At 71.0% G+C, this 57671-nt stretch carries 50 protein-coding genes and 1 pseudogene (2 of these 51 cut by a window edge); 30 read left to right on the plus strand and 21 right to left on the minus strand.

What is annotated here, in order from left to right:
• A protein-coding gene (locus ACFQUZ_RS05310) for an NmrA family NAD(P)-binding protein (protein WP_377438314.1) crosses the window boundary here: on the minus strand, positions 1 to 655 show its 5' portion. Its footprint begins 311 nt before the window's first position; only the first 655 of its 966 coding nucleotides appear in the window; the start codon lies at positions 653 to 655; its stop codon lies beyond the left edge, outside the window.
• A 55-nt stretch (positions 656 to 710) separates the two neighbouring features.
• On the opposite strand from ACFQUZ_RS05310, the gene ACFQUZ_RS05315 reads away from it, so the two are divergent.
• On the plus strand, positions 711 to 1103 hold the full coding sequence (locus tag ACFQUZ_RS05315) for a winged helix-turn-helix transcriptional regulator (RefSeq protein ID WP_377438316.1): 393 nt from the start codon (positions 711 to 713) through the stop codon (positions 1101 to 1103).
• 56 nt (positions 1104 to 1159) lie between these two features.
• On the opposite strand, the gene ACFQUZ_RS05320 is transcribed toward ACFQUZ_RS05315, so the two are convergent.
• The 6 genes and pseudogenes from ACFQUZ_RS05320 to ACFQUZ_RS05345 form a co-directional block, all read right to left on the minus strand.
• Positions 1160 to 2044, minus strand: a complete 885-nt coding sequence (locus tag ACFQUZ_RS05320; protein ID WP_377438318.1) for a DUF222 domain-containing protein — start codon at positions 2042 to 2044, stop codon at positions 1160 to 1162.
• 1299 nt (positions 2045 to 3343) lie between these two features.
• A pseudogene (locus tag ACFQUZ_RS05325) lies at positions 3344 to 4309 on the minus strand (arginase family protein); the annotation flags it as partial.
• 55 nt (positions 4310 to 4364) lie between these two features.
• Entirely contained in the window at positions 4365 to 5309 is a 945-nt protein-coding gene (locus tag ACFQUZ_RS05330; RefSeq protein ID WP_377438321.1) for a tetratricopeptide repeat protein, read from the minus strand.
• Positions 5310 to 5479: 170 nt separating this feature from the next.
• Positions 5480 to 6193, minus strand: a complete 714-nt coding sequence (locus ACFQUZ_RS05335; RefSeq protein ID WP_377438324.1) for an anti-sigma factor family protein — start codon at positions 6191 to 6193, stop codon at positions 5480 to 5482.
• Complete coding sequence (locus ACFQUZ_RS05340; protein ID WP_377438327.1) at positions 6190 to 6687, minus strand: sigma-70 family RNA polymerase sigma factor; 498 nt, start codon at positions 6685 to 6687, stop codon at positions 6190 to 6192. The genes ACFQUZ_RS05335 and ACFQUZ_RS05340 overlap by 4 nt, the downstream gene beginning before the upstream one ends.
• Before the next feature lie 135 nt (positions 6688 to 6822).
• On the minus strand, positions 6823 to 7809 hold the full coding sequence (locus tag ACFQUZ_RS05345; RefSeq protein WP_377438330.1) for a DUF1996 domain-containing protein: 987 nt from the start codon (positions 7807 to 7809) through the stop codon (positions 6823 to 6825).
• A 170-nt stretch (positions 7810 to 7979) separates the two neighbouring features.
• Here ACFQUZ_RS05345 and ACFQUZ_RS05350 point away from each other — a divergent pair, with 170 nt between their 5' ends.
• Positions 7980 to 8654: a hypothetical protein gene (locus ACFQUZ_RS05350; RefSeq protein ID WP_377438333.1), complete on the plus strand. Its 675-nt coding sequence runs from the start codon at positions 7980 to 7982 to the stop codon at positions 8652 to 8654.
• An 89-nt stretch (positions 8655 to 8743) separates the two neighbouring features.
• Here ACFQUZ_RS05350 and ACFQUZ_RS05355 read toward each other — a convergent pair whose 3' ends face one another.
• On the minus strand, positions 8744 to 10432 hold the full coding sequence (locus tag ACFQUZ_RS05355) for a methylmalonyl-CoA mutase (protein ID WP_377438335.1): 1689 nt from the start codon (positions 10430 to 10432) through the stop codon (positions 8744 to 8746).
• Between the two features lie 212 nt (positions 10433 to 10644).
• Between ACFQUZ_RS05355 and ACFQUZ_RS05360 the strand changes: the two genes are divergently transcribed.
• Entirely contained in the window at positions 10645 to 11397 is a 753-nt protein-coding gene (locus ACFQUZ_RS05360) for a DUF4240 domain-containing protein (RefSeq protein ID WP_377438338.1), read from the plus strand.
• A 133-nt stretch (positions 11398 to 11530) separates the two neighbouring features.
• Here the strand turns inward: ACFQUZ_RS05360 and ACFQUZ_RS05365 are convergent, their stop codons facing one another.
• The 3 genes from ACFQUZ_RS05365 to ACFQUZ_RS05375 are packed head-to-tail and all read right to left on the minus strand — an operon-like array spanning position 11531 to position 14109.
• Complete coding sequence (locus tag ACFQUZ_RS05365; protein WP_377438340.1) at positions 11531 to 11824, minus strand: hypothetical protein; 294 nt, start codon at positions 11822 to 11824, stop codon at positions 11531 to 11533.
• 54 nt (positions 11825 to 11878) lie between these two features.
• Positions 11879 to 12871, minus strand: a complete 993-nt coding sequence (gene meaB, locus ACFQUZ_RS05370) for a methylmalonyl Co-A mutase-associated GTPase MeaB (RefSeq protein WP_377438342.1) — start codon at positions 12869 to 12871, stop codon at positions 11879 to 11881.
• 5 nt (positions 12872 to 12876) lie between these two features.
• The gene (locus ACFQUZ_RS05375; RefSeq protein WP_377438344.1) at positions 12877 to 14109 is read right to left on the minus strand and encodes an acetyl-CoA C-acetyltransferase; all 1233 of its coding nucleotides are present in this window, start codon (positions 14107 to 14109) and stop codon (positions 12877 to 12879) included.
• A 64-nt stretch (positions 14110 to 14173) separates the two neighbouring features.
• On the opposite strand from ACFQUZ_RS05375, the gene mce reads away from it, so the two are divergent.
• The 6 genes from mce to ACFQUZ_RS05405 all read left to right on the plus strand — a co-directional run bounded on the left by mce (position 14174) and on the right by ACFQUZ_RS05405 (position 22840).
• Entirely contained in the window at positions 14174 to 14650 is a 477-nt protein-coding gene (gene mce, locus ACFQUZ_RS05380; protein WP_377438346.1) for a methylmalonyl-CoA epimerase, read from the plus strand.
• 343 nt (positions 14651 to 14993) lie between these two features.
• Complete coding sequence (gene ccrA / locus ACFQUZ_RS05385) at positions 14994 to 16349, plus strand: crotonyl-CoA carboxylase/reductase (RefSeq protein WP_377438348.1); 1356 nt, start codon at positions 14994 to 14996, stop codon at positions 16347 to 16349.
• A gap of 314 nt (positions 16350 to 16663) precedes the next feature.
• Complete coding sequence (locus tag ACFQUZ_RS05390; protein ID WP_377438350.1) at positions 16664 to 17977, plus strand: DivIVA domain-containing protein; 1314 nt, start codon at positions 16664 to 16666, stop codon at positions 17975 to 17977.
• Positions 17978 to 18205: 228 nt separating this feature from the next.
• Positions 18206 to 20335 (plus strand): hypothetical protein, encoded by a 2130-nt coding sequence (locus tag ACFQUZ_RS05395; protein ID WP_377438353.1) that lies wholly within the window; start codon positions 18206 to 18208, stop codon positions 20333 to 20335.
• A gap of 322 nt (positions 20336 to 20657) precedes the next feature.
• Positions 20658 to 21740, plus strand: coding sequence for an AI-2E family transporter (locus ACFQUZ_RS05400; RefSeq protein WP_377438828.1), 1083 nt, complete (start codon positions 20658 to 20660; stop codon positions 21738 to 21740).
• 131 nt (positions 21741 to 21871) lie between these two features.
• Positions 21872 to 22840 carry a hypothetical protein gene (locus ACFQUZ_RS05405; protein WP_377438356.1) on the plus strand — a complete coding sequence of 323 codons (969 nt, stop codon included), beginning with the start codon at positions 21872 to 21874 and terminating at the stop codon, positions 22838 to 22840.
• Positions 22841 to 22884: 44 nt separating this feature from the next.
• Here the strand turns inward: ACFQUZ_RS05405 and ACFQUZ_RS05410 are convergent, their stop codons facing one another.
• Genes ACFQUZ_RS05410 through ACFQUZ_RS05420 form a run of 3 tightly spaced genes read right to left on the minus strand, consistent with a single transcriptional unit; the run spans position 22885 to position 25639 of the window.
• Positions 22885 to 23520, minus strand: a complete 636-nt coding sequence (locus ACFQUZ_RS05410) for a PIG-L deacetylase family protein (RefSeq protein ID WP_377438830.1) — start codon at positions 23518 to 23520, stop codon at positions 22885 to 22887.
• A complete protein-coding gene (locus ACFQUZ_RS05415; protein ID WP_377438358.1) occupies positions 23520 to 24410 on the minus strand; it encodes a glucose-1-phosphate cytidylyltransferase in 891 nt (296 codons plus the stop codon). Before ACFQUZ_RS05415 ends, ACFQUZ_RS05410 begins: the two co-directional genes overlap by 1 nt.
• Positions 24410 to 25639, minus strand: coding sequence for a methyltransferase domain-containing protein (locus tag ACFQUZ_RS05420; RefSeq protein WP_377438361.1), 1230 nt, complete (start codon positions 25637 to 25639; stop codon positions 24410 to 24412). Before ACFQUZ_RS05420 ends, ACFQUZ_RS05415 begins: the two co-directional genes overlap by 1 nt.
• 156 nt (positions 25640 to 25795) lie before the next feature.
• On the opposite strand from ACFQUZ_RS05420, the gene ACFQUZ_RS05425 reads away from it, so the two are divergent.
• From ACFQUZ_RS05425 to ACFQUZ_RS05440, 4 genes are read left to right on the plus strand one after another with little or no spacing between them, the layout of a single operon-like run.
• Complete coding sequence (locus tag ACFQUZ_RS05425; protein WP_377438364.1) at positions 25796 to 26881, plus strand: NAD-dependent epimerase/dehydratase family protein; 1086 nt, start codon at positions 25796 to 25798, stop codon at positions 26879 to 26881.
• A complete protein-coding gene (locus ACFQUZ_RS05430) occupies positions 26878 to 28416 on the plus strand; it encodes an oligosaccharide flippase family protein (protein WP_377438367.1) in 1539 nt (512 codons plus the stop codon). Before ACFQUZ_RS05425 ends, ACFQUZ_RS05430 begins: the two co-directional genes overlap by 4 nt.
• The gene (locus tag ACFQUZ_RS05435; protein WP_377438369.1) at positions 28413 to 29480 is read left to right on the plus strand and encodes a Gfo/Idh/MocA family protein; all 1068 of its coding nucleotides are present in this window, start codon (positions 28413 to 28415) and stop codon (positions 29478 to 29480) included. The genes ACFQUZ_RS05430 and ACFQUZ_RS05435 overlap by 4 nt, the downstream gene beginning before the upstream one ends.
• Entirely contained in the window at positions 29477 to 30787 is a 1311-nt protein-coding gene (locus ACFQUZ_RS05440) for a Gfo/Idh/MocA family oxidoreductase (protein WP_377438372.1), read from the plus strand. Before ACFQUZ_RS05435 ends, ACFQUZ_RS05440 begins: the two co-directional genes overlap by 4 nt.
• 69 nt (positions 30788 to 30856) lie before the next feature.
• Here ACFQUZ_RS05440 and ACFQUZ_RS05445 read toward each other — a convergent pair whose 3' ends face one another.
• Entirely contained in the window at positions 30857 to 31246 is a 390-nt protein-coding gene (locus ACFQUZ_RS05445; protein WP_377438375.1) for a hypothetical protein, read from the minus strand.
• 390 nt (positions 31247 to 31636) lie between these two features.
• Here ACFQUZ_RS05445 and ACFQUZ_RS05450 point away from each other — a divergent pair, with 390 nt between their 5' ends.
• Genes ACFQUZ_RS05450 through ACFQUZ_RS05475 form a run of 6 tightly spaced genes read left to right on the plus strand, consistent with a single transcriptional unit; the run spans position 31637 to position 37886 of the window.
• On the plus strand, positions 31637 to 32929 hold the full coding sequence (locus ACFQUZ_RS05450) for a glycosyltransferase family 4 protein (protein WP_377438377.1): 1293 nt from the start codon (positions 31637 to 31639) through the stop codon (positions 32927 to 32929).
• Positions 32922 to 33719 (plus strand): hypothetical protein, encoded by a 798-nt coding sequence (locus ACFQUZ_RS05455; RefSeq protein ID WP_377438380.1) that lies wholly within the window; start codon positions 32922 to 32924, stop codon positions 33717 to 33719. Before ACFQUZ_RS05450 ends, ACFQUZ_RS05455 begins: the two co-directional genes overlap by 8 nt.
• Positions 33720 to 33737: 18 nt before the next feature.
• On the plus strand, positions 33738 to 35096 hold the full coding sequence (locus ACFQUZ_RS05460; RefSeq protein WP_377438833.1) for an O-antigen ligase family protein: 1359 nt from the start codon (positions 33738 to 33740) through the stop codon (positions 35094 to 35096).
• A 26-nt stretch (positions 35097 to 35122) separates the two neighbouring features.
• Positions 35123 to 35944, plus strand: a complete 822-nt coding sequence (locus tag ACFQUZ_RS05465) for a glycosyltransferase family 2 protein (protein ID WP_377438382.1) — start codon at positions 35123 to 35125, stop codon at positions 35942 to 35944.
• Positions 35941 to 36852 (plus strand): glycosyltransferase family 2 protein, encoded by a 912-nt coding sequence (locus ACFQUZ_RS05470; RefSeq protein WP_377438384.1) that lies wholly within the window; start codon positions 35941 to 35943, stop codon positions 36850 to 36852. The genes ACFQUZ_RS05465 and ACFQUZ_RS05470 overlap by 4 nt, the downstream gene beginning before the upstream one ends.
• The gene (locus tag ACFQUZ_RS05475; protein WP_377438387.1) at positions 36849 to 37886 is read left to right on the plus strand and encodes a glycosyltransferase family 2 protein; all 1038 of its coding nucleotides are present in this window, start codon (positions 36849 to 36851) and stop codon (positions 37884 to 37886) included. The genes ACFQUZ_RS05470 and ACFQUZ_RS05475 overlap by 4 nt, the downstream gene beginning before the upstream one ends.
• Here the strand turns inward: ACFQUZ_RS05475 and ACFQUZ_RS05480 are convergent.
• Both ACFQUZ_RS05480 and ACFQUZ_RS05485 read right to left on the minus strand, forming a co-directional pair.
• Positions 37814 to 38629: an alpha/beta hydrolase gene (locus ACFQUZ_RS05480; RefSeq protein ID WP_377438389.1), complete on the minus strand. Its 816-nt coding sequence runs from the start codon at positions 38627 to 38629 to the stop codon at positions 37814 to 37816. The two genes, ACFQUZ_RS05475 and ACFQUZ_RS05480, sit on opposite strands and share 73 nt — an antisense overlap.
• 29 nt (positions 38630 to 38658) lie before the next feature.
• A complete protein-coding gene (locus ACFQUZ_RS05485; RefSeq protein ID WP_377438391.1) occupies positions 38659 to 38988 on the minus strand; it encodes a hypothetical protein in 330 nt (109 codons plus the stop codon).
• A gap of 173 nt (positions 38989 to 39161) precedes the next feature.
• Between ACFQUZ_RS05485 and ACFQUZ_RS05490 the strand changes: the two genes are divergently transcribed.
• The 3 genes from ACFQUZ_RS05490 to ACFQUZ_RS05500 all read left to right on the plus strand — a co-directional run bounded on the left by ACFQUZ_RS05490 (position 39162) and on the right by ACFQUZ_RS05500 (position 42397).
• Complete coding sequence (locus ACFQUZ_RS05490; protein ID WP_377438394.1) at positions 39162 to 40274, plus strand: FG-GAP repeat domain-containing protein; 1113 nt, start codon at positions 39162 to 39164, stop codon at positions 40272 to 40274.
• A gap of 256 nt (positions 40275 to 40530) precedes the next feature.
• Positions 40531 to 41385: a hypothetical protein gene (locus ACFQUZ_RS05495; RefSeq protein WP_377438397.1), complete on the plus strand. Its 855-nt coding sequence runs from the start codon at positions 40531 to 40533 to the stop codon at positions 41383 to 41385.
• 115 nt (positions 41386 to 41500) lie between these two features.
• Complete coding sequence (locus ACFQUZ_RS05500) at positions 41501 to 42397, plus strand: FG-GAP repeat domain-containing protein (protein ID WP_377438399.1); 897 nt, start codon at positions 41501 to 41503, stop codon at positions 42395 to 42397.
• A 66-nt stretch (positions 42398 to 42463) separates the two neighbouring features.
• On the opposite strand, the gene ACFQUZ_RS05505 is transcribed toward ACFQUZ_RS05500, so the two are convergent.
• Both ACFQUZ_RS05505 and ACFQUZ_RS05510 read right to left on the minus strand, forming a co-directional pair.
• Positions 42464 to 44254 carry a 3-hydroxyacyl-CoA dehydrogenase family protein gene (locus ACFQUZ_RS05505; RefSeq protein ID WP_377438402.1) on the minus strand — a complete coding sequence of 597 codons (1791 nt, stop codon included), beginning with the start codon at positions 44252 to 44254 and terminating at the stop codon, positions 42464 to 42466.
• Positions 44255 to 44440: 186 nt separating this feature from the next.
• Positions 44441 to 45040 (minus strand): FHA domain-containing protein, encoded by a 600-nt coding sequence (locus tag ACFQUZ_RS05510; protein WP_377438405.1) that lies wholly within the window; start codon positions 45038 to 45040, stop codon positions 44441 to 44443.
• Positions 45041 to 45311: 271 nt separating this feature from the next.
• Here ACFQUZ_RS05510 and ACFQUZ_RS05515 point away from each other — a divergent pair, with 271 nt between their 5' ends.
• From ACFQUZ_RS05515 to ACFQUZ_RS05535, 5 genes are all read left to right on the plus strand, one after another.
• Positions 45312 to 46814 (plus strand): aldehyde dehydrogenase family protein, encoded by a 1503-nt coding sequence (locus tag ACFQUZ_RS05515; protein WP_377438406.1) that lies wholly within the window; start codon positions 45312 to 45314, stop codon positions 46812 to 46814.
• Between the two features lie 74 nt (positions 46815 to 46888).
• The gene (locus tag ACFQUZ_RS05520; RefSeq protein WP_377438409.1) at positions 46889 to 47551 is read left to right on the plus strand and encodes a class I SAM-dependent methyltransferase; all 663 of its coding nucleotides are present in this window, start codon (positions 46889 to 46891) and stop codon (positions 47549 to 47551) included.
• A gap of 95 nt (positions 47552 to 47646) precedes the next feature.
• Entirely contained in the window at positions 47647 to 51915 is a 4269-nt protein-coding gene (locus ACFQUZ_RS05525) for a hypothetical protein (protein ID WP_377438411.1), read from the plus strand.
• Between the two features lie 3 nt (positions 51916 to 51918).
• Entirely contained in the window at positions 51919 to 52785 is an 867-nt protein-coding gene (locus ACFQUZ_RS05530; RefSeq protein WP_377438413.1) for a hypothetical protein, read from the plus strand.
• A gap of 1 nt (position 52786) precedes the next feature.
• Entirely contained in the window at positions 52787 to 53470 is a 684-nt protein-coding gene (locus tag ACFQUZ_RS05535) for a hypothetical protein (protein WP_377438415.1), read from the plus strand.
• Here the strand turns inward: ACFQUZ_RS05535 and nucS are convergent.
• On the minus strand, positions 53467 to 54126 hold the full coding sequence (gene nucS / locus ACFQUZ_RS05540) for an endonuclease NucS (protein WP_377438417.1): 660 nt from the start codon (positions 54124 to 54126) through the stop codon (positions 53467 to 53469). The genes ACFQUZ_RS05535 and nucS overlap by 4 nt on opposite strands.
• An 82-nt stretch (positions 54127 to 54208) precedes the next feature.
• On the opposite strand from nucS, the gene ACFQUZ_RS05545 reads away from it, so the two are divergent.
• Positions 54209 to 54823, plus strand: a complete 615-nt coding sequence (locus ACFQUZ_RS05545; RefSeq protein WP_377438420.1) for a DUF4126 domain-containing protein — start codon at positions 54209 to 54211, stop codon at positions 54821 to 54823.
• 99 nt (positions 54824 to 54922) lie between these two features.
• On the plus strand, positions 54923 to 55219 hold the full coding sequence (locus ACFQUZ_RS05550; RefSeq protein ID WP_377438423.1) for a DUF1540 domain-containing protein: 297 nt from the start codon (positions 54923 to 54925) through the stop codon (positions 55217 to 55219).
• On the opposite strand, the gene ACFQUZ_RS05555 is transcribed toward ACFQUZ_RS05550, so the two are convergent.
• Complete coding sequence (locus ACFQUZ_RS05555; protein ID WP_377438425.1) at positions 55209 to 57239, minus strand: protein meaA; 2031 nt, start codon at positions 57237 to 57239, stop codon at positions 55209 to 55211. The genes ACFQUZ_RS05550 and ACFQUZ_RS05555 overlap by 11 nt on opposite strands.
• A 209-nt stretch (positions 57240 to 57448) precedes the next feature.
• On the opposite strand from ACFQUZ_RS05555, the gene ACFQUZ_RS05560 reads away from it, so the two are divergent.
• A protein-coding gene (locus ACFQUZ_RS05560; protein ID WP_377438427.1) for a hypothetical protein crosses the window boundary here: on the plus strand, positions 57449 to 57671 show its 5' portion. It continues 116 nt past the right edge of the window; 223 of the gene's 339 nt are visible here — the first part of the coding sequence; it begins with the start codon at positions 57449 to 57451; its stop codon lies beyond the right edge, outside the window.

Consider the following 57671-nt stretch of genomic DNA (forward strand, 5'->3'; position numbering starts at 1 on the left):
GCGTCTCGGCCACGATGGCACCGATGTCGTCGAGAGCGACCCAGGGCACCGGCAGATCCTCCGGTAGCGGGTAGGCCAGGACACCATCGGCCAGGATCCGAGCGGCCGACCATGGCGCGTTGAGGTTCTCCGCGTACTGGGCACCCGGCGCCACGACGCTGCTGGCGAAGGGACCGTCGGCCAGTCGGTGAATCAACCGGACCCGTGCGTCCACGAACGGCACGCCGATCTCGACCGGGGGCAGCAGGGTGCCCGGGTTGACCACCACCCGGCGGACGCCCGCCCGGGCGAGCGCCGTCAGGACAGCTTCGGCCTGCGGCACCGCTCGCTCGGCCGCGAACACGATGGGCAGGTGGACGACGACCGCGTCCACCTCTGAGTACGCCAGGACAAGGCTTTCCGGATCGTCGAGATCGGCCGGCACGGCATCGATGACTCCGGCTTCGGTGATCCTGGCCTTGCCGGCCCCCACCCCGCTGGCCCCCACCTCGCCGGTCCCCAGGCCGCTGAGGTTCGCGCCGGGACGGTCGGTCCCCGGCCGCCTGGCCAGGGCCCGCACCCGATAGCCGGCGACGGCAAGGGCCCGAATCACCGTCTCACCCTGCGTTCCGGTCGCGCCGTGGACGGCCACAACGCGTCGATCTGTGTAAGTCATGACGGGAACGTTAGTTCCACGAGTGAAGTAGTACCTAGGAAGTAACATTGTTTCCATGTCTGAACCGATCTCTGAGCAGCGCCTCCTCGCCGCGCCCATGAAGGGATGCGGGGTGGAGCGCACGTTGCAGATCTTGGACGGCAAGTGGACGACCCTCGTGCTGCGCGAGCTCCTGACCGGACCCAAACGGTTCACCCAACTCCGTGCCGGCCTGGGTTCTCCCAGCCCGAAGACGCTTACCGATCGGCTACGCGTCCTCGAACAGCAGGGCATTCTCACCCGTACGGTGCATCCGGAGGTCCCCCCGCGGGTGGTCTACGAACTGACCGGGCGCGGCGAGAGCCTGCGCGTGGTGCTGCTGGCGATGCTCGACTGGGGAGAACGGGACGCGGCGGCCGGCACTCGACGCGGTCCGGTCCACCCGGAAGGTGATCGCTCGACCGGATGATGGCCGTGCTGACGCTCCTCACGAAGTCGGCGCGGTCGGGTGCCTTGTCCGTCGGTTCAGCATCGCCGGTGGTAGGTGTTGCACAGGGGGCGTCTCTGCGGGTCTATCCAGGGTGGCGGGACGAACTCGGGGTGGCCGCCGGGGACGGGGCGGACCTGCCAGCCGTCGTCGTGGACGGCGCGATGATGATGCCCGCACAACAGCACGCCGTTGTCGAGGTTGGTGGCGCCACCGTCTGCCCAATGGACGATGTGGTGAGCGGCGCACCATCGGGGTGGCCGGTCGCAGCCGGGGAAGGCACAGCCGCCGTCGCGCACGGTGAGGGCACGGCGAACGGTCCCGGTGAAAAGTCGGCGTTGCCGGCCGAGATCGAGGATCTGACCGTTGCCGTCGAGCACCGCCGGGAGTATGCCCGCATCACAGGCGAGTCGACGCACCGCTGCCACGCTGATGTCGATGCCGGTGTCCAGCGTGCCGGGGCCGAGTTGCCGAGCGAGTGGATCGTAGTCGGTGGTGACGACAACTTGCGTGGGTTCGCCGCCGGAGTTGGGCAGGTTGCCCGCGCGCAGCACGAGGTGGCACAACTCCGCGAAGGCGTCGTGACAGCGTTGTCCCGCCGTACGGGTGTCGTCGCGGCCGAGGGGTTTGGTGAGCGGGTCCAACGCGGTGCGAAGCAGGGCCGCCGTTTCGACGTCGAGGACGCCGGCCAGTCGGATGCGACCGTCACCCACCGGGGACAGGGTGAGGAAGCGGTCGCGTCGGTAGCGCTTCTCCTCGGCGTCCAGGGCCCGCCGATGTGCGTCCTCCGCCACCTGCGGAGCCACGTGGTCCAGGATCCGGCGGGCCAGGACACGCAGCCGGTCGGGGTCGAACTCGCGAGCCCAGTCCAGCAGGATCCCGACGGCCTTGTCCGCCGCCTCGACGCCGGCCTCCTTGTGCACCGTAGCGATCGCGTTCGCACGCGTGTACGACTAAACACGCTCTGTGAAGATCGTGCTGACGACATGAGCATCAACGGAAAAGGGGACAAAACCCCCCGGTGGGACGGTACGAAAGGTCGCGAAGGAGACCACGGCGGACCCCGCCCAGAGGGCGACAGCAGCGCCAGGTCAGGCGATACCGAGCGCGTCCGGTGGGTCGACCCGGTCGTCGGGCTCGGCGTCTCCCGGTGAATCGGATACGCGACGGAGCCGGCCAGGCCCAGCCGCTGCCGGAGGTCCAACGACGTCCGCCGCACGGGCCGGTCGGTCGGTTGACCGCCGCTGCTCCGCTACGCGGGCCGACGCGTCCCGCAGCCAACCCCACTGGTCTTCGGAGGCCCGCGGCACACCGTTCGTTGACCGCGCGACATCGTCCGAACGCACCACGCTGCCCGGGGATCCACCCGCACCGCCCGACGAGGCCGCAATGCCCGGGGATCCACCCGCACCGCCCGACGAGGCCGCACCGCCCAGGGATGCGCCCGCACCGCCCGACGAGGCCGCACCGCCCAGGGATGCGCCCGCACCGCCCGACGAGGCCGTTTCTTCGGCGCCGGTTGCGGGGGCGTCCAGATCGGCATGCGGATCCCCCGGCCGGGGCACCGAACTGTCGCCTGCGACTACCTCGGCATCGGTATCCGGGGTGCGCCGCGCCGCGCCGTTGGTCGCGGCAGCCAGCGGATCCTGGCCCGCTACGGATCGCGGACGCGGACGACCGGCGCCGCCATCGACACCTGGCTCCTGCCGGGTCTCGGTGGCGGCCGACGACCTCGGCCGCAGACCACCAGATCGCACCGAGCTTGGTTTCGGGAGGCCGTCAGTCCACCGGGCGGCGACCGTGGAGCTGGCCGCGGGGTGCGAGACGGTGCTGATCCGATCCTCGTCACCGCGCCGGGACGCGCGTTCGCCGCCGCCCGTCTCCCCGCCGGTCGTGACGCCGCCAGCCTGAGCGACGCCGCCCACCTCGCTACCGGCCTGATCGCCACCCGCTCCACCGCCGACCTCACCACCGCCGACCTGACCGACAGAGGTCTGACCGGGACCACCACCGCCGGCCTCACCACCGCCGACCTGACCGACGTCGACGCCTGGTGACGGCGAGCGGTCCTCGACGACGCTCGGGGCGAGGCCAACCTCCGGCGTCACGATCTCCTGCGGAACCACCGGCTCCCGAGCGGCCCGCGCCCGTCCCGACAACCGGTCGGGACCGGACTCGTCCCTGCGGCCGGGGAAACCGGAGCCGGCCGCCCCACCCCCCGCCGCGGGTTCAGCACCCGAGCGTACGACGGCCTGCTCCCGCGTGGCCGGCACCGTTGGCCGGGTCACCGGAGCCAGGCCGGCCACCAGCGTGTCCACGACCTCGGCGGCGTACGACCCGTCCGGGTCGTAGTCCGGATCGAACACGGTGATCTCCACACCCAGGCAGTGCGGCGTGTCGACCAGTCCGGCCAGCAGCAACTCCAGTTCGGGGAAGGCGATGCCGCCGGGATCCGGGGCGTCGACTGCGGGCATGACCGCTGGATCGAGGACGTCCACATCCACGTGCACCCAGTATCCCGCGCAGTCGGCGAGTTCCTCGTGCGCCCACTGCGCCGTTCGGGCGGCCCCCTCGGCCCGCAGTTGCGGCACCGGTCGATGCAGAATTCCGGCCGCCTGCAGGTCCAACCGGTACTCGTCCTGTGCCCGGATGCCGAGCACCACCACGTCGATGTCCCGGAAGTATGGCCGGCGTCCCTCGATGGCGGTCAGGTCGGCCTGCCCGCGCCCGGTGACGAGCGCGAGATCCTCTCCCGCCGCGGCACCCACGTAGGAGGCGTTGCCGGGATGCCGGAAGTCGGAATGGCCGTCCACGAACACCAGGCCGACCCGCCCGCCCACCGCCTCGCCGAGCCGGTGCATCGCCAGTGCGGAGCCGAGCAGGATCGAGCAGTCTCCGCCCAGGACCACGGGAAACTCGCCGTGATCGATAATGTCGCCGATCCGGTCGGCAAGCATGGCCGAGTACGTCGTGATCGACCCCGCGTGACACACCCCGTCCCCCGGGCGCCAGTCTCCAGGGTCGTACCTCGGCGGGGTGAGGCACCCGGCGTCCCGTGCGCGCAGCCGGCCGATCAGGCCGTGGTCGCGCAGGGCCCCGGGTGCCTTGGCACAACCCGGCACCGATGTCGGAGTGGGCGGGCGTAGGCCCAGGTTGGACGGTGCGTCGAGGACGGCGATCCGGCGCAATTGTTGTCTCCCGTCCTGGTCCGGCCGGGCTGGCACACCCGCTAACTCCTACATATCAGAAGAGCGCGCTGGCCAGTGCCCGCCGAGCGGAGGCGACCGCTGGGTCGTCCGGCCCGGCGACGGTGAACAACGAGACGAGATGTTGACGGACCGTCTCCCGGTCCTCACCGAACGTCCGGCGGACCAGCCCGACCAGGCGGTCGTACGCCTCCTCGGCCTGCCCGCTGAGCACCTCGACGTCCGCGGCCAACAGCTGCGCCGCGAGGTCGTCCGGCTGTGCCCGCGCGGCGGCCAGCACCGCGGCCGGGTCCGCTCCCTGCACCCGTCGGGCCAGCGACACCTGGGCCAGGCCCGCCTCCGCCGCCTTGTCCGCCGGGGTCTCGGCCAGGATCTTCCGGTACGCCTGCTCCGCCGCGTCCAGGTCGCCGACCATCAGCGCGTCATCCGCCTCGGTCATCCGCGGGTCCTCGGGTGCCTCGACCGACACCCCGCCCGCCTTCAGCACCGCGCCGATCCACTGCCGCAGCTGCGCCTCGGGTACCACGCCGGAGAACGCGTCCACCGGTTGGCCGCCCACCACCGCGTACACCATGGGGATGCCCTGCACCCGGAACATCTGGGCGAGCCGTGGGTTGCTGTCGACATCGACCTTGGCGAGCACCCACGCCCCGCCACCCTTCACGGCGAGCCGTTCGAGCACGGGTGAGAGCTGCTTGCACGGCTCGCACCACTCGGCCCAGAAGTCGATTACCACGGGTGTCTGGAGCGATCGCTCCAGCACCTCCGACTGGAAGGTGGCCTCGGTCACGTCGATGACCGTTCCGGCAGCGGCTCCTGCCGGGCCCGCGGGCGGCGCCCCGGCCGGTCCGGCCGGACCTGCGGGCGGTGCCGCGGCGGGCCCGGCGCCCGGGCGAGCGGCCGGCTGGGCACTGGTACGCAACGAACTGAGATCTACCGCGCCGCGAGTGAAGATCGACGGGTTGGTGCGTGGGTCGCTCATGGTTGTCTAGTCTCGCACGCTCCGCCGTGGCCACCGACCATCGGCGGTCGCGGTGACCGTCATCCGCCGGCCCCGGGACCGGCCGCGACGACCGTCCGCCCCCGTTGGTCCGGGCCGCTCCCGGACGGACGGTCGCCGCTGGCCGGGCCCGCCGGCCGGACCCGGATCCCCTACAGCGGGAGCGTCACGAAGACCCGACCGCTGGTGTTGCGTACCTCCAGGGCGACGACGTCCGCCGGCGCGACCGCGACGCTGCCGTCGAGGTTCACCCCGTCGGCCTCTCCCGCCTTCGACACGACCCAACCGGCGGCGTTCTCCCGGGCACCGGTGCGGCTCACCACCACCAGCCGGCAGTCCTCGCCGGCCGGGATGCTGGCGACCGAGGCGTTGACCCGGACCCAGCCGACGAACGGGGTGACCGAGGCGGTGAGCCGGGTGTTGGTGTCGGGGTCGACGACGGTGCCCGCCCGGACGCCGGTCGGCTCTGGTGTCGGGACGGTCGGGCTGGCCGACGGGCCGACCGCCGTCGGCGGGGAGTCGCTTCCCGTGCCGCGGCCGAGGGCCAGCCCGGCACCGACGGCAAGGGCCACGACGACCGAGGCGGCGGCCGCCACCAGCGTCTGCCGTCGCCGAACGGCCGAGGTGGACTCGGACCGGATCTGCCGGAGGGTACGGGCGAGGACAAGATCAGCATCGGGCGTGGCGTCGGACAACGCCTCGGGCGGCAGCCCGTCCAGCGCCTCCCGGGTCTCCCGCAACTCGGTGACCTCGCGCCGGCATGGTTCACAGCCGGCCAGGTGGTCGTCCACCTCGTGCCGCTCGGCGTCGTCGAGGATGCCCACCACGTACGCGCCGAGCAGGTACGGTTCGTGCGCCCGGGTCATCCCGCGACCTCCTCCAGGATCGCCGGACGGCTCAGCAGCCGGCGCAGGTTCTTCATGGCGTGGTGCGTGCGGGACTTGACGGTTCCGGGAGGGATGCCGAGCTTCTCGGCCGTCTCGGCCACGCTGCGCCCACCGAAGTAGATCTCGACGAGGACGTCCCGCTGCTCGCCCGGCAGTTTCCGCAGGGCGTCCAGGGCCACCACCGAATCGACAACCGTGTCGGCGTGGTCGCGCTGGGTGGGCACCGTGACCGGCGATTCCGCGACCTCCTGCGGTCGCACCGACCGGGCGCGGGCCGCGTCGGTCATCACGTTGCGGGCGACGGTGAACAGCCAACCCCTGATCGATCCGCTGGACTCGGACAGCTTTCCGGCGTGTCGCCAGGCCCGCAGCAGCGTCTCCTGCAGGACGTCCTCGGCCGCGGCCCGGTCGCCGGTGATCCGCATGGCGTATCCCAGCAACGCGCCCCCATGTTGCTCGTACAACGTCCGCACCAGCGCTTCATCGCTGGATGTCGGCCGGCGGCCTCGCAGCATCACGGTTCCTCCGAGCCTTCCCCACCCCACCGGGGGCGCTGGCCACATCGGCTGGCCACATCACCGGAGCTACGACGAAACACGATGATCGGTTCACGCCGGTTCCGGGCCGCACCGGATCCCTGCGTTCAGGCACCGCACCACCTCGGACATCAGCCGGTCAGGCATGGCGTTCACCGCGAAGGCGTGGTCGGTGCTCGGATCGTGGCGTTGGTCGGGGAATCCGTCGATCACGAAATCGGCGCCGGCCGGCAGGTCGTAGCCGACGGTGATCCGCAGTCGCGGAACCGCGAAGGTCCCCCGGGGGCAGCGGCCGGTGACGTCGGCGGCCAGCAGGTGGGCGCGGTGACCCCGGCTGTCCTCCCGGCGTCCGTCCCAGCAACCGGGGAAGTCGAAGACCCGGACGACCCGCTCGCCGTCGGGACAGATCGGGTACGCGGTGGTCCGGCGATCGGGCGAACCCGCGCAGGTCCAGGTGGCGCTGGCCCGGGCTCCCCCGTTCGTGGCGGCGAAGGCGTCCCCGATCACCCCCACCAGCAGGGTCGGCGCACCGACGACCGGCCCGGCCGGGCTGCCGAGATAGGTCAGGGTCACCTCGTCGGGAACGCGGATCTCCCCGTGCGGTCCGCCCCGGTCGTCGAGGGTCCGCAACACCGGCCAGTAGTACGTCGACCGGTCACCGTTGACGCAGCTGGTAGCGCCCGAGGTGAGGTCGTCGACGGTGCTCGCCGCGTCGACGTGGAGGTTTCCCACGTAGTCGTGCTGGTGGTGGACCGGGCCGGGGGCGCCGGGGGTCACCACCACGTTCGCGGAGTTCACGTGGCCGTTCTCGTTGCGCCCGCAGGACCAGGTGAAGGACCCGGTGGCGGCGCCGGGCGCCGGGACCGGATCCGGTGGCAACCGGGCCGCCCGGCGGATCTCCACCGCCGGCCGATCCGAGGGGTCGGGCGGGGACGCCCACCACGCCAAGCCCATGCTCACGGCGGCGAGCGCCAGTTCCACGGTGACCAGCAGGGCCACGGCGTACCGGGCCTGCGGGGTGGTGTGCACGGCGATGCCCTCCGCGGGACGGGGCGGCACGGGTCGCGGGGCGCTGGAGACAGGGAACTCCGTGAACCGGATCGCCCGAGCCGTCGTATTGGTAGCGACATCGCCGGGGCCGGCGAACCGGGGGACAGAACCGGCTACCGCGCGACGACACCGCGTGACCATCGTATCCGCGGAACACCACCGAGCAGAGGAGTACACCCGTGCGTACTCGACCGACCTCCCGCGTTGTCGCGGCACTCGGCGGCGGCCTCATCGCCCTCGGCCTCACCGCCTGCTCGACCGGCTTCGCGGCACCGACCTCCGACAAATCCGCAACGTCCCGTGACGCGCCGGCCAACCCCGAGCAGCAGGCGGGCCAGGCCGGCGGCCGGGCCGGCCAGCAGCAACCGATCGGCCAGGTCACGCCGGCTGAGCCAACGGCAAACGCACCAGCTGCCGGCGGGCCGGCCGGCGGAGGACCGGCCGCCGGAAACGCGCCCATCGCTGGGAAGCCGCAGGTGCTCCGGGTGGCGACCGTCGCCGGGCTGTCACCGGTCGTGGTGAACGCCAAGGGCCGGACCGTCTACCGGTCCGACAAGGACAAGGCCAACCCGCCCCGCAGCAACTGCGTCGGCGCCTGCCGCCAGACCTGGCAGCCGGTGCTGGCACCCAACGGGTACGAGGTGGGCGAGGGCCTGGAGGAGGACCTCGTCGGCGTCATCGTGCAGGCGGACGGCGGTCGGCAGCTCACCCTCAACGGCTGGCCGCTGTACTACTTCCACAAGGACCTCAAGCTGGGCCAGATCGCCGGCCACGGCACCTGCAACGACTGGTTCGCGATCTCGCCCATCGGCGGCCCGGCGAAGCGGGTCAAGAGCGGGCCGTCCCGCTCGTAACGGGGACGGGCGCGTCGTGACCGGCACGTGACCGGCGGGCGTCCTGGCGGGCCCGTACGAGGGGGCGGGCCCGCCAGGACGTCGACAGGTCAGAACCGGGCCGGCTCCCGGTAGACGCCCCACTCGGCGCGCAGCGCGTCGCAGATCTCGCCGAGGGTGGCCTCGGCGCGCACCGCGTCGAGCATGGCCGGAACCATGTTGTCGCCGGTGCGGCCCACCTCGACCATCCGGTTCACCGCCGCCTTGACGGCGGCGTCGTCGCGGCCGGCCTTCCGCTCCGCCAGCACCCGGCGCTGCTCGGTCTCGACCTCGTGCGAGATGCGCAGGATCTCCAATTCCTTGGCCACCGTGCCGGTGTGGCAGTTGACCCCCACGATCTTCTTGTCACCCTTTTCCAGCGCCTGCTGGTAGACGAAGGCCGACTCGGCGATGTGGCCGGTGAACCAGCCCTCCTCGATGCCGCGCAGGATGCCCGAGGTCATCGGCCCGATCGTGTGCGGCCCTTCGCCGCCGAGCTGCTTGATCCGCGCGAAGATCTCCTCGGCCTCGGCCTCGATCTTGTCGGTGAGCGCCTCGACGTACCAGGACCCGCCGAGCGGGTCGGCCACGTTCGTCACCCCGATCTCCTCCATCAGCACCTGCTGGGTACGCAGGGCGATCTCGGCTGATTCGTCCGTGGGCAGCGCGAGGGTCTCGTCAAGCGCGTTGGTGTGCAGCGAGTTGGTGCCGCCGAGCACCGCCGCGAGCGCCTCGACGGCGGTGCGGACCACGTTGTTCACCGGCTGCTGGGCGGTCAGCGACACGCCGGCGGTCTGCGTGTGGAACCGCAGCCAGAGTGCCTTTTCGCTGGTGGCGCCGTAGACGTCGCGCAACCAGCGGGCCCAGATCCGGCGGGCGGCGCGGAACTTGGCGATCTCTTCGAAGAAGTCGACGTGCGAGTCGAAGAAGAAGCTCAGCCCCGGCGCGAAGACGTTGACGTCGAGCCCGCGGGAGAGCCCCAGTTCGACGTACCCGAACCCGTCGGCCAGGGTGTACGCCAGCTCCTGCGCGGCGGTGGAGCCGGCCTCCCGGATGTGGTAGCCGGAGACGGACAGCGGCTTGTACCGCGGGATCTCCCGGGCGCAGTACTCCATCAGGTCGCCGATGAGGCGCAGGTGCGGCTCGGGCTCGAAGAGCCACTCCTTCTGCGCGATGTACTCCTTGAAGATGTCCGTCTGCAGCGTTCCGTCCAGGGTGGACAGATCCGCACCCTGCCGCTCGGCGGCGACCAGGTACATGCAGAACACCGGCACCGCCGGACCCGAGATGGTCATGCTCGTCGTCACGCCCGCCAGGTCGATGCCGTCGAACAACGCCGCCATGTCGGCGGCCGAGTCGATCGCCACCCCGCAGTGCCCCACCTCACCGAGCGACTGCGGGTCGTCGGAGTCGCGTCCCATCAGCGTCGGCATGTCGAAGGCGACCGACAGACCGCCACCGCCGGCCCCGAGGATCATCTTGTACCGCTCGTTTGTCTGCTGGGCGTTGCCGAACCCGGCGAACTGCCGGATCGTCCAGGTCCGTCCGCGGTAGCCGGTCGGATACAACCCCCGGGTGTACGGGAACTCGCCCGGCCAGCCGATCCGGTCGAATCCCGGGTACGCCGCGCCCTCCGGCGGGCCGTACACGGGGTCGACAGCGAGCCCCGACAGCGTGGTGAAGTCGGCGTCCCGCTTGCGCGCGGCGTCGTATCGGGCCTGCCAGCGTGCCCGGCCGGCGGCGATTTCCTCGGCGTTCATCCGGGGGCTCCTCCTCGGGTCGACTGGACCCGAGTGTAGAGGAGTCGCCTGAACGATCGCTAAGGAGAACGTACCCGCGGGTAACGGCGGGACCCAGGCCACGCGACGGTCAAGGCCGCCGGCCGTTCCTGGTTATCGGCGCACGGCCGCAGCGGAATGTAGGTCGCGGATCGATAGCAGCCCGGCTTACTGGTGTCGCGCCTGGTCCGCGCGTGTCGACCGGCCACCGAAAGATCAGCCGCGCGTGGTATCTGGCGCTCCTCATGCCGACCTCCTTGACTTTCCAGCGTCTTGGCCAGCTGATTGCCGTAACGCTGAGCTCGGCCGGCGGCAGATCCGGATGCCTGATCCTGATCGTGCCGGGCGACAATCGTCGCGCCGACACCGGCGGCAAACGACCGACTTGGTACGGTCTGGCAGTGGAGTGGGCGGTCTTCTGGCGCCTCGTCGAAGGTGCCCGGGCTGAGGTGGGAAGTGACACCGAACGCGTCGCCCAGGCGCTCCTCCGTCGCCTCCGCGCGTTGACCCCGGGCGAGATTGAACAGTTCGAGGAACTCTGGTTCCAGGCACAGGACGAGTTCTACCGCTGGCCAATCCGAGACGCCGCGACGCTGCTGCTCGGCCCCATCGACGATGACGACTTCCTCGCCGTGCAAGACTGGATCGTGTCGCACGGGCGGCGAACCATGCAGCGCGTCCATGACGACCCTGACAGCCTTGTCGAGTTGGCACCCGACCGGCACAACGCGCGGATTGACTGGTTCTGCGGCCTCCCACTCGAAGCGCACATCGCCGCAACCGGGGCTCCCTTCGCTATCGACGGGCCTTCCGGACCCGACACACCCGTCGGAATCCCGGCCGATCTGACCGACGAGACCCGTACGAGGCAGCGTTTCCCCAGGCTCACGGCCTACCTCGACAACAATCCGTGGATCGAGCGTCCGTGGGAGCACGCAGCCCGCTGACCACTGCACGCGCCCAGCGGACGGGGCACTTGGCAGGCCACGTCAGAGGGTGTCGGGCACACTGGGCCGATGATGGGCGTTGGTTCAGTACGTACTTTCGACGCCGACGAAGGTTGGTGCCAGCGAAGGTTGGTCAGGGTTCCCGCGCCTCGGTGTCGCCGCTCAGGCCCTCCAGCATCCTGACAATGTGCGCCAGGCCCAACTTGATCTCCGCCGCGTCCGCCTTGTGTTCCGTGTAGTGCTCAAGCTGCGTTTCTCGCAACGCGGACAGCACCCGGGTATGCCCACGCAGCTCAGCCCGGTACTCGGCAACGTCACGGTCCGCCCCGGACGCCAGCGCCCGCGCCGCCGCAGCTTCCTGCCGCACGACCGCGAGCTCGGCTTCCATGGCCGTGATCCGTTGCTCAAGCTCCTCCAGGCTGCTCATAGCGTTAGATTCTTCCGCATCCGCCTCGGTCCGGAAACAGTGGGTGCCTGCCGCTCAACTCGCGATCTGTGCCAGTAACTCGTCGGCGGCCGCGTACGGGTCCAGCGACCCGTCGGCCACCTTCGCGGCGAGCGTGCTCAACGCCGTACCCGCGCGAAGCGACCCCATCCGCTCGCGGAGCACGCCGAGCACGATCGCCTCGACCTCGGCGGCGGCCCGCGCCTCCCGGCGCCGGCGCAGTTCGCCGCGCTGCTCCAGCCAGTCGCGGTGCTTGTCGATCGCCGCCGCGATGTCGTCGATGCCCTCGCCCTTGGCGGCGACCGCCCGGACCACCTGCGGCCGCCACTCACCGGGACCGCGCTCGCCCAGTGCGATCATGCCCTGGATGTCGCGGACGGTGGCGTCCACCCCGTCCCGGTCCGCCTTGTTCACCACGAAAACATCGGCAATCTCCAGGATGCCCGCCTTCACCGCCTGGATCGCGTCGCCCATGCCGGGCGCCAGCAGGACCAGCGTGGTGTCGGCCAGGGAGGCGATCTCCACCTCGGCCTGACCGACACCCACCGTCTCGACAAGCACCACGTCGCAGCCGGCGCCTTCCAGCACCCGGACCGCCTGCGGCGTCGCGGCGGCGAGACCGCCGAGGTGCCCCCGGCTGGACATCGAGCGGATGTACACCCCCGGATCAGTGGCATGGTCCTGCATCCGCACCCGGTCACCCAGGATGGCTCCCCCGGTGAACGGGCTGGACGGGTCGACCGCGAGCACGCCCACCCGGTGGCCGCGGGAGCGCAGCGCCCGGACCAACTCGTTTGTGGTCGTCGACTTGCCGACCCCGGGCGAGCCGGTGAGGCCGACCACCTGGGCCGAGCCGGTGTGCGGTGCGAGCGCCGCGGCGACCTCCGGCAGCAACTCGTCGCCCGACTCGACAAGCGTGATCAGCCGGGCGACGGCCCGCGGATCACCGTCGCGGGCACGGTCCACCAGGGCCGGTACGTCCCGGCTGCGTCGAATTCCGGCCCGGCCGCCGACACCACTCGTCTCCACGACCCTCATTCTGTCGACGGGACGTGGATGATCAGCGCGTCGCCCTGCCCGCCGCCCCCGCACAGCGCGGCGGCACCGGTGCCGCCACCCCGCCGCTTCAGCTCCAACGCCAGGGTGAGCACCAGCCGGGCACCGGACATGCCGATCGGGTGGCCGAGCGCGATCGCCCCACCGTTGACGTTCACGATCTCCGGGCTGACCCCCAGGTCCCGGATGGACTGGATACCCACCTGGGCGAACGCCTCGTTGATCTCGATGAGGTCCAGGTCAGCCATGGTGAGTCCACCCTTGCGCAGGGCGTGGTTGATGGCGTTGGACGGCTGCGAGTGCAGCGAGTTGTCCGGTCCCGCGACGTTGCCGTGCGCGCCGATCTCGGCGAGCCAGGTCAGCCCGAGTTCGGCCGCCTTGGCCTTGCTCATCACCACCACCGCGGCCGCCCCGTCGGAGATCGGCGAGGAACTGCCCGCCGTGATCGCGCCGTCGGAGGTGAACGCCGGGCGCAGCTTGGCCAACGACTCGGCGGTGGCGTCCGGCCGGATGCCCTCGTCCTCGTCGATCACCAGCGGGTCGCCCTTGCGTTGCGGGATGACGACCGGGGTGATCTCCTCGCCGAAGTGCCCGTTCTTCTGTGCGGCCGCGGCCCGCTGGTGGCTCGTCGCCGCGAACTCGTCCTGCTCGGTGCGGCTGATGTCCCTGGTCTGCCCGTGCCGCTCGGTCGACTCGCCCATCGAGCAGTGGTCCCAGGGGTCGGTGAGCCCGTCCAGTGCCGCGTGGTCGACGAGCGTCACGTCGCCGTACTTGTAGCCCTTCCGCTGCCCGGTGAGCAGGTGCGGGGCGTTCGTCATCGACTCCATGCCGCCGGCCACCACGATGTCGAACTCGCCGGCGCGGATCAACTGGTCGGCCAGCGCGATCGCGTCCAGGCCGGAGAGGCAGACCTTGTTTATGGTCAGCGCGGGCACCGACATCGGGATGCCGGCCTCCACCGCCGCCTGGCGGGCGGGAATCTGGCCGGCGCCGGCCTGCAGGACCTGGCCCATGATCACGTACTGCACCTGGTCGGGGGCAACCCCGGCCCGCTCCAGCGCGGCCTTGATCGCGATACCGCCGAGCTTGGTCGCCGGCAGGTCCTTCAGGTTGCCCAGCAGCCGCCCCATCGGCGTCCGTGCCACCCCCACGATCACCGAACCGGTTGCGCGCTCGATACCGGGGAACTCGCCGTCGCTCACCGTTGTCATGGCTTTCTGCCTCCGAGGGGGTGCCGAGGGGACGCCTTAACGATTGTTAGGTCAGACTAGCGCCATGGTGAACAACTCCCCGAGCGAGCCCGTTGCGGACTTGGTCACAGACGCAGGATTGATCCGCATCGATCACGTGGGCGTCGCCGTCGCCGACCTGGACGCTGCGATCACATTCTACGAGCGCGTCTTCGGGATGCGCTGCGTGCATGTGGAGACCAACGAGGAGCAGGGCGTCCGGGAGGCGATGCTACAGGTCGGGCCGACCGCCGAGGGCGGCTGCGTGCAGTTGCTCGCCCCGCTCTCCCCGGACTCGACAATCGCGAGGTTCCTCGACCGCTCCGGCCCGGGAGTGCAGCAGGTCGCGTACACGGTGGCCGACATCGACGCGACCTGCGCGACGCTGCGCGAGCGCGGGGTCCGACTGCTGTACGACGAGCCGCGCCGGGGCACCGCCGGCTCCCGGATCAACTTCGTCCACCCGAAGAGCGCCGGTGGCGTCCTCGTCGAACTCGTACAGCCCCCCACCCCACACCCCTGACCCCCGCCGCCGCCTCCCCTCCCCGCCGACCCCCTCCCGTGGCGGGGAGGGGGGCGGCGGGGAGGGCTCGCGTGGCGGGGAGGGCGGTGGGGCGAGTGAGGTCGGTGCAATTCTTCACAGACGCCTTCCCGACCCTAGCTACCGTTCAGTAACATCCGGCGACACAGCGGAACCTCCGGCGCCGATGGAACGTCGTCGACGCCGGAACGCCGGGCGACAGCCGGCGGCACATCGATGTGTCGCCGCGCGACATGGCGACGGACACGGCTCACCCGAGACGATGTCGGCCACTCGCCGACGGCGGCCCGCTCCGGACCGGCGACGAGGAACGGGAGGCCAGGCCGTGCAGGACATCCTTGAGGCGATCATGGCGGCGGAGGGTGCCGGGAACCCGGACCGGGAACTCGCCGGCGTGGCGGGACTACCGGTTCCGGACAGCTACCGCGGCGTCGTCGTGCGGGCGGACGAGACCGCCATGTTCGACGGACTCGCCCCCCGCGACCGGGACCCGCGTAAGTCGCTGCACACCCAGGAGGTGCCGACGCCGGAACTCGCCCCCGGCGAGGCGCTGATCGCGGTGATGGCCAGCGCGATCAACTACAACACGGTGTGGACAAGCATCTTCGAGCCGCTGTCCACGTTCAGCTTCCTGCGTCGGTACGGCAAGCTCTCCGCGCTCACCAAGCGGCACGACCTGCCGTACCACGTGGTGGGTTCGGACGCCGCCGGCGTCGTGTTGCGGGTCGGACCCGGGGTGACCCGCTGGCGTCCCGGCCAGGAGGTGGTGGCCCACTGCCTGTCCGTGGAGTTGGAGGATGCCCCCGGACACGACGACACCATGCTCGATCCGCAGCAACGGATCTGGGGGTTCGAGACGAACTTCGGCGGCCTCGCCGAACTGGCCGTGGTCAAGGCCAACCAGCTGATGCCCAAGCCCCGGCACCTGAGTTGGGAGGAGGCGGCCAGCCCCGGCCTGGTCAACTCGACGGCGTACCGGCAACTGGTCTCCCACCACGGCGCGAACATGAAGCAGGGCGACGTCGTGCTGATCTGGGGTGCCTCCGGCGGACTCGGCGGCTACGCCACCCAGTTGGCCCTGCATGGCGGCGCGATCCCGGTCTGCGTCGTCTCCTCGCCGGAAAAGGCGGAACTGTGCCGCCGGATGGGTGCGGACCTGATCATCGATCGGGCGGCCGAGGGGTTCCGGTTCTGGTCCGACGAGGACACCCCCGATCCGGCCGAGTGGCGGCGCTTCGGCGAGCGGATCCGGGACCTGACCGGCGGAGAAGACCCGGACATCGTCTTCGAGCATCCCGGCCGGGAGACCTTCGGCGCCAGCGTCTTCGTCGCCAAGCGCGGCGGCACCATCGTCACCTGCGCCTCGACCAGCGGTTACCAGCACCAGTACGACAACCGGTACCTCTGGATGCATCTCAAGCGCATCGTCGGCAGCCACTTCGCCAACTACCGCGAGGCGTGGGAGGCGAACCGGTTGGTGGCGCTGGGCCGGATCCATCCCACGGTGTCCCGCACCTACGCGTTGGAACAGACCGGCCAAGCCGCGTACGAGGTGCACCGCAACGCGCACCAGGGCAAGGTCGGCGTCCGGTGCCTGGCCCCGACGGACGGCCTCGGCGTCCGGGACACCGAGTTGCGCGCCCGGCACGAGGCGGCGATCAACCGGTTCCGCGGGCACTGAACGGGTCGTCCGGTCAGCCATTCCGGATCGTCGGAATGGCTTTCGGCGCCCCCTCGCGGGGTGAAATCGGCTCGCGCCAGTCGACCCATTCGACCCTTGAAACGCCGTACCCGGATAACCGTCCGATGCGGACCCGGGACGCCGCCGACGGACCGGCGGACCCGGCCTCCGAGCTGCCAAGATCGCCAATATCGGCGAGCCGCGAGGCGGCGGCGGGGAATCGCTGGCGGCGGGTCGAGTTGACCATGAGAGGGCGAGCGGATACCTTGCCCTGCTCTTGCGAAGCCCCCTGGGGAGTCTGCGAGTATGTGCCAATGCCCCAGCAGCAGTCCTCCCCTCTCGCGTTCTTTGAGAACGCCAACACCCAACCCGACTTCACCATCCAGCTCCGCGGATACGACAGGGCCCAGGTCGACGACTTCGTCGGTCGGCTGAACGCCGCGCTCGCCCAGTCCGAGCAGGCCCGCGGCGAGGCCGAGCAGCGGATGAACGACGCCCAACGTCGGCTGCGCCAGGCCGAGCAGCGACTGGCCGCGGTGGAGCAGAAGCTCACCGAGACCAACAAGCAGCTCGAGGAGAACAACCGGCCGACCCTCTCCGGCCTGGGCACCCGGGTCGAGCAGATCCTCCGGCTGGCCGAGGAGCAGGCCAACGACCACCGCGGCGAGGCGAAGCGCGAGTCGGAGGGCATCCTCTCGGCCGCTCGGCTGGAGGCGCGGGAGATCACCGACAAGGCGCGCGCCGAGGCGGCCGCCATGAAGGCCACCGCCGAGCGGGAGGCGGGCAGTGTGCGCACCGCCGCCGAGCGGGAGGCGGCAGAGGTACGGGTGCAGGCGCGCCGCGAGGCCGACACGCTCCGGGCCGACGCCGAGCGGGAGACCAAGCAGCTGCGCACCGTCACCGCGCACGAGGTGGCCGAGCTCAAGTCCATGGTCGAGCGCGAGGTGTCCACACTGCGCGCCACCGCGGAGCGGGAGATCACCCAGTTGCGCGCCAAGGCCGCTCGCGAGGCCGAGGAGAAGCGCGCCGAGGCGACCAAGCTCCTCACCGACGCCCGGGACAAGCGCGACAAGGATCTGCAGGCGCTCGAGCTGCAACTCGCCGAGCGGCGGGAGCGGGCCGAGCGGGAGGAGTCCGAGCGCCACGCCAAGCAGGTCGCCCAGACCCAGCGGCTGGTGGGCGAGGCCGAGCAGCGCGCCGCCGCGGCCCAGGAGCGGGCCAGGGAGATCGAGCAGCGCGCCGAGGCGCGCCGGGTCGAGTCCGAGCGGACCGCGCTCGAGACGGTGGCCAAGGCGAAGGCCGAGGCGGATCGCACCCTGGGCGACGCCCGGTCGGAGGCCAACCGGGTGCTCAGCGAGGCTCGCACCGAGTCGGAGCTGACCACGCAGGCGGCCCGGCGCGAGGTCGAGGACCTCACCCGGCAGAAGGACGCGGTCACCTCGCAGCTTGGTCAGATGCTCTCCGGTCTCGCCGGCATCGTCCCGACCGTGGGCAAGGCCGCGGCCGCCGAACCGACCGCCGAGGCGCCCGCCGCCAAGGACGCCAAGGAGGCCAAGGAGGCCAAGGAAGAGCCCCGGCCCGCGACCGAGGCCAAGGACGCGAAGATCGCCGCCGAGTCGGCGAGCTGATCGGATCCGGCGCGGTTGGAGGACCGCGTGAACGGGCATCGCGAGTCGAGCATCGCGATGATCCGGGCATAAGGGCATGTTCGGGGCTACGTTGGACTTATCCGGCGTAGCCCCGCGCCCGGCCCGCCGCGAATAGCCCCGATCCCGCCCAATTCAACGGTGACCTACGTCCCATCACGGCCGTCCGTATCGCCACGCGCCGGGGCGATACGTGTGAGGATGGGGGGCATGTCGCACGGCGAGGAACTGTTCGCCCTTGGCGGGGAAGTCACCACGGAGCCAAGCTTCGAGCCCGCCTTCCGGGGCTATGACAAACGTCAGGTGGACCGCTACGTCGCTCGTGCCGAGCATGAGATCGCCACTCTCGCGGCCGAGCGCGAACAGGCGTACACGCAGGTCAACACGATGGCCGGGCAGATCGAGCAGCTGCAGCGGGACCTCGCCACCGTGCGCCGTCAGGTTGGCATGGTCGACCGCGCGTCCTTCCGCCACCTCGGTCCCCGGGTCGAACAGATGCTGTTGATCGCTGAGGAACAGGCGGAGGCGATCGTCGGCGCCGCCCAGGGGGAGATCGACAACCGTCGCGCTGAGGCGGAACGGATCCTCAACGAGGCGCGGGAACACGCCGCGACCGCGCTGCGCGACTTCGAGCTCGCGCTCGCCGCCCGCCGGGCGGAGGAGGACAAAGCCGCGGCGGTCCGGCTGAAGAAGGCCGACGACGAGGTCGCCGCCGCCGCCGAGGAAGCCGGCCGGCTCCGCAGCGCCGGCGAGGCCGCCCTCGCGAAGGGGCAGCGGGAGGCCAGGGAACTCACCGAGCAGACCGCCGCGGCCAACCAGCGCAAGCGCGCGGAGACCGAGGAGTACGCCCAGCGGACCCGGGCGGAGATCGACGATTACGTCCGACAGCAGCGCGCCGACACCAGCACATGGGTTGCCCACCAGCGCGGTGAGACCGAGAAATGGGTAAACCACCAGCGCGCCGAGACCGAGCGGTACGTCAACCAGCAGCGCACCGAGATTGACGAGTACGTCAAGCAGACCCGCGAGCAGGTGCAACGCGAACTGCGGGTGTTCCGGGAGCGGGTCGAGCGCGAGGTGGTCCAGCGCAAGACGGCCACGGAGCAGGAGATGGCCCAGCGCTGGGCGGCCACCGAGCAGGAGATCGCCAACCGGTTGGCCGTCGCCGACCGGGAGATGATGGCGAAGCGGGCCGCGGTGGAGGGTGAGTTCGCCCAGTGGCGGGCCGGTCTGGAGCAGCAGTACGCGGCCCAGCGCGAGGAGGCGGAGCAGGCCGCCGGCAAGATCCGCAAGAAGGCGGACGAGTATGCCGCCAGCGTCCGGCGGGAAGCCGACGAGCACGCGACGACGGCGAAGCGCTCCCTGGAAGAGCAGACCAACCGGGTGCGGTTGAAGGCCGACGAGCACGCCGAGACGGTGCGGCGGAAGGCCGACGAATACTCGGCCCGGGTGCGCCGGGATGCCGACGAGCACGTCGCGAAGTCGAAGCGCCAGTTCGAGGAGTACGCCGCGACGGCGCAGCAGCACCTCGCCACCACCCAGCAGCACCTGGCCGCCACGCAACAGGAGGCCGTCACCGGGCGGCAGCAGCTCGCCGAGGTGATGCTCGAGATCGCCCAAGCCCAGCAGCAGCTCGCCGACCTGCGCCAGGAAACCTGGGCGTCGCGGCAGGAGTCCGACCAGATCCAGCAGCGCCTCGCCGAGATCCAGTCCCAGCTCGCGTCCGAGCGGGAACGGCTCGGCGAGACCCAGCGGTCGGCGCAGCGGGCGGAACGGCACCTGGCCGAGGCGGGGGCGGATGTCCAACTGGTGGCCGACGGTGGTGCCGCGGACAACGGCCCGGTCGACGCGACGGACGGCGCCGTCGCGGACAGTCGCCCAGCCGGTGGTGCGGACAGCTCCGTCGCGGACAGTCGCCCGGCCGATGGGACGGACAGCGCCGTCGCGGCTGACCACCCGGCCGACGGCCCCGCCGATGGCGACCAGGTGCCGACGACCGCGATCGATTCCGCCGACACCGCCGCCGAGGCGGCCGGGACGACACCGGTGACCGCCAGGGACACCGACCCCGCCGAGCCCGCACCGGTGCCGGTCACGTCGAACGGTAAGGCGCCCGGGGCGATCAGCGACGACGACCCGGACGGCAGCGCGGGTGACGCCGAGCCGGTTCCGGCCGCTTCCGCCGTCGGTGCGGCCGACGCCGGGGCGGGTTCCGGGGCCGGTCCCGGTGCGGAGCCGGTACCGCGGGCCGAGGCGCCCGACAGCACGGCCTCGGCTCCAGACGGCGACCGGGGCCAGCGGTCCAAGAAGTTCGCGGACTCCCGCCGCCGACGCCGCTGAGCCGGCGCACCGGGCTGGCCGGCGGCCCGCCGTACCGCTAATCTCCCGTATCGACACCGGTCGGCGGCCGGACCGGCGGCCCGGCGCCGGCATCGCCGACCGGCACGGGAGGGAGAAAGCGGTGGGTGGGGCGCGGTCGCGGAGCCACGATGACGGCGGCGACATCGCCGGATCCGCCGAACACGCGACCGGCACCGACGGGAACGCGGCCGGATCCGCCGGACACGCGACCGGCACCGGTGGGATCCCGGCTGCCCGCGAGCCGAACGACAGCGCGGCGGACGACGAGAGCGCGCCGAACGGGAGCGCACCGAACGACAGCGTGACCGGGGTCAGCCCCGACGGTCCGCGCGACTCCGGGCGGTTCGGCCAGCCGGGTCGGCCGCTGCGCCGCAGCTCCTTCCTGGTGGGCTTCGGTTTCGGGCTCGGGCTGCTGCTGGCGTACGCCGCCTTCCTCGCGGTGCGCAACGCGGCGTCGGTGCTGGTGCTGATCTTCATCGCGCTGTTCCTGGCGGTGGGACTGCATCCGGCTGTCGCCCGGTTGCACCGGTGGGGCCTGCCGCGCTGGCTGGCGGTGACCACCGTGGTCCTGGTGGTCCTGTTGCTGTTCTGCGGCGGGCTGGTGGCGCTGGTGCCGCCGCTTGTCACCCAGTCGACCGAGTTCGTCGACGAACTGCCCCGCTATGTGGACGAGCTACGGCGCAACCAGACCGTGAACGACCTGGTCGACCGATTCGGCGTGATGGAGCGGCTGGAAGGGCTGGCCAACGCCCAGACGGCCGGCCGGGCGGTCGGCGGCCTGCTCGGCGGGGCTCGGCTTATCTTCGGCACGCTGTTCAGCGTGCTCACCGTGCTGGTGTTGACGATCTATTTCCTGGCCGGGTTCGAGCAGATCAAGCGCCTCGGGTACGCGCTCGTCCCGGCGTCCCGGCGGGAACGGGTCCAGCTCATCGGGGACGAGATCCTGGACAAGGTCGGCGCGTACATGGTGGGCGCCCTGGCGATCGCGGTGCTCGCGGGCGTCAGTACCTTCGCCTTCGCGCTGATCGTCGGGCTCGCCTATCCGTTCGCGCTGGCCGTCGTGGTGGCGATCTGTGACCTGATCCCGCAGATCGGCGCCACCCTCGGTGCGGTGATCGTGAGCCTGGTCGGCTTCGCCACCTCGCTCCAGATCGGTATCGCCTGCGTGGTCTTCTTCGTGGTCTATCAACAGCTCGAGAACTACCTGCTCTACCCGAAGGTGATGCGCCGCTCGGTGCAGGTCAACGATGTGTCGGCGATCGTGGCGGCGCTGCTCGGGGTGGCGTTGTTCGGCGTGATCGGCGCGTTGGTCGCGATCCCGGCGGTGGCCGCGGTCCAGCTCATCATGCGGGAGGTCGTGTTCCCGCGGCAGCAGCGACGGTAGTCCGGGAGACAGCCCGGGAGTCAGACCGGGAGCCTGTCCGTAATCCGTCTGATCGTTAATTTCGAACCCCTGCCCACGCAATGTAATACTTCCCCCCACAGGGGAGCTTTCTTCCCAGGCAGGGGGACATCATGTCCACCATCGACGACATCCCCGTTCGTAGCCGTTCATCTCATCCCCGTCGGCCGGTCCTTGTCGGTGTGGTGGTCGGACTGTGCGCGGCACTCGCCGCCGCCGCCGGTCACCTGATCGCACCGACCGGCGAACCGCCGTCGACGAATCTGTCGACGCAGCCCGCACCGACCGCCGTCCCGAGTCCCCCCGCCGCCGCGACCCCGAACCTCGTGCCGCCCACCCCCATCACCTATTGGCCGAGCGCCAGCACCACCGGCGTCCCGGCGGGCACCGTGCTCCGCAACTCCAGCGGGCTGACCCTGCGTACGGCCGGCCAGGTGGTCACCGGTCTCAACATCGTCGGCTGCGTCACCGTCGCCGCCAGCAACGTGCGCATCACCAGGTCCCGGATCACCTGCAACAGCATCGCGTACTCCGTCCGCGTGCTTACCGGGTTCCGTAATCTGGTGCTGGAGGACGTGGAGATCACCGGTAGCGGGGTGACCTCAGCGGCCGTCTGCTGCAGCGACTTCACCATCCGGCGGGCCAACATTCATCGGGTCATCGACGGGCCCCGGATGGGCAGCAACACCACCATCGTCGACTCCTACCTGCACGACCTGTCCCGGCAGACCGGCACGCACAACGACTCGCTGCAGACCACCGGCGGCAGCAACATCCTGATCCAGCACAACCGGATCGACACCTACAACGCCACCCTGCGCGACCCGATGAACGCCTGCCTCATGCTGGGCTCCAGCAGCGGTCGGGTCACCAACCTGCTGATGACGGACAACTACTGCAACGGCGGCAACTACTCGATCGGAATCAGCCCCACACTGGCCGCCACTAACGTCCGGTTCACCCGCAACAAGTTCGGCCGCGACTACCGGTACGGCGTCTGCGCCCGACCCACTCAGCCGGGCGTCTTCTGGGAACGGAGCACAAACGTGTGGTTCGACACCGGGCTGCCGGTCATCCCGTAGGGCGGAAGCCGCCGGGGGGCCGGCCCGACCCGCCGACCCCCCGATCAGAACGCGATCGTCGCCTTGTCGCACCGGTACGCCTCGGCGTACCGGCTCCGGCATTCGACTCCGCGCAGCCGGGCCAGGCCGAGGAACACCTCGTCGTCCCACCAGTCCCGGGCCTTCTGCGAGGGAAAGCAGGCGTTCAGCAGTTCCACCTTGCGCCGGGCCCGTTCCTCGGTCAGTGGCAGGTACACGTTGCACCGGCCCAGATCGCCGTCCCACTTGGGAATCTCGTAGTGCAGCGCCGGTGCCTGCCGGAACGACGTGGTCACCAGCTCGGCAAGCGTCCGGTGGTCCTGGTGGGCGTCGTCCGCGGCGGGCGCCACCACCAGGTCGGCGTCGACCTCGCGGGCCGCCTCGTCGACGATCCGCTTCGCCGCCGCCCAGCTCGCCGGCACCCGCCCGTCCGGCAGATCGTGCAGCGCGAAGGTGAGCCGGGCGTCGGGCAGGAACGCGGCGGCCGCGGCCCGTGCCTCGGCCTGCCGCGCGGCACTGCCGGTGAGCAGGACGTAGTGCACCCGCAGGCCGGGCACGGTGGCCAGCGACAGCAGCAGCCCGCCGGCGCCGATCTCGATGTCGTCCGGGTGGGCCCCGAGGAGGGTGACCGTGCGCAGCCCGGCCAGCCGGAAGGAGGTCATCACCCGGCCAGCGCGGCGGGATCGAGCCGGGCCGGGCCGGGGCCGTCGGAACGTGTCGGGCTGGCGGCGTCGGAAGCTAGTGCAGCCCCGCCGACCCGAGGGTCGGTCGTCCGAGTGGCGTCCCACACCATCCAGGGACAGCGCGCCGACCGGTACAGCTCCTCCAGCTCGGCGCGGTCCTTGAAGGTGTCGGCGGCCCGCCAGAAGCCGGTGTGCCGGTGCGCCATCACCCAACCGGACCGCAGCAGCCGGTCGAACGCGTGCGGCACCAGGTCTTCACCCTCCCGCAGCGCCTCGAAGATCCCCGGGCGGAGGACGAAGTAGCCGCCGTTCTCCCACTGCATCAGGTCCCGGATCGGGCGGACCCGTTCCACCCGGTCGCCGTCGGCGACGTCCAGGACGTGGTGGGTGGACTGCATGGGTACGGCGAGCATGCTGGCCACCGCGGTGCTGGCGGCGAACCGGTCCACCATGGCCGGCAGCGGCGCGTCGGTAAGCGTGTCGGCGTAGTTCGCCAGGAACATCGGCTCCCCCTCGACGTGCCGGCGGACCCGCAGCAGCCGTTCCCCGATGGTGCTGGCCAGCCCGGTGTCGATGAACGTGATGTTCCAGTCGGTGATGTCGGCGGAGAACAGCCGCAGGTCCCGGCCGCCGCGGGCCAGGGTGAAGTCGTTGGACAGCGTCTCGTCGTAGCGCAGGAAGTAGTCCTTGACCGCCGCCGCGCCGTACCCGAGGCACAGGATGAAGTCCATGTGCCCGAAGTGGGCGTAGTAGCGCATGACGTGCCAGAGCAGCGGCCGGTCGCCGATCATGGTCATCGGCTTGGGAGCGGAGGCGGCGTCCTCCCGCATCCGCATGCCCAACCCGCCACAGAAGAGCACCACCTTCATCAGGCCACCTCCAGCCGGGGAATCGGGAAGACCAGCCGGCCGCCCCAGTCCCGGACGTGGCCGAGCTGCTCGGAGATCTCGGTGCGCAGGTTCCACGGCAGGACGAGGACGAAGTCTGGTCGGTCCCGGTCGATTTGTTCCGGGGGATGGATCGGGATGTGCGTGCCAGGGAGGAAGCGGCCCTGTTTGTGCGGGCTGCGATCGACCGTGTACGGCAGCAGGTCGGACCGGATGCCGCAGTGGTTGAGCAGCGTGTTGCCCTTGCCCGGGGCGCCGTATCCCACCACCCGGCGATCCTGACCGTGGGCCGACTGCAGGAAGTCCACCAGGTCCCGCTTGACGGTGGCGACCGCGGCGGCGAACCCCCGGTGCCCGGCCACCTCGTGCAGGCCACGGTCGCGCTCGGCGTCCAGCACCGTCTTCACCCGCGACGAGGGCTCACCGGCGGCCGACTCGGGTCGGGCGTACACCCGCAACGACCCGCCGTGGGTGGGCAACTCCTCCACGTCGACCACGGCGAGGCCCCCGGTGGCCAGCGCACGGCCGGCGGTGAGCAGCGACAGGTACTGGTAGTGCTCGTGATAGATGGTGTCGTACTGGTGCCGCTCGATCAGCCGGAGCAGGTGCGGGAACTCCAGGGTGACCAGACCGGTCGGTTTGACCAGGGCGGCCAGACCGGCGGTGAAGCCGACGAGGTCCGGCACGTGCGCGTACACGTTGTTCGCCACCACGAGGTCGGCGCGGCCGTACCGTTCGGCCAGGTCGGCGCCGCTGTCGGCGCCGAGGAACCGTACCTCGGTCCGGACCCCCCGGGCCCGGGCCACCGCCGCGACGTTGGCCGCCGGCTCGACCCCCAGCACCGGGACGCCGCGCGCCACGAAGTGCCGCAGCAGGTAGCCGTCGTTGCTTGCCACCTCCGTTACCAGGCTGTCCGGCCCGAGCGCCAGGTCCGCCGCCATGGCTTCGGCGTACCGGCCGGCGTGCGCGACCCAGGATCTGGAGTACGACGAGAAGTAGGCGTAGTCGGAAAAGATCGCCTCCCCGGACACGTACGCGGGAAGTTGCACGAGCAGGCAGGCGGAGCAGATCCGCACGTGCAGTGGATAGAACGTCTCGGGGCCGTCGAGCTGGGCGGCCGTCAGGTAGCTCTCGCACAGCGGTGACATACCGAGGTCCACAAAGGTCTCGGTCAGATCCGCAGCACAGAGCCGGCAGGTCGCGATCACCACGTTGTTCCCCCGATCGCTCCGGTTCTCCGGATCGCCAGGCTAATCACGACAAATGACCATGAGACCGCTCAGTCCGCAATCTGACTGTCACGCGGAGTGATCGCTGGCTCACTCTAGACTTCCCCTGGCCCGCTTGCCAGACAGCCGGAGGTCCGCATGCGCGTACTGGTGACTGGACACGAGGGATACCTCGGGAGCCTGCTCACGCCCCTGCTGACCGCCGCCGGACACGAGGTCACCGGCCTGGACACCGGGCTGTACGCCGACTGCCTGCTCGGTCCGCCGCCGGCACCGGTGCCGACCCGCCGCGTCGACCTGCGCGACGTCGAGCCGGCGGACTGCGCGGGATTCGACGCGGTGTGTCACCTCGCCGCCCTGTGCAACGACCCGGTGGGCAACCTCGATCCCCGGTTGACCGTGGACATCAACAATCGGGGCACCCTGCGACTGGCCCGGGCAGCCAAGGCGGCCGGCGTCGGCCGGTTCGTCTTCTCCTCGTCGTGCAGCCTCTACGGGTCCGGTGGCGGGTCCGGCGGGTCCGGCGGTGGCGACCAGCCACTCGCCGAGGACGCGCCGTTCGCGCCGGTCACCCCGTACGGCGAATCGAAGATCGCGGCGGAGCGTGGGCTCGCCCAACTGGCCGACGACGACTTCTCGCCGGTGTTCGCGCGCAACGCCACGGCGTACGGCTTCTCCCCGCGGCTGCGCGCCGACCTGGTGGTGAACGATCTCACCGCGCACGCGCTGCTCACCGGGGAGGTCCGGCTGCTGTCCGACGGCTCGGCCTGGCGGCCGCTGGCGCACGCCCGGGACCTGTGCGCCGGCCTGCTGGCGCTGCTGGAGGCGCCCCGGGAGGTGGTCCACGGTCGGGCCTACAACGTCGGCGTGACAAGCGAGAACCATCTCATCCGGGACGTCGCGACGCTGGTCGCCGAGGTGGTGGAGGGGTCCGTGGTCACCATGGCGGCGGGTGCCGGCACCGACACCCGGGACTACCGGGTGGACTGTTCCCGGATCGCGGCCGAGGTGCCCGGCTTCCGGCCCCGGTGGACGGTGCGCGACGGGATCGAGGAGCTGGTCGAGGCGTACCGGCGATACGGCCTCACCCTGGACGCGTTCCGTGACCGCCACGGGCGGCTGGCCCGGATCCGGGCGCTGCGCGAGACCGGCTCGTTGGACGCCGAGCTGCGCTGGGCCCGGGTGGCCGTCGGTAGCGCCGCGGCGCGGCCCGGCGCCGCATGACCGGCTCGCTCTCCAGCTCGCGCACCGGACCGGCGGAGCAGTCCAGCCATTCCGAGCGGGTGCGCTCCGCCATCGGTTGGTCCTACCTGCTCACCGCCGGGCGCTTCGGCACCTCCGTCCTGGTTACCTTCCTGCTCGCCAAGCTCCTCGGCCCGGTCGAGTTCGGCCTGGTGGCGATGGCCACGGTGCTCATCTTGATCGTCCTGACCGTGCTCCAGCAGGGGCTGGCGGCGGCGATCGTGCAGCGGGAGACGTTGACTCCCGCGCACCTCGACGCGGCCTTCGCGGCACTGGCGCTCACCGGGGTCGGGCTCACCCTGTTCACCATCGCGATCAGCCCCCTGTGGTCGCTCGTCAACCGGGAGCCGGGGCTCACCACGGTGACCATCGCGCTGGCCCCCATGATCTTCCTGCAGGGCCTGTCGATCGTGCCCGAGGCACTGCTCCGCCGCGAACTCCAGTTCCGCGCGGTGGCCATCCGGACGCTGCTGGCGGCCCTGCTCAGCGGCGTGCTGGGGTTGGGCCTGGCGCTCGCCGGGGCTGGGGTGTGGGCGCTTGTCGGGCAGCAGGTGGCCAGCGCGCTGATCAGCCTGATCGTGCTCTGGATGGTGTGCCGGTGGCGGCCCGCGGCCCGGCCCCGGCTGGCCGCGCTGCGCGAACTGTGGCGCTTCTCCGCGCACTCGACGAACGCCGGGCTCGGCGCGATGCTGGCCTCCCGCGTCGACCTGATCGTCACGGGGCTGGTGTTCGGCCCGGTGGCGACCGGCATCTACCGGCTGGCGGCGCGGCTGCCGGACGTGGTGGTGGACGTGACGGTCCGGTCCTTGCAACAGGTGGCCCTCCCCTCGCTGTCCCGGTTGCAGCACGACCGGCGGGCGTTCGCGGCGCACCTGACCCAGCTCCAGCACCTCGGCGCGGTCGCCGGCCTGCCGATCCTGGGCGTCCTGGCCGCGATCGCCGGCCCGCTCGTGGGGCTGCTGGGCCCGCAGTGGTCCGGCACCGAGGTCCCGCTCCGGCTGCTCTGCCTGTACGCCGCGGTAAACGTGTACGGCGTGCTGCTCGGCCCGGCTTTGCAGGCGATCGGCCGGCCGGCCCGGCTGGCCGCGATCACCTGGATCCGGGTGGTGCTCGGTGGCGGTCTGCTCGCCGGGTTGGGGCTGCTGCTGACCACCGACCGGCCGGCGACCCAGGCGGCGACGGTCGCCCTCGCCGGGGTGGTGATCCAGGCACTTGTCAACGCGGTCGCCCTCTGGGTGACGGTACGCCGGACCGCCGGCATGCCGGTGGGGCGTTTCCTGGCCCCGACACTGCCGCCGGTGCTGGCCGCCGGGGTCGCCGCGGCGACCCCGGTGCTGGCCGCCCGATGGGGCGTCGACGAGCTTTCCGCACCGGTGGCGCTCGCGGTGCTCGGGACCGGTGCGGCGGCGACCGCCGGACTGGTGCTCGGGTTGGCCGACCGCCGACTCCGCGCCATGGTGCGGCCACGGTTGGCGGTGCGGTTCCGGCCGCGCGGCACGGTGAGGGAGGGGTCATGACATTCCGGTGGGCGATCCTGGGCACCGGCCCGGTGGCCCGGAAGTTCGTTCTGGGGTTGCGGTACGCCCGGGACGCCGCTCCGGTCGTGGTGGCCTCCCGGGACCGGGCGAACGCGGAACGGTTCGGCCGGGAGTTGGGCATCGACCGGGTGGCGGCCGACTACACCGCGGCGATCGAGTCCGGTGTGGACGCGTGCTATCTCGCCACCCCGCCGAACACCCATGCCGCGCTGGCCGTCCGTTGCCTGGAGCGGGGCGTCCCGGTGCTTGTCGAGAAGCCGTTCACGGCGACCAGGCCGGAGGCCGAGTCGGTGCGGGACACCGCCCGGCGCCACGGCGTCTTCTGCATGGAGGGCATGTGGACCCGCTTCCTGCCGGCCGTACGGGAGGTGAAGCGCCTGGTGGACGCCGGCGACCTGGGCCGGGTCCGCGGCTTCACCGGCGGCTTCTGCCTGCCGGCCCGGGTGGACCCGGGTCGGAGCGTCTTCCGGCCCGACCTGGCCGGCGGCGCCCTGCTGCACCGGGCGGTCTATCCAATCTCCCTCGCCATCCACCTGCTCGGCCGGCCGGCGGAGACGCAGGGCATGGTCGACCTCGGCCCTACCGGGGTGGACGAGCAGGCCGTGGTCACCGCGCGGCATCCCGGCGGCGGGCTCTCCGTCGCACGGGCCAGCCTGCGCTCGGCCGGCCCGAACGACTGCTGGGTGACCGGCGAGCACGGGGTGGCGCACCTGCACGGACCGATCTACCGGCCGTCCCGGTTGTCGGTGGCGCGGATCGACCCGACCGATCCGGACGGGTCGGGTCGGTGGGCGCGCTGGCGCGAGTCTTCGGTGCTCCAGGGTCTGCACCAACTGCGGGACCGGGTCACCGGCGGGCCGCTGCACCGGGCCGCCCGGACCACCACCCTGCGGTACACGGGCAACGGCTACCACTACGAGGCGGACGAGGTGCGGCGGTGCGTCGCGGCAGGGCTGATCGAGAGTCCCGTCATGCCGCTGTCCGACAGCGTCGCGGTGCTGGCCGCCGTCGACCGGACCCGGATGGAGGTGAGACTGTCATGAAGGTCGGGATCATCGGTTGCGGTTACGTGTTCGACCACTACCTGGCCACCTGGCACGACCACCCGCACCTGGACATCGCCGGAGTCTTCGACCGGGATCCCGTCCGGTTGGCCACCGTCGCCCGCGCGTACCGGTTGCGCGCCTATCCGTCCCGAGCGGCGATGCTGGCGGATCCGGCGGTCCGCATCGTGGTCAACCTGACAAGCGTGGAGAGTCACGCCGAGGTGACCCGGGCCTGCCTGCTGGCCGGCAAGAGCGTCTACAGCGAGAAGCCGCTGACCACGAACCTGGCCGAGGCGCGGGAGCTGGTCGAGCTGGCCCGGGAGCGGGGGCTGGCGCTGTCCGCGGCACCGTCGAACGCGCTCGGCGACACGGCGCAGACGATGTGGAAGGCGGTGCAGGACGGAGCGGTCGGGGCGGTGCGCCTGGTGTACGCCGAGTTCGACGACAACCCGGTGTACCTGATGCGACCCGAGACGTGGCGCAGCCGCACCGGAGCACCCTGGCCCTACCTGGACGAGTACGCCCAGGGGTGCACGCACGAGCACGTCGGCTATCACCTCACCTGGCTGTGTGCCATCTTCGGTCCGGTCGCCTCGGTGACCGCGTTCTCGAAGCAGGTCCTGCCCGACAAGACCGCCGACGCCGTCGACCCGCCGGACACCCCGGACTTCTCCGTCGCCTGCCTGGAGTTCGCCTCGGGCGTGGTCGCCCGGGTCACCTGTTCGATCGGCGCGCCGCTGGACCACCGGATGCGCGTGGTCGGTGACCGGGGCATGATCTCGGCGGACACCTACCGGCACTACCGCTGCCCGGTGTACGTCGAGACGTTCAGCTCGTTGACGTTGAACGCCCGCAAGGCGATGTCGGTTCGCCGGAGTTCCACGTTGCGCCGGCTGTTCGGCGTCGACGGCCGACGGGTGCGCCTGGTGCGCAACGCGCCGCCGGGGTCGAGTCGGCCGCGACGGAACCGGGCCATGACGCCGGGCGCGCTGGTCCGCCGGTGGCGGCAGTACGAGTTGGGCCGGCAGGACAAGGCGATCGGTGTCGCCGAGTTGGCCGACGCATTGGCGAACGGGCGGGAGCACTTCCCGCCCCCGGAATTCACTCTGCACGTCACCGAGTTGACGCTGGCCATCCAGGCGGCGGGACGGGACGCGGCGCCGTACCGGCCGACGACCACGTTCAAGCCGCTGAGCCCCCGACCGGAGACCCTGCGCGCGGTGCGTGATTTCGGCCCGACCCGGCGGGACCGGGCAATGACCCGGTTGACGGAAGGGCTGCTGACTCGACTGCACCGGCATTGAGCGAGCTGGTCAAGGGCTGGCGGGTCAAGGGCTGGCGGGTCAAGGGCTGGCGGGTCAAGGGCCGGCTGGTCAGGGCCGGCGGCGCGGCGGCGCCGAGACCGGTGGGGCCGGCGGACGCGGCGCGGACCGGCGAGGGTCGGGCCAGTCGACCGACCCCGGGGCCGGCAGGCCGGCGCCGGTCCGGGTCGCCCGCTGCTTCTGCACCATGCGGGTCAGCACGAACAGGGCGCCGGCCAGCACGCCCATGTCGTCCAGGAAGATCGGGTCGGGCAGCACGTCGACCGGGAAGATCGTATAGACGAGCGCGCCGTAGAAGGCGAACTTGCCGCCCGCCCCCAGCTCGGTGAGCATCCGCCGGGCGCGGACCACCCGGATCGCCAGCACGATGGCGCCGACCAGGGCGGCGACGGCCAGCACCACACCGATCGCGCCGACGACCAGCCAGGCTTCCCGGGACATGGCTCAACGGTAATGGACGCGGACCCGGTCCGCCCGACGGACGCCCGCGAGATCGGCGGCCGACGCCAGCGGGACACCGCCGGCGAGCGGACCGGAATCGCGGCATGACCGGCGGGGCAATGATGTGAAATGGCATTCACGTCGCGACTGAGTATCGCAATTCCTTCTCATTTTTCATTCGTCGCCCAGCGCATTTCAGATCATCGATAATCAGCGACAACGACCGGTCAGTAAGCGACGCGGTCGTGTAAGTAACTCGACATCCAGCGGCACATCGGAGCCCTTGCCACCGGACCGGACCGTGCCACAGTGTCGTTACGGAACGAGATCGAGCACCGAATCGAATGCGTGTGCCGGTCGGGAACATCGGATTAAGGAAGCGGGCGGAATATGAAGGCAGGCACGGCCTCGTACGGTGCGCACGTCGTCATCGTGGTGGTCAACCTGCCCGCCGAACGCGACCGCCGGGTCATCAGGGAATGCCAGGCGCTCGAGGCCGCCGGCTACCGGGCCACGGTCATCTGCCCGCGCGGCCCCGGCCGGCCGACCACCCTGGCCGGTACGGCATCTACAAGCATTCTTTCCTTTCGGCAGCCGTTCGCCGGCAACGGGGTGCTCAGCTTCGCGGCCGAGTTCGCCTGGGCGCTTATCGCGGTCACCATCCGGCTCCTCGCCCTGATGGTGCGTGACCGGGTGGACGCCGTGCAGGCGTGCAACCCCCCGGACGTGTTCTGGGTCCTGGCGCTGCTGATGCGGGCCCTGCGCCGGCCGTTCGTCTTCGACCATCACGACCTGAGCCCGGAGCTGTACCAGTGCAAGACCGAACGTCCGCGGGCGGCCGTCCTCCGGGTGTTGCTGCTGCTGGAACGGCTCTCCTGGCGGTGCGCGACAGCGGTGGTGGCCACCAACGAGTCGTACCGCGAACTGGCGATCCGGCGCGGTGGCTGCGCTCCCGACCGGGTGGTCGTGGTGCGCAACGGTCCGACCCTGGCCGAGGTCGACCCGGCCGAACCCTCGGCCCGGCAGCCGGAGGACCGGCGGCTGATCGCCTATCTCGGCGTCATCAACCCGCAAGACCACGTCGAGGTGGCCGTGCTCGCGGCGGAACGGCTGGTCCGGCTGCGCGGCGCGACCGACTGGCGGATGGTGATCGCCGGCGACGGCGACAGCCTGCCCGCCCTGCGCGCCATGGTCGCCGAACGCGGCCTCGACCAGGTCGTCCGGTTCACCGGCTGGTTGGAGGCGGCGGAGGTGGACCGGCTGCTGCGATCGGCGACCCTCGGCATCCAACCCGACAAACGCACCCGGATGGCCGAACTGTCCACCATGGCGAAGACCGTCGAGTACCTGGCCCGCGGGCTGCCGGTGGTCGCCGTCGACCTGCTGGAGACCCGGCGCACCGCGGCGGACGCCGCAAGCTACGTCGCCAACGGCACGCCGGACGAGTTGGCCGCGGCGCTGGACCGGCTGCTCACCGACGACGCCGCCCGAACGGCCATGCGCGACGTGGCCCGCCGTCGCTTCCGGCACCACCTCGCCTGGGACCACCAGGCGATCGCGTACACGGATCTGTGGCACCGCCTGCTGCCACCAGCCACCCCACCGACGCTCACCGCGACCGGCCCCCGGCAGCGCTCGTCGCGAGCACCGGCCCCCGAGGCCAAGGATCGACCGGTTGTCTGACGGAAAGGCCCCGAAGATGGACCTCATCGACCTGCTCAAGCTCATGGCGCGGCGGTGGTGGGTCACCGTGCCGGTGCTGATCGCCACCGTTGCCGGCGGCATCGTCGTCGGCCAGCACGTCCGGCCGGAGTACAAGACCAGCGCCTCGGTGGTGCTGGTGCCACCGACGACCGAGGTCGCGGCCCCCGCTCCCGGGGCCAGTCCGAGACCGGGTAACCCGTGGCTGCGGGTCGGCACCGTGGAGATGGCCCAGGCGATCCAGATCGTCGCCTCGTCGGGACGCGCCCGGGCCGCCGTGGTCGCCGCCGGCGGCGAAGCCCGTTACGAGGTCACCGTGCTCACTCGCAGCTCGATCCTGACCATCGACGTCACCGGCACCGGTCCGGACCGGGCCCGGGCCAGCGCCGCCGCGGTGACCAGGTTGATCGGCGATGAGGTGGCGAACCGGCAGGCGGCGTACCAACCGCGACCCGGCGAACAGATCACCACCGACGTGCTGGATCCCGGGCTCGACGTGCGCCAGTCCCGCTCCAACGTGCTGCGGGCGCAGATCGTCCTGCTGGCGCTGGGTCTGCTGGTCGCCACGACCGTCGCGGTGGTGGCCGACGCGATCATCCGGCGGATGGCGAGGCGTCGGGTCCGATCGGCCGGGGACGCACTGCCGCCGGCCGGCCAGGTCACCACGCACCGGCCAGCCGGAGTGATGAGCCCGCCCGCGCCCGCCCGACCTGAGCCGGACGACACCGCCGTGCTCAGTGGCGCGCGCCAGATGGACCGGGACGCCGGCTGAGGGGGCGCCGTGTCCACGATGAACGCCGTCCCGACTGCCGGTCCGTCCGCGCTCCTCCGCCCGACGCCCGGGACGCGCGGCGAAGGGACCACGCGTCGGCTGCCCGACGGCAGCGGCCCCGCCATCGCGGTGATCCTGACCGCGTACCTGCTGCCGGCCAGGCTGGTATTCCCGCCGCTGGCGGCGGTCGGCCGGCCCGCCGTGGTGCTTGCCATCGTCCTGTTTCTCTGGTGGTCGTTGACCCGGTTGCATCCCCGGCTGGCCGTCCGAGGTCGGCAGCCGATGCGCTGGATCCTCGCCGGCTACCTGGCCACCCTCGGCGCCTCGTACATCGCGGGCCTGGCCAGGGGGCTGCCGCCGCTGGAGGCCAACGGCGCGGACCGGGCGATGGTGATGGCGATCGGCGGGGCCGGCCTGCTGCTCATCCTCGCCGACGGGGTGTTGACCCGGGACCGGGTCGACCGGGTGCTGCGCTGGTTCTGCTGGGCCTGCGGCTTCATGGCCATGGTGGCGCTCGGCCAGTTCGCGCTGCGCCGTGACTTCACCACCCACCTCAACCTGCCCCCGGTGCTGGTCTTCCAGCGGGATGTGATCGGCTTCGACGACCGGGGCGGTGCCGGCCTGTTCCGGGTCGCTGGCACCGCGGGCCACTACATCGAGTTCAGCGTGCTCATGGTGATCGGGCTGCTGGTGGCGATGCACCTCGGGCGCTACTCCCCGCTGCGGCGGGACCGGCAGATCTTCACCGCCCTCGCGGTGCTCCAGGCCGGCGTCATCCCGCTCTCGCTGTCCCGCACCGGGGTCCTGGCGCTCGGCGCGGCGGTCCTGCTGCTGGCCCTCGCCTGGCCGCTGCGTACCACCCTGAACGTGATGGCGGTCGGCGTTGTCGTGGCCGCGGCGATCCAGGTGGTGCGGCCGGGACTGCTCCAGTCGCTGCGCGCGCTGCTCGTCGCCGGCGAACGGGACCCCAGCGTACGGGGGCGGACCGAGGACTACGCGTTCGTGGCGCCGTACATCGCCGAGCGTCCCTGGTTCGGGCGGGGAGCCGGCACCTGGCTGCCCGAGCTGTACCAACTGTTGGACAACCAGTGGCTGCTGACCCTGGTGACCACGGGGTGGGTGGGAGTGACCGGACTGGTCCTGCTGTTCGGCGGCGGGATCATGGTCGCCGGCCGGATCCGCCGGCACGCGAAGCTGACCCGCGACCGGGATCTGGCCCTGGTCCTGGCGGTCGCCGTCGGGGTGACCGCCGTCAGCTCGTTCACCTTCGATTCGCTCCACTTCTCGACCTATTTCCTCACCGTGCACCTGTTGCTCGGCCTGATCGGCGCGTTGTGGCGGGTGACCCGGGCGGAACCAACAAACGAAGGCGGGTGACCCCCTTGGGTGGCATCGACATCCTTATGATCACTTACAACCGGCCGGAGTACGTCCGGCTGTCACTTCCCCGGCTGCTGGACAGTTGTCCGCCGGACGCCCGGGTGTGGGTCTGGCACAACGGCACCGACCGGCCCACCCTGGACGCGGTCCGCGCCCACGAGGACCACCCGCGGATGCACCGGCTGTGGCACGACCCGGCGAACCCGGGACTGCGCGAGCCGACCAACTGGCTGTGGCAGGAGTCGACAGGAGACCTGCTCAGCAAGGTCGACGACGACTGTCTCGAGGAGCCGGACTGGATCGACAGGTTGCGGCGGGCACACGACGACGTGCCGCGGTTCGGCGTGATCGGTGCCTGGCGGTTCCCCGAGGAGGACAGCGATCCGGAGTTGATGGCGCCGAAGCTCGTCGACTATCCGCACGGGCACCGACTGCTGCGTAACCACTGGGTGCAGGGCAGCGGTTATCTGGTCAAACGGGCCGTGATCGACCAGGCCGGGCCGCTCGCCCGTGGGCAGTCGTTCACCCGGTGGTGCGTGCGGGCCGCCTGGATGGGCTGGATCAACGGCTGGTACCACCCCTTCATCCGGGAGGACCACATGGACGATCCGCGCAGCCCGCACACGATCTATCGCACCGACGCGGACCTGATGGGCCGGCGACCACTGTCCGCCCGCCGGGTCGGCGTGACCACCATCGCGGAGTGGACCGCCGAACAGACCCGCTCGGCCCGGATGGTGCAGGGCGCGTCGCTCGATTTTCGACACCACCTGGGTTGGCGGTTCCACCGACGGAACGTGGCCCGGCGGATGCAGCAGGCACTGACCGGACGGGCGCCCTGGTGAGCAGCATCGTCATCGCCGCGCACGACGAGGCGGGCGGCGTCGGCGACACCCTACGCGGAGTGCTCGCACACGCCGAGCCGGACGAGTTCGAGGTGGTGGTGGTGGCCAACGGCTGCTCGGACAACACCGCCTCGGTGGCTCGTGCGGTCCCCGGGGTGGCCGTGCTCGAACTGCCGGTGGCGAGCAAACCCGCGGCGTTGAACGCCGGCGACGCGGTGGCGACCCGGTTCCCGCGGCTCTATCTCGACGCGGACGTCCGGCTGGACACCGCCGACGTCCGGACGCTGCTGGCCGCCGTCGCGACATCGCCGGCCGTTGCCGGCTCGGGCGGGGATCCAGCCGACGGCGGAGCGGGCGGGGAACCGGCGGACGGTCCGGACCGGTCATCGGTGCTGGCCGCCGCGCCGCGCCGGGTGCTCGACACCGCCGGCCGGCCGCTGCTGGTCCGGGCGTACTTCGCCGTCAACGGCAGGCTGCCGGCCTTCCGGGGTTCGCTGTTCGGGCGGGGCGCGATCGCGGTGTCCGCGGTCGGCCGGGGCCGGTTCGACACGTTCCCGGACGTGGTGGCCGACGACATGTTCCTCGACTCGTTGTTCCTGCCCGCCGAGAAGCGCGAGGTGACCGGAGCCCGAGCGGTGGTGGCCACCCCGCACCGCACCCGGGACCTGCTCCGCCGGCTCGGCCGGGTCCGCGCGGGAGCCGCCATGCTGCGCACCACCGAGCAACGGGTGGCTCCGGTACGCGGCGCGTCGTGGCTTGTCGACGTCGTGCTGCCGCGACCCTGGCTGCTGCCGGCCGGGATCTGCTACGCGCTGCTGACCGTGCTCGCCGAGCTGTCCGCCCGGCGGCCGGCGACCCGGCGGTCGTGGGGACGGGACGAGTCCAGCCGGGCCGGGGCGGCCCGATGAGCCCGGACGTCAGCGTCGTCATCGTGGTCCACCAGAACCGGGCGCACATCGGTCGAGCCCTGGCCGGGCTGGGCGGCCACGACGGCGTGCCGCACGAGGTCATCGTCGTCGACAACGCCTCCACCGACGGCGCCGCCGAGGAGGTCGCCACCCGCCACCCCGACATCCGGGTGGTCCGGCTGGCCCGCAACGTCGGCTTCGGTCGCGCCGTGAACGCCGGGGCCGGGCTGGCGCGCGCGCGCTGGCTGCTGCTGCTCAACCCGGACGCCGAGCCGGTGGGCGACCTGCTCGGCGCGCTCGTCCGGTTCGCCCGGCGCAACCCCGAGCACCGGATCTACGCCGGCCGGACGCTGGGCCCGGACGGGGCCGACGACGGGCGGTCCGTGTTCGGGCTGCCGACCCTGCGCTCGTACGCCTGCTTCGCCACCGGCCTGTCGACCGCGTTCCGGCGGGTGCCGGCGCTGAACCCGGAGGCGCTACCGGGGCTGGACCGGAGCCGGCCGGCGGTGGTCCCGGCCGCCTCGGGCTGCGTGCTGCTTGTGGACCGGGCGCTCTTCGCCGAGCTGGGCGGCTTCACCCCGGACTACTTCATGTACAGCGAGGACGTGGACCTGTGTCTCCGGGCGGCCGGGCGGGGCGCCCGTCCGGTGCTGGTGCCGGCGGCCCGGGTGACGCACCTGGGCGGCGGATCCTCGACCGGGGTGGGCAAGCGGGTGATGGTGCTCCGCGGCCGGGTCACCTACCTGCGCCTGCACTGGACCCCGCGGCGGGCGGCCGCCGGCCGCGCCCTGCTGGCCGCCGGTGTCGCGGTCCGCGCCCTCGGGGCCCGGCTCACCGGCCGGGCCGGGTACTGGCCGGCGGTGTGGGCCCAGCGGCGGGTCTGGCTGGCCGGCTGGCCGCCGCCGGACGCCGACGAACCGGCCGCGTCGCCCGGCCCTCCGGACGCGCCACCGCCCCCCGGTCAGTCCGGTTCCTCGCCCGCGGTCGGCACCGGGCCGGGCACCGACCGGTCGCCGAACGAGGCGACGGTCTGATCGGCGTACGCGCTGGCGTCGCCGGTCTCCATCGGGCCGTCCCAGTCGCGCGGCAGCGGCACCGACGCCGCGGGGTTGACCCGGCGGACCACCTCGTCGAGCACGTTCTCGGCGTCGCCGACCCACAGGTGCTTGGCGCCGGTCATGCCGACCACCTCGGCCTGCGGGATGGCCGCGAACCGCTCCCGGGCGGCGTCGGGCCGGAGGTAGTCGTCGAACTCGGGGACCAGCGCGGTCAGCGGCTTGCCGTTCTCGGCCCAGATTGCCAGGTCGTCGGCGATGGCGAAGCGCAGCGGTGGGGAGAGCAGGATCGCGCCGACGATCGCCGGGTCACAGCCGTACTTGATCACGAGGTCGGTGCCGAACGACCAGCCCAGCAGCCAGATGTTCGGCAGCTCGGCGAACTCGGCGTACTCGATGGCGGCGGCCACGTCGTACCGCTCGCCGACCGCGTTGTCGAACTCCCCCTCGCTGGTGCCCCGCACGCTTGTGGTGCCCCGGGTGTTGAACCGCAGCACGGCGAGGTCGGCCAGCGCCGGCAGCCGCCACGCGGCCTTGCGAAAGATGTGGCTGTCCATCATGCCGCCGTGGGTGGGCAGCGGGTGCAGGCAGACGATCGTGGCGACCGGGTCCCGGTCGGCCGGCAGCGCCAACTCACCGACGAGCCGGAGACCGTCGGCGGTGTGCAGGTCGATGTCCTTCCGACGGCCGGGCAGGATCGACGAGGCGCGGATCTGAGTCACGCGATCAAGTGTAGGGAACGGCCTTCGACCTATCGCCCGTACCTCGGCGCGCCCCGGGACCGCTCGATCGCCGGGGCGCGCCGGTCCCGCGCCCGCCAGCAACCGCCGTGCCAGTGCCGCCGGTCGCCGAGGTCACCCCAACCCTCAGCGGGCCAGGCGACGATGTGCGGCATCCCCGGCCGGATCTCCTGGGCGCAGCCGGGGCACCGGTAGGTCTTCGCCGCCGCGGCGCCGGAGATCCCCCGGACCAGCCACTCACCGTCCCGCCAGGTCTGCACACCATGATCACCCTGCCGGGCCCGCTCGCCGTCCAGCGACGGGACCTCGTCGCGACGCGGGCGGTTGCGGCGAGGGCTCATGTTCCCAGCGTACGGGTGATCTCCGGAGGCGTCCCGACGGGCGCGGTTCGGTCTGAAAGCGCGCCGTTCGCACGTGTCAGATCACGGTCAGTATCCGGAAATGTTAAGGGGCGGTGACTAGCGTTCGAAACGGGCCGGGTCCCGCCCGGCTGCCAACCGGGAGGGGCCGCGCCATGAGAAGCGCCCGGATCACCGCCGCATTCGCCCTGCTCTTGATCATCATGACCGGAGTCGTCGCCGCCGAGGACCGGCCGGCGCAAGCAGCCGGCCAGGGCGAACCCATCCTCGGCGACCTCACCGGCGACGGGCTGACCGATCGCGCCACCCTCGCGATCCTTCCGCCCGATCAGTGTGCGGTGATCGTGGAGTCTGGCCTGCCCGGTGGCGGTTTCGACACTCCGCGTGTGTACCCGTATCCGGAACCGGGCGGCAACGCCATCGGTGCCTGTCCCGACCTCGGCACCGCCATCGATCTGGGCTGGGACGGCACCGTCGAGCTGGCGGTGGGCTGGTTCGCCGGCCGACCCGAGGGCGTCGACGTGGATCTGCTGGTGCTGCGGAACTACCAGCCGGCGGGGGGCATCAGCGCGATGTTCGCGCCAGCCGTGATCGGCACGGCGGACTTCGACGGCGACGGGCACCCCGACATCTACGAATGGAACAACCAGGGTGAGGGCTTCCAGACGTACCTGAATCGAGCGGACGGCGCCCTGGTGCCGGGGCCGGTCCGGTTCTGCGCCTTCACGCCGAGTTACGCGCTCGCCGACTTCAACCAGAACGGCGCCATGGACGTGCTGTTGCCGTACTTCATCAGGTGCACCGGCGAGCAGGGCGTGGTCGTGGTGCTCGACGACGGCCGGAACATCCACCTCCAGCAGGACCTCACCGGCGCCGTCGAGTGGCTGGCCACCGTGGTGGATGCCAACGGCGACGGCATCCCCGACGTGCGGACCGTCGAGCAGGACTCCGGCCTGGTCACCATCTTCGTCAACGACGGGCGGGCACACTTCACCCGGGCGGCGGTGGCGAACGACGACGTGGTGGAGGTCGCGCCGCGCGGCTCGACCGTCATCGACGTGCTGGCGAACGACACCGGCGTGCTGCCGACCACCACGGTCACCATCGTCACGTCGCCGCGATACGGCACGGCGCGGGTGCTGCCGGACCGGCGGATCGCCTACACCGTGGGCCAGCCGCCACCCGCCGAGACCGACACCTTCGTCTACGAGCTGACCACCCTGGGGGTCAACGACCGGGCAACTGTCACGGTCCGCTTCGCCGGCTGACCGGCAACAGCCGGTGGAGCACCGCCGTGGCCCCCCGCTCTCGCGGGGGGCCACGGTCCGTCCGGAAGCTGACACCGCGGCGGAGTCGCCATCGGTACGCAGCGGTCAGATTACAGTCAGCAATGTTCGTTCCGATCGACCACACGCCTACTGTCGAGCCACAGTGACAGACGTGGGAGAAGCCATGCGTAATCCAGTGATACCGGCATCCCGGTCCTCTGGCCCCGGTCGGACCCGTCGATGGTTCGCGTCTGCGGTGGTGATGCCCCTGCTCGCGGTCGGACTCGTGGTCGTCACCGGTCCGGCCGCGCCCGCGCACGCCGGCGGCCCCGGTGACCCGATCATCGGAGACTTCGACGGCGACGGGATCACCGACGTCGCGGTGCCGGTGGAGACTCCCGGCAACTCGATCGACTGCCAGCTCCGCGTCGATCCGGGGCATCCGACGGCACACGTCGATGTCTACACCTACCTGGTCCTGCCGGAGGACGGCTACTGCCCGGACATGGGTACGGCGGGCGAGGTGGACGAGTCGGGGGTCGACGAGATCATCCTGACCTGGTTCGCCGGGCCGCCACCGATCATGGAGGAGAACCTGCTCACCCTGCGGCACTACGAGGTGGTGCACGAGGGCTTCGGGTTGTTCCAGCCCAGTTTCATCGGCAGCGCGGACATCAACGGGGACGGTTTCCAGGACGTCTACGAATGGACCGACCAGGGCGAAGGGTACGTCACCTTCCTCAGCGACGGGGAGGGGTCATTCGATCCGGGACCGGAGCGGTGGTGCGCCAACCCGCTCTCGGTGGACGTCCGGCCGATGGACCCCGGGGCCGGCGCCGACGCGCTGATCAGTTACATCGAGCGGTGCGACGACTTCTCCAGCGGCGTGGTGGTGGTGCTCGACGACGGCGACGCGCAGGTGCTGCAGAGCGATCCGCAGGGGCTGACGACCTGGACCGCCGAGGTCGTGCCGGCAAACGCCGACCGCTACCCCGACGTGCGTACGGTGAACAACGAGACGGGCCAGGTCCAGTACTTCCTGAACACCGGCACCGGCTACTTCCTGCCGGTGACGCCCCAGCCGACCGTGGCCCCCAAGGCCACTCGCTGACCACACCCGGACGGGGCGCGTGCCAGATCCACGGCACCGGCGTCCGGTCACCCGGTCGTGCGCGGTTAGACCCCTTTAGGGGGATCTGCCCTCGTACGAACGGAGGTTTGTGGTCATGTGGCGACATCGCATCACGCTGACGGCGGCCGCGGTGGTCGCGGTGCTCGCGACCGCCCCGGCCGCCTGGGCCGGGCGGCCGGGGGAGGCGATCTACGGCGACATCAATGGGGATCGGCGCACGGATCGGGTCACCCTCGGTGGCGGGACCACCCATGGTTGCGCCGTCGACGTGGCGCTGGGCCACCCGGCCGGCGGCTACGGGAAGCCGACCAGCCACGCCTATCCGGTGCCCGGCGTACCCGACGCCTACTGCCCAGACCTGGGTGTGCTCGTCGACCTCGGTGGCGACGGCACGGTGGAGCTCGTGCTGGCCTGGTTCGACGGCGCACCGCCGGGCCATGCCGGGGACCTGTTGGCGCTGCGCGACTTCGCCCCGGTCGGTGGGTTCCGGGCGGTGTTCCAGCCCAGCTACCTCGGCGCCGCCGACTTCGACGGGGACGGTCGGCTCGACCTCTACGAATGGACAGACCAGGGCGAGGGTTTCGTGACCCTGCTCAACACGGCGGATGGGAAGCTGGTGCCCGGACCGCTGCGCTGGTGCTCGCCCCACTACGCGCCGGACGTGCGGCTCGCCGACTTCGAGGCCGACGGCGACACGGAACTCCTGGTCAGCTATCAGGAGGCGTGCGCCGACGCCGCCAGTGGCGTGTCGGTGCTGCGCGGTGACGGCTCCCGGATCGATCTGGAGCGCGATGTCACCGCGACGAACCAGTGGTCGGTCCAGGTGCTGGACGCCAACGGCGACGGCCGGCCGGATGTCCGGACGACGGACGGCGCGGGCACGGTCCACCACCACCTCAGCCGCCGCGACGGCGGATTCGACCTCGGCCCGCGCGGCCAGCCCGGCGCCACCGGGCGGCCGCGCACGGGCGTCCCGACGGCGCGGTGGTGACCCTGGTCCGGTGACGAGGCAGCGCCCCGTCGACGCGGGTGCGTCGACGGGCCCTGCCGACCACCGTCAGCGGTGGGTGTGGTCGCGGAATCCGCGACCGGCCTTGCGCCCCAGATAGCCGGCGGTGACCAGGTGCTCCAGCAGCGGCGCCGGCGCGAAGCCGGGCTCGCGCAGCTCCAGGTAGAGCTCGCGCTGGATGGCCAGCGCCACGTCCAGCCCCACCACGTCGAGCAGTTCGAACGGCCCCATCGGATAGCCACAGCCGAGCTTCATCGCGTGGTCGATGTCGTCGGCCGTCGAGTACGACGCCTCCAGCATCTTCACCGCGTCGTTCAGGTACGGGAAGAGCAACGCGTTCACCACGAACCCGGACCGGTCACCGCAGACCACGGCGGTCTTGCCGAGCCTGGCGCAGACCGCCCGCGCGGTGGCGACCGCCTCCGGGGCGGTGCGGATGGTGCCGACCACCTCGACAAGCTGCATGACCGGGGCCGGGTTGAAGAAGTGCAGCCCCAGCACATCCGCCGGGCGCTGGGTGGCCATCGCGATGTCCACCACCGGCAGCGACGACGTCGTCGTGGCCAGCAGCACGCCCGGCTTGCAGATCTCGTCCAGGCTGGCGAACAGCGCCTTCTTGACGCTGAGTTCCTCGACGACGGCCTCCACCACGAGGTCCACGTCCGCCAGGTGGTCGAGCACCGCCGACCAGGTGATCCGGCCCAGCGCCGCGTCCCGGTCGGCCTCGGCCACTTTGCCCCGGACCACACCCTTGTTCAGCGAGGTCTTCACCGCCTCGCACACGGTGGCGGACTTCTCCGCGCCCCGGGTCACCGAGATCACCTCGTACCCGGCGCGGGCGAAGACCTCGATGATCCCGGTGGCCATCGTGCCCGACCCCACGACACCAACCTTCGTGATCCCGCTGCCGCCGTCGGCGGCCTCGGCAGCCGTGGTGGGCGGCGTCTGGTCATCGGGTACGACCTTGGGCGAGCCCGGCCGCTCGTAGGTGTAAAAGCCCCGACCGGACTTGCGGCCGAGCAGCCCGGCCGTGACCATCTGCTTGATCAACGGCACCGGCGCGTGCCGGCGGTCCCGGCCACCCCGGCGGTACATGGTGTCCAGGATCTCGTACGCGGTGTCGACACCGATCAGGTCCATCAACGCGAGCGGACCCATCGGCAGCCCGCAGCCGAGCTTCATGGCGGCGTCGATGTCCTCGCGGCTGGCGTACCGCGACTCCAGCATGCTGACGGCCTGGTTGAGATAGCCGAAGAGCAGCGCGTTGGCGATGAAGCCGGCCCGGTCGCTGATCGTCACGTCGACCTTGCCGAGCCGGTCACACAGCGCCTCGACGTCCGCCACCACCTCGGGGCTGGTGACGACGGTGCGGATCACCTCGACCAGCTTCATCACCGGCGCCGGGTTGAAGAAGTGGATCCCGATCACCTGGTTGGGGCGGGAGGTGGCCACCGAGATCTCGGTGACGCTCAACGACGAGGTGTTGGTGGCGAGAATCGTCTCCGGCTTGCATATCTTGTCGAGCTGCCCGAAGATCCGCTGCTTGAGGTCGAGGTGCTCGGGCACCGCCTCGATCACCAGGTCGACCTGGTCGAGGGCGGGCAGCCCGACCTCGAAGGTGACCCGGGACAGCAGCGCGTCCCGGTCGGCGGCGGAGAGCTTGCCCTTGGCCACGGCCCGGTCGGTGGAACCGGTGAGCGTGGCCCGTCCGCGCTCCAGGGCCTCGTCGGTCACCTCGACGGCGACGACGTCGAGTCCGTTGCGGGCGAACACCTCGACGATGCCGGCGCCCATGGTGCCCAGCCCGACGACGCCGACGCTGGCGATCTCGCGTGCCACGACCGACCATCCCTTCGCTGCGGACGACCGGGTTAACGGCCGCTCAGGTTATGCGCGCGAGTCTGCCACGTGACGTCGGGTTGTCGAGACACGGTGGGGTTTCTCACCCACGCCGGTCGATGCCGGGTGACCGGTCGATGCCGGGTGGCCGGTCGATGCCGGGTGGCCCGTCGATGCCGCGAAGCGTCAACCGAAGATCTGGTACGCCGCCGCGACGAACCCGGCCAGCGCCGCGCAGCCGCCGAGCAGGATGACCATCCGGGTCCCGCCGGCCCGACCGGCGGTCTCCATCGGCTGGGTGGGTGCGGCGAGGGCGCCGGACGGCGAATCGTCCGGAACTCCCCGGAGGCCCCCCGGGGCACCTGCACCGGCTTCCCCACCCCCGACCAGGTCGGGCCGGGTGCCGGCCGAATCGTCGAGGACGGCGCGCAGCGACCGCAGGGCCAGCGAGCCGACCGGATCGGTGGTCGCCGTCGAGGGGTCGAAGTAGCGCAGCCGGACCTGGCCGAGCCGGATCCGGTCGCCGTCGTGCAACTCGGTGGCCTCGGTGATCCGCTGCTCGTTCAGCCAGGTCCCGTTGGTGGACCCGAGGTCGGTCACCAGCACCCGCCCGTCCACCAGCTCGACCCGGGCGTGCCGCCGGCTCACCTTCGGATCCTCGAGCATGAAGTCGGCGTCCTCGTGCCGGCCGATCAACCACGTGCCGGCGCGGAGCCGAAAGCTCACCCCCTGCCAGGGGCCGTTCGTCACCGTCAGCCCCGGCAACAGGTCAGACTCGTTCCACATTTCTCACGCACCCCACCGCCAGCGCCCGCACCGCCGGCTTCCGCGGGTCAGCCTGACAGCGATCAATGATCTTCTCCACCGGTCCGCAGGACGGACTATTACCCCCCAGCAGGCAAACCGGTCTCACCGATTCGGCCGATAACGCCTGTGAATGTGTGCGGAACGCGAATAACCCGCACATCCGGAACCCGGTGACAGTTGCGACCTCGGGCGTGAATGAACGCGAATCGCGCCCTTACCCATGAGTAATCTTCGGGTCTAGACTTCCGCCATGACGGCTGTGCGGACTCCCGGCGTGCCCATCGTCGACAACGGTGAACTGGTGTCGACAAACCCCTCCACGGGCGCGGAGGCCGGCCGGTTCCCGGTCGCCGACCCGGCGGCCGTCACCGGGGCGGTGGACCGGGCCCGCGCCGCCGCGACATGGTGGGCAGGGCTCGGCTTCGACGGACGGAGAGCCCACCTGCTGCGCTGGCGGGCGCTGCTCGCCCGGCGGATCACCGAACTCGCGGAACTGTGCCACCGGGAGGGCGGCAAGCCGGTCGCCGACGCGACCGTCGAGATCGTGTCGGCGATCGACCACATCGACTGGGCCGCCCGCAACGCCAAGCGGGTCCTCGGGCACCGCCGGGTCCGGTCGCGGCTGCTGCTCGCCGAGTTCTCCGCGCACCTGGAGTACCAGCCGTACGGGGTCGTCGGGGTCATCGGTCCGTGGAACTATCCGGTCCTCACCCCGCTGGGCTCGGCCGCGTACGCGCTGGCGGCCGGCAACGCCGTGGTGCTCAAGCCGAGCGAGTACACGCCGGCCGTCGGCCAGTGGTTGGTCGATTCGTTCGCCGAGGTGGTGGGCGAGGCGCCGGTGCTCCAGGTGGTGCATGGCCTTGGTGACGTGGGCGCCGCGCTGTGCCGCTCCGGCGTTGGCAAGATCGCCTTCACCGGTTCCACCGCCACCGCCAAGAAGGTGATGGCGGCGTGCGCGGAGACGCTGACCCCGGTGCTCCTGGAGGCCGGCGGCAAGGACGCCATGATCGTCGACGAGGACGCGGACCTGGACGCCGCCGCCGAGGCGTGCGTGTGGGGCGCCCTGACCAACGCCGGTCAGACCTGCATCGGCATCGAGCGGGCGTACGTTGTCACGCCGGTCCACGACGCGTTCGTCGCCAAGGTGGTGGAGCGGGCCGCCCGGCTGACCGTGGGCGACGACGGCGCGGACATCGGTCCGATCACCATGCCCGACCAGATCGAGACCATCCGACGGCACATCACCGACGCGCTGGATCGGGGTGGCCGCGCCGCTCTTGGTGGCGCGGACGCCGTCCGCCCGCCCTTCGTGCACCCGACGGTCCTGGTCGACGTTCCCGAGGAGGCGCCGGCGGTGCGGGAGGAGACGTTCGGCCCGACCCTCACCATCCGCCGGGTGGCGGACGTCGACGAGGCGGTCACCCTGGCTAACGCCGTGTCGTACGGGCTGGGCAGCTCCGTGTTCGGCCGGCGCCGGGCGGTGGCGGTCGCCCGACGGCTCCGGACCGGCATGACCGCGATCAACTCCACGCTCACCTTCGTCGGCATGTCGACGCTCCCGTTCGGTGGCGTCGGCGACTCCGGGTTCGGCCGGATCCACGGCGACGAGGGGCTGCGGGAGTTCGGCTACGCGAGGGCGGTCACCCGACGGCGGGGCCCGTCGCTGCTCCCCGCGACGACCTTCGACCGGACGCCGGAGCAGGTTACGCGAATCATCAAGATTGTCCAGAAATTGTATGATCGGCGTGCTTAGCCCGACGATCAGGTGGGCCATATCGGACAGTACGGCATTCCATGGCCGGACCAGTGGCCATTACTCTGCGCTCAATGGATATGCACGCTTTGCGATTTCGCCTGGTAGACGGCGCGAACTCCTGGGGAGCGCGACACCGCGAGCGACGAGCCAGTTGGCTGGCGCAGACCTTCCCCGACCTTGCCCAGATGTCCGTCGTCGATCTCGGCGGCCGGTTGGGGAACTGGTTGCGCGCCCCGGTGCGACCCAAACGACTGCACCTGATCAACCTGGAACCGATGTCCGGGCCGGTGCCCGACTGGGTCGAGGTGGACCACGGCGACGCCTGCGAACTCCCCACCCATCTGGCGCTGCGCCGGTATGACCTGGTGTTCTCCAACTCCGTCCTGGAGCACGTGGGCGGGCACGAGCGCCGGCTACGGTTCGCCGAGACCGTGCACGGCCTGGCAGACGCGCACTGGATCCAGACGCCGTACCGGTACTTCCCGGTGGAGCCACACTGGATCATCCCGGGAATGCAGTTCCTGCCACTGCCGCTGCGGATCGTGCTGGCCCGGCACTGGCCGCTCGGCCACACCAGGGCCGCCGACCGCCAGCGGGCCACGCACGACGTGCTGTGGACCGAGTTGGTCGGGCGTTCCGAACTGCGGCACTACTTCCCGCGCTCGGCGATCCGCGTCGAGTGGCTCGCCGGGCTGCCCAAGTCGCTCATCGCCGTACGCGGCGCCGTGCGGTGAGCGGGAGTGAGAGTCGGCGAAAGACGGTCCGGAGAATCCCGCGTCGCGTAAGAATGCGGATATAGCTCACCGATCGTCTGCTGCCTGGGGGGTACGTGGACCTGGCCTCGCTCGACGAGGCGATCCAGGTTGTCGATGGCGATGTCATCCTCACCGCCACGACGCTTCCTGGCCCCGCCCTCGAACAGGAACTCGCTGCCTACACGGCCGGCGAGCCGATCATCATCGCCAACGCACAGAAGATCGTCGCGACCACGACCGTGACCGTCACTGGCACCGCGACCTTCCTCAATGTCACAGGCGCGCTGACGACTGCCGTGTTCACCCCGACCGCCGACACCGCGACGATGACACTCCGCCTCGTGATGCCACCCGACTGGTCGCTCGGGGTCAGCTTTCCCGACCTGCCCGGGTTCTCCACCAGGGAGGGCGATCTCTGGAGCATCCTTGACCTGCTCAGGCTCACCGAGGCAGCGCTCATCCTGTCGACTACACCCGGCGCGGACCCACTGACCGGCACACCGCTGTTCTCCGGCCTCAACGTCGTCGGGTCGGTCAGGCCAACGGGAATCTCCGGCCTCCTGGAGACGGTCCTGCCGCGCGATGGCAGCCTCCGCCTGTATGGACTGCACTGCCCCGCAACCACCGGACAGAAGGTGCCGGATCTGGGCTTCCAGCAGAGCCCGTTCGACCCGGACGTCACCGGGCCGGTGCCGGGACTACGGCTGCGCATGCCGATCGACGTGGCTGCGGTTAGCCTGGGCTCGGCCAGCCTCTCGCGGCCCGAACTGCGCATCTACGCGCCGCCGTCGGAGGCGTTCGTGGCCGAACATCCGGCGTACCGTCCGCTGATCCAGCTCTGCGGGACGTTCGGTCTGCCGACGGCGGAGATCGAGGCTCAACTCACCGGAACGCTGCTGCCCGGTGCGCCAATGGTCGCCCTGTCCGCGGACATCACGGGAGCGACGCTGAGCAAACTCGAACACCTCGCGGGCCTCGGGCCGGACGATCCGTTGGGCGACAAACTGCCCGCCGACGTCCAGACTCTCGTGTCGAAGACCGGAGGCCTCAGCCTCACCGGCGCCGGCCTGATCTTCAAGGAGAAGCTGAGCCCTGATGCCGTCGAGCTGCTGACCGTGACTGTGGGCGTGCCTGGTCCGGGCTGGACGGTGTTCCCCGGCCTCGACGTCCAGGTGTCACGCGTGGATTTCCAGGTGCCCGAGCCATTCGCCGGCGCGTCCCCCGAGGTGGCCGCGCTCGTGAGCGGGACCCTGAAGATCGCTGGAATCCCGTTGGACGTGATCACCGAATTGCCCACTCTGGGTCTGCGTGCCGAACTGCCGGCCGAGGCCACGATCCCGCTGGCCGACCTGTTCCGCAGGCATCTTCCCATGTTGCCGAAACCACCGGATCTGACGATCGACGAGTTGCAGCTCTGGGTCGATCCGGGCGAGAGTTGGTCGCTGAGCGCCTCGATGGCCGACGACCCCGGCTGGCGTTTGGATCTTGGTGCCGGCGCCGGCCTGACGGTCAGCGACGTACGGCTCGACGTGGCGAAGGCGAAGGACGCCGACGCCACCGGTACGTTCAGGGGGTCCCTGGTCTTCGACGACGGCCTGGAGCTGAGTCTCGAGTACGATCTACCCGGCGAATTCCAGATGTACGGCCAGCTTCCCGACATTTCGATGTCACGTCTGGTGGGGCTGCTCGACGGCCTCGGGATGGCCGTGCCGCACGGATTCGATCCGAAGCTGAGCAGGGCGAGCGTGCTGGTCGACGTCGACCGCACTGATCAACGCCTGACCGTCGCCGCGCATGTCGACGGTCTCGGCGACGCGGCCTTCACCGCTCGCCGGCAGGCCGACGGCAGCGGCGTGACAGGCGGCAGTGGCGTGGCGATCGGCATCGATCTTGCAGTGCCCACGGCGTCGTCGTTGTCCGGGCTCGGTGCGTTGGCCTCCATCGAGGCACTGGTGGGTCTCGAAAACGTGATGGTGGTGCTCTCGTCGCTGGAGCAGCCGGGTTTCCAGTTCCCCGACATGTCACGGTTCGCCACGTCCAGCGGGACCTCGACCGGGGTGGCGTTGCCGGCCGCCGTGCCCGGGCTGTCCCGGGGCCTGAACATCTACGCTCGGTTGACCGCGGCGCGCAGCCAGGCGGTACGGGCTCTGGCCTCGTACCTGGACGTCGAGCTGGACGGCAGTCTCAGCGTGAGCATCGGGGTGAGCCTGCCCGATCCGGCCATCGACTCGAAGCTCGTCGTCGGGGTGGAGACCACCATCGACACGGTGACATCGGTACGCGGTGAGGTGGGCGTGCTGTTGCAGGAGGGCAGCGCTGGCGCCTTCCTCGACGCGGTCGTCTCCACCCGGATCCAGGGCCAGCAGGTGACCTTCTGCGTCGCGGCCAGCGTGCTGGCGAATGGCGTACTGATCTCCGGGTCCATGCGCGGCTCCATAACCTACGACGTGATCACCGTGACCGACCTCGCGCTGCTCATCGGACTGGACTGGGAGGGCATCCCCAGCCTCGGATTCGCCGGGATCATCGACACAACGGGTCTCGACGGGTCGGTCGCCATCTTCCTTGATGCCGAGAACCCGGCCAAAAGCCTGCTGGCCGGTTCGATCAGTGACATCAGCCTGGCCGACGTCGCTCGGATCCTGGCCGGGGAGGCCACGATCCCCGACGCTCTGGCCGCCACCCTGCGGCGCGTGGCCCTGAAGGGAATTTCCGCGTTCACCATGCCAGCGTCACGGACCGCCGCCCTCGTCAACCGCGATCTCAACGCGATCGCTGCCGCCTTCACCCAGTACGGCGGGATCGGGTTGCCGACCGCGAACGAACAGATCCTGCTCGTACGCCACGCTTCCGGCTGCCGGTGGCACCTGACGGACCTGTCGACGATGACCCACTATGCCCTGACTCACCGCGACGACGGCATCGACGTCGAACTCGACGCCCAGCTCTACATCGCCCCGGAGGATGTCGTGATCGGTGGTCCGACGGGTGGCCTCCGGTTCCCGGCGGGCATGCACGTCGACGGCGAGATCGACCTGCTGGCACTCAGCGCACGGGTGCGAGTGCAGCCGTGCGCCCAGGGCCTCGCGGCGGACGCGGACCTCACCCCGATCACACTGGCTGACGGCGACCTGATATCGATCACCGACGCCGCGGGCACCGGCGGCCCTCGACTGTCGCTGTCCACGTATGCCCAGCCGAACCGCACCGACGGCCGGACCGATCCACACTTCACGATCTCGGGTCGGCTCCGGCTGCTCGGCCTCGACATCGCCGACGGCTGGCTCGACGTGGGACCCGCCGGCCTGGGCTTCTCCGTCGGCACGCAGGTCACACCGATGGTGCACCTGTCGATGAGGGGCAGCGTCACCGGTCCCAAAGATCTTGGCTGCTCGGGAACAGCCACCGTCGGGCTGCGCACGGCCCTGGATCTCGGCCCGCTGGGCAGGCTGGTCATCGACGACCAGGCGGGCGGCACGGTCACCGTCCGGATGGTGTCCGGTGTCGCCGTCGCGACCTTCGCCGGGAGTCTCGTCCTGATGGGCACGACCATCGACATTCCGTCCTTCGCCCTGCCGATCAGCGGTGACACCTTCCGCAGGCTCGACACCCTGCTGACCGACGAACTCGCCATCCTCGTCCGCGACACGCTGTCCGATGCCGATCGCTGGCTGGACTGGGTGCATCGCGGTCTGCTGCGGGGCGTCGGGGACGCCGACCGGATAGCGACCGTGCTGCGTCAGCAGTTCGGTCAGCTCGCCGACCAGGCCGCCGGGCTCCTGCGCCGGTCCGGCTACCGGGTGGAGGACGTCTGTCACGCGCTGCGGATCGCCTTCGATCAAACCAGCAGGACCGCGTACCAGACCCTGACCCGGGTGGGGTACGCGGTCGACGAGGCCGCCGACGCGATCGCCTCGACCTTCGAACTGGGCATCAACCAACTGGCCACTGAACTGCGCTTCGCGGGTGTCCCGCTGTCGACGGTCATGGGACTGCTCGCCGGAACGTCCGCCGAGATCGGCCACGCGCTGGTGGTGGCGGGGTTCTCACCCCGGGACGTCGCCGCGGCCTTCGCTAGCACGCTGGGGTGGTCGGGCAACCAGGTCGCCCGGATGCTGGCGGACGCCGGCGTGCACGCCGAGCAGGTGGCGGCGACGCTGCGGGACATCTTCGGATACAGCGCCGATCAGGCGGCCAACGTCCTCAAGAACATGCTGGGGCAGGTCGGCGACGCGTTGCACGATGCTCTGAGGGCGGCCGGGTACGCGGCCGGCGAGGTTCTGTCGGCGCTGGAGAGCGTCGGCGAGGAAATCGAGCACGATCTCGACCCCAGGAACTGGTGACGGATGGCGTCGCCCCTTCGAGAGCTGGTGGCCGACGCGATCGACCGGCTGCCGGAGCCGCTGACCCCGCCCGATCCGGGCGTCGTCGTCGACCTGGTCGACCGCCTGCCGCGGGCGGACGCCGCCCTGCTCGAATGTCACCTGGACGGCAGCCGACGGATGGATCTCGGCTTACGGGCGCTGGTCGGCCAGGACGACACGACGGCGCCGGTCGCGGGCGTCGCGGGTGACACGCTGTGGCACGAGTACGACGTGACGACGGCAGGGGTCTCGGGCCCGGCCGTGTTCGTCGGCCCGGGAGCGCCGGGACGGGTGCGGACGGTCCCGGCGCTCACCGCCCGGCTCGACGTGCTGGCCCGACTCACCGGCGAGTCGATCGCCGGATCGGTCCGGCACCGTGTCCGTGAGTGCGTGACCCGGCTGCCGCCGGGTGGCACCGTGACCTACGTCGGCCACTTCGGCGGCCGGGACCCGAAATGTCTACGTCTCACGGTCCTGGGACTGGCCCCGTGGTGGATCGATCGGTACCTGGCAGCCATCCGCTGGCCTGGTGACGCCCGGCCGTTGCTGGAGCGCGCCCACCACGTGATGTGCCGGTCGCGCACGCCGCTGGCCCTCATGCAACATCTCGACCTGACCGACTCCGTGTTGCCGGGTCTCGGGTTGGAGTTGCGCCCGGTCCGGGAGGCCGGCTGGGATGGCGTGGTCACCGAGCTGATCGGTGACGTCGGCGAGACGCTACGCGACTGGACCGGTCGGGACGAGCACGGCGTACGCCGGGTCGGCTACCTGAAATGGATCCTGGCACCTGACGGCACCGAACGGGTCAAGGCGTATCTCTTCGTCGGACTGCGGAAACGGAGATCCTGACATGAATATCATGTGGTGGAACCTGCAACGCCTCGGAGCCACGACCCAGCAGGTACGCACGCGGCCGATCGAACTCGTCCATGGCACGATCCCGGCCCATCTGTACGTCTTCTGCGAGCTGACCCCGGAGTGCGTCGCTCCAAGTCCGCAGCAGTATGTCTATCGACGTCGCAACGGCCGACAGCTCTGTTACGGGGTGATCGGGCGCAACCTCCAGAACCCACCGTGTGTGCGGTACACCCCCGCGCCGACCGCCTGTTATTCGAATGCCGGGTTCAAGGGCGGCAACGACTTCACCAACCTGGCCGACCGTGCCCCGGGCCATACCGTCCTAACCGACGGGACGCCGCTCTACTATCTGCACGCTCCGGCCAGCACCAACACCGCGATCAGGGCGATGACGTTCATGGCCTGTGATCTCATCGCCCGGCACGGGGCCGCGCCCTGGCTGATGGTCGGCGACTTCAACGTCGAACCGGATCGGCTCAGGGCCCGCGCACCCCAGCCGATCGGCAGACTCATCAAGAAGACGGGGCTGCCCACCCACCTCGGCAGACATCCCAGAGAACTCGACTACGTCCTCAGCAACATCCGAGACGTCGAGATCACGCACTGGAGTGGCCTGGGAGTGTCGGATCACAAGCCGATTCTGGTGACGTACGACCTCAGACACGGCACGAACTAGAACAGGGTGAGTTCGTCGCGCTCGATGCCGCGCAACCGGTCGTAGTTGACCGCCACGCACCGGATGCCCCGGTCGGCGGCGAGCACCCGAGCCTGCGGCTTGATCTCCTGGGCGGCGAAGACGCCGCTCACCGGGGCCAGCAACGGATCGCGGTTGAGCAGTTCCAGGTAGCGGGTGAGTTGCTCCACCCCGTCGATCTCGCCGCGCCGTTTCACCTCCACCGCCACGGTCGCCGCAGCGCCGTCGCGGCAGAGCAGGTCCACCGGACCGATCGCGGTGGGGTATTCACGGCGGATCAGCGTGAAGCCCTCCCCCAGCACCTCCGGACTGGCGGCGAGCAACTCCTGCAGGTGCGCCTCCACGCCGTCCTTGCGCAGGCCGGGGTCCACCCCGAGGTCGTACGAGGTGTCCTGGAACACCTCTTCGAGGGCGATCCGCAGTTCCTCACCGGCCTTGTTGACGACCCGCCACACGCCCGGCGCCTCCTCCAGCCGGCACGGTGGGCTCATCCAGTTGAGGGGCTTGTAGGCCCGGTCGTCGGCGTGGATGGAGACCGAACCGTCCGCCTTGACCATCAGCAACCGGGTGGCCGGCGGCAGGTGCGCCGAGAGCCGTCCGACATAGTCCACCGAGCATCGCGCAATCACCAACCGCACCACGGCAGGGTAGCGGACGGGCCAGGCCGGGCCATCCGGCCACACCGGGCGAGGGTGGCGCGTCGATGCGATCCTGGGATTCGTGCTCGAAGCCCTCACCGGTACGGGTCTGGCGGCGTCCGCCGGACTGAACGCCTACATCCCGCTGCTCCTGATGGGACTGTTGTCCCGCTACACCAGCCTGATCGACCTGCCGTCCGGTTGGCAGTGGTTGGCCAACGGCTGGGTCATCGCGATCCTCGCGGTGCTGCTCGTGATCGAGGTGGTCGCGGACAAGGTGCCGGTGGTCGACCACGTGAACGACGTCGTGCAGACGGTGGTCCGCCCGACGGCCGGCGGCCTGGCGTTCGGCGCCGGAGCCGGCTCGGAGACGGTGACGGTGAGCGACCCCGGAGCCTTCTTCACCTCCCAGCAGTGGGTACCGATCGTGGCCGGAGTGTTGATCGCGTTCGGCGTGCACGGGGTGAAGTCGGCCGCCCGGCCGGTGGTCAACGCCTCGACGGCGGGGGTGGGAGCACCGGTGGCCAGCACCGCCGAGGACGCGACGAGCGTGGTGATGTCCATCGTGGCGATCGTCTTCCCGGTCCTCGTACTGGTCTTCGGGGTGGCGCTGGTGGCCTTCGTCGCCTGGCTCGTCCGCCGCCGTAGAGATCGGCGACGCGGGCGCCGGGCGGCACGGTACGCCGATTACGGCTAAAACCGGCTGGTTGCGGTCGTCATACGGTTTTGCATCTCTTTGTGGTGGATAGTTCTAAAATTGGGACGACGCTGATCCGGCACCGCGGAGGTCCCAACGATGGCAACGATCGACATGCCGCAGGTACGCGACTGCGCCGTGCGCGCCTGCGCGTACAACCAGACTGGCTGCCACGCGTTCGCCATCACGGTGGGCAGCAGCGAACGCGCCCACTGCGAAACCTTCGTCGACGGGCCCGTGAAGGGTGGGGTGGCCACGCTGACCGCCCAGGTGGGCGCCTGCAAGCGGGCCGACTGCCGGCACAATGACGACCTCGTCTGCCACGCTTCGTCCATCACCGTCGGCCCCGACCTGGACGCCGCCGACTGCCTGACCTACGAGCCCGTCAAGCTGTGAGGTCGTTCGCTTCCCGGATCACCGTCACCAACTCGTCGACGATGCCGCTCAACGCGAAGTCGCGCGGCGTGAACACCCGAGCCACGCCGGCGGAGCGCAGCGCGTCCGCGTCCGCCGGCGGAATGATGCCGCCGACCACCACCGGCAGGTCGGCCCGGCCGGCCGCGCGCAACCCGTCCAGCACCGCCGGTACGGCCGCCAGGTGCGACCCGGACAGCACGGACAGCCCCACGAGATCCACGTCCTCCTGCACGGCGGCCGCCACGATCTGCCTCGGCGTCAACCGGATGCCCTGGTAGACGACCTCGAAGCCGGCGTCCCGGGCGCGGACCGCGATCTGCTCGGCGCCGTTGGAGTGCCCGTCCAGGCCGGGCTTGCCCACCAGCAGCCGCAACCGGCCGCTGCCCAGTTCCGCGGCGGTCCGGCCGACCCGCTCCCGGACCGCCGACAGGCCCGCGTCGGCGGCGACCCCGCCCGCGCCGGCCAGCCCCGTGGGGGGCCGGTACTCGCCGAACACCGCGCGCAACGCGGCGGCCCACTCGCCGGTGGTCACCCCGGCCCGGACGCAGGCCAGGGTGGCGTCCATCAGGTTCGCGGTGCCGGCGGCCTCGGCCCGCAGCCGGTCCAGCGCCGCTGCGGCCTCGGCCTGATCCCGGCCCGCCCGCCAGTCGCGTACGGCGCCGGCCGCGGCCTGCTCGGCCGACGGGTCCACCCGCTGCACCGCGTCGGCACCGGCCGCGGTCAGCGGGGACGGCTCGGTCTCGACGAACCGGTTCACCCCCACCACCACGTCCGAGCCCGTCTCCATCCGCCGGCGGCGCTCGGCCAGCGAGGCCACCAGGGCGCTCTTGAGATAGCCACTCTCCACCGCGGCCACCACGCCGCCCTGCTCCAGGATCCCGTCCAGTTCCCACCGGGCGCCGGCCACGATCTCGTCGACAAGCGCGGTCACCACGTGCGAGCCCTCGAACAGGTCCGGATATTCGAGCAGGTCCGACTCGTACGCCAGCACCTGCTGCATGCGCAGCGACCACTGCTGGTCCCACGGCCGGGGCAGCCCCAGCGCCTCGTTCCAGGCGGGCAACTGGACGGCGCGGGCGCGGGCGTCGCGGGACAGCGTCACACCGAGCATCTCCAGCACGATGCGCTGGATGTTGTTCTCCGGTTGGGCCTCGGTCAGGCCGAGGGAGTTCACCTGCACCCCGTACCGGAAGCGGCGGGCCTTCGGGTCGGTGACGCCGTAGCGCTCCGCGGTGATCTCGTCCCACAACCGTGCGAACGCCCGCATCTTGGCCATCTCCTCGACGAACCGGACCCCGGCGTTCACGAAGAACGAGATCCGCCGCACCACGTCGCCGATCCGGTCCGCCGGCAACTGGCCCGAGTCGCGCACCGCGTCCAGCACCGCCACCGCGGTGGCCAGCGCGAAACCGACCTCCTGCACCGGAGTCGCGCCGGCCTCCTGAAGGTGGTACGAGCAGATGTTTACCGGGTTCCACTTCGGCGCGTTAACCACCGTCCACGCGATGGTGTCGGTGGTCAGGCGCAGCGAAGGTGCCGGCGGGAAGATGTACGTGCCCCGGGACAGGTACTCCTTGACGATGTCGTTCTGCGTCGTCCCGGTGAGTCGCTGGGTCGCGGCGCCCTGTTCCTCGGCGGCCACCACATAGAGGGCGAGCAACCACATCGCCGTGGCGTTGATGGTCATCGAGGTGTTCGCCTCGGCCAGCGGGATCCGGTCGAACAACGCGCGCATGTCGCCAAGGTGCGAGATCGGCACCCCGACCCGGCCCACCTCACCGGCCGCCAGTTCGTGGTCCGGGTCGTACCCGGTCTGGGTGGGCAGGTCGAAGGCGACGGACAGACCGGTCTGCCCCTTGGCCAGGTTGCGCCGGAACAGCGCGTTGGTGGCGGCGGCCGACGAGTGGCCGGCGTACGTCCGCATCACCCACGGTCGGTCCCGCTCGGGCAGGCGGCCGGAGTCCGTCCCGCCGTCCCCGCCACGCACCCTGTCGTCCATGGCGGGAGTCTAAGTTACCGACGAGTCACCTGGACCGGTGAAAAACCACACATCCGGCGGTTCGCTCCTGGCGTTCCCCTCAACGCCGAGCCTGCACGAACCGGCGACGGACCCGATGTGTCCGGAAACGGCGACAGGCAGATCGAGGACTGTCGAAACGACTGACGATCGGGACGCTTGACGCGTTCCGACGCTTTCGAGGAGGTCCCATGGCGGTCCTCGCCATCAGCTGGCCCGGCGGGCTCACCACCGGCGGCAGCGGCTACCACTCCACATCGATGTACGTGAGCAATCCGTGGGGCACCACCGCCGTGTGGTTGCAGTGCACCACGAAGTACGTCGCCGGCGACGGCCAGTCCGAGTTCGGAATCAAGACGGTGTTCCAGCTCAACGACGCCGGCGCCCTGGAGATCGTTAACTTCGGCGACAACC

The organism is Plantactinospora sp. GCM10030261, assembly GCF_042666615.1.
In the GTDB taxonomy this organism is placed as follows: Bacteria; Actinomycetota; Actinomycetes; order Mycobacteriales; family Micromonosporaceae; genus KBS50.

Coding starts and splice junctions, on each gene's coding strand:
- ACFQUZ_RS05510 (WP_377438405.1), bottom strand. CDS start 45,040: ATGTGGAACGAGTCTGACCTGTTGCCGGGGCTGACGGTGACGAACGGC.
- ACFQUZ_RS05365 (WP_377438340.1), bottom strand. CDS start 11,824: ATGAGCAGCCTGGAGGAGCTTGAGCAACGGATCACGGCCATGGAAGCC.
- ACFQUZ_RS05485 (WP_377438391.1), bottom strand. CDS start 38,988: ATGAGCCCTCGCCGCAACCGCCCGCGTCGCGACGAGGTCCCGTCGCTG.
- ACFQUZ_RS05425 (WP_377438364.1), top strand. CDS start 25,796: ATGCGCGTACTGGTGACTGGACACGAGGGATACCTCGGGAGCCTGCTC.
- ACFQUZ_RS05435 (WP_377438369.1), top strand. CDS start 28,413: ATGACATTCCGGTGGGCGATCCTGGGCACCGGCCCGGTGGCCCGGAAG.
- ACFQUZ_RS05440 (WP_377438372.1), top strand. CDS start 29,477: ATGAAGGTCGGGATCATCGGTTGCGGTTACGTGTTCGACCACTACCTG.
- ACFQUZ_RS05410 (WP_377438830.1), bottom strand. CDS start 23,520: ATGACCTCCTTCCGGCTGGCCGGGCTGCGCACGGTCACCCTCCTCGGG.
- ACFQUZ_RS05500 (WP_377438399.1), top strand. CDS start 41,501: ATGTGGCGACATCGCATCACGCTGACGGCGGCCGCGGTGGTCGCGGTG.
- ACFQUZ_RS05475 (WP_377438387.1), top strand. CDS start 36,849: ATGAGCCCGGACGTCAGCGTCGTCATCGTGGTCCACCAGAACCGGGCG.
- ACFQUZ_RS05490 (WP_377438394.1), top strand. CDS start 39,162: ATGAGAAGCGCCCGGATCACCGCCGCATTCGCCCTGCTCTTGATCATC.
- ACFQUZ_RS05375 (WP_377438344.1), bottom strand. CDS start 14,109: ATGACAACGGTGAGCGACGGCGAGTTCCCCGGTATCGAGCGCGCAACC.
- ACFQUZ_RS05415 (WP_377438358.1), bottom strand. CDS start 24,410: ATGAAGGTGGTGCTCTTCTGTGGCGGGTTGGGCATGCGGATGCGGGAG.
- ACFQUZ_RS05555 (WP_377438425.1), bottom strand. CDS start 57,239: ATGGACGACAGGGTGCGTGGCGGGGACGGCGGGACGGACTCCGGCCGC.
- ACFQUZ_RS05445 (WP_377438375.1), bottom strand. CDS start 31,246: ATGTCCCGGGAAGCCTGGCTGGTCGTCGGCGCGATCGGTGTGGTGCTG.
- ACFQUZ_RS05390 (WP_377438350.1), top strand. CDS start 16,664: ATGCCCCAGCAGCAGTCCTCCCCTCTCGCGTTCTTTGAGAACGCCAAC.
- ACFQUZ_RS05465 (WP_377438382.1), top strand. CDS start 35,123: ATGATCACTTACAACCGGCCGGAGTACGTCCGGCTGTCACTTCCCCGG.
- ACFQUZ_RS05550 (WP_377438423.1), top strand. CDS start 54,923: ATGGCAACGATCGACATGCCGCAGGTACGCGACTGCGCCGTGCGCGCC.
- ACFQUZ_RS05405 (WP_377438356.1), top strand. CDS start 21,872: ATGTCCACCATCGACGACATCCCCGTTCGTAGCCGTTCATCTCATCCC.
- ACFQUZ_RS05355 (WP_377438335.1), bottom strand. CDS start 10,432: ATGAACGCCGAGGAAATCGCCGCCGGCCGGGCACGCTGGCAGGCCCGA.
- ACFQUZ_RS05330 (WP_377438321.1), bottom strand. CDS start 5,309: ATGAGCGACCCACGCACCAACCCGTCGATCTTCACTCGCGGCGCGGTA.
- mce (WP_377438346.1), top strand. CDS start 14,174: ATGGTGAACAACTCCCCGAGCGAGCCCGTTGCGGACTTGGTCACAGAC.
- ACFQUZ_RS05335 (WP_377438324.1), bottom strand. CDS start 6,193: ATGACCCGGGCGCACGAACCGTACCTGCTCGGCGCGTACGTGGTGGGC.
- ACFQUZ_RS05520 (WP_377438409.1), top strand. CDS start 46,889: ATGGATATGCACGCTTTGCGATTTCGCCTGGTAGACGGCGCGAACTCC.
- ACFQUZ_RS05450 (WP_377438377.1), top strand. CDS start 31,637: ATGAAGGCAGGCACGGCCTCGTACGGTGCGCACGTCGTCATCGTGGTG.
- ACFQUZ_RS05515 (WP_377438406.1), top strand. CDS start 45,312: ATGACGGCTGTGCGGACTCCCGGCGTGCCCATCGTCGACAACGGTGAA.
- ACFQUZ_RS05460 (WP_377438833.1), top strand. CDS start 33,738: ATGAACGCCGTCCCGACTGCCGGTCCGTCCGCGCTCCTCCGCCCGACG.
- ACFQUZ_RS05395 (WP_377438353.1), top strand. CDS start 18,206: ATGTCGCACGGCGAGGAACTGTTCGCCCTTGGCGGGGAAGTCACCACG.
- ACFQUZ_RS05430 (WP_377438367.1), top strand. CDS start 26,878: ATGACCGGCTCGCTCTCCAGCTCGCGCACCGGACCGGCGGAGCAGTCC.
- ACFQUZ_RS05535 (WP_377438415.1), top strand. CDS start 52,787: ATGAATATCATGTGGTGGAACCTGCAACGCCTCGGAGCCACGACCCAG.
- ACFQUZ_RS05530 (WP_377438413.1), top strand. CDS start 51,919: ATGGCGTCGCCCCTTCGAGAGCTGGTGGCCGACGCGATCGACCGGCTG.
- ACFQUZ_RS05315 (WP_377438316.1), top strand. CDS start 711: ATGTCTGAACCGATCTCTGAGCAGCGCCTCCTCGCCGCGCCCATGAAG.